Below are 56,941 nucleotides of genomic sequence, written 5' to 3'. Positions count from 1 at the left end.
CGGCGCGGAATGACAAAAGCCGATTGTTACACCCTGTGCAGTCTTCCGACCGCGACCGAAGGTCTGGCCGTCAGAAGCTCGGCTGTTTCAGCATCGAAACCGGTTGTTCTCGGGTCTGCGAGCGACGGAACCCGGTCGGCAGCCGCGGGACGCGGCGGACGACTCCGCCGCGCCACCCGATCGGGACACCGGTCGCCTCGCGGCTCCCGGCCGCGCTTCGCCCCTGCATCCGGGCGCCGGAAACATCCGGCCGCTCGCGGCGCGATCGGCGACCGGGCAGGCAGGGGGGCGCCCCCGGAGGAGCGCCGCTCGATGCGGGGCGTCAGGTCTGCTGCTGGGTCCGGCGCGGACGCACGGTCCAGCGCTCGAACGCCGCCGCCGGATCGTCGGCAGCCGGCTCGTGCGGCTGGTTGATCGCGGCGCCGAGCGCGGCCGACAGGCTCTCGATCACGTCGTCGATCCGCGCGTCGGTCGGGCGCGTGTCCGGGGCCGCCTCGGCGGGGGCCTGCTCGGCATGGACCGGCTCGGCGTGAGGGACCGGCTCCGGCGCGGAATGCTCGGCCGCCGGCTCGGGCTCGTGCGTCGGCTGGGCCGGCGCCTCGGCGGCGGGCTGCGCCTCGGCCGCATGGGCCTCGGCGGCCGGAGCCTCGGCCGCGGAGGCTTCGGCGGCGACGGGCGCGGCCACGGCGGCGCCTCCGGCGATGCGCCTCAGGCTGTTGATCACGCCGTCCTCGCCCTCCGGCCGGTCGCCGCGGGGGGTGCCATAGCGGCCGAAGCCGAAGCGCGGCTCCAAGAGGTCGAGCACGGCGTCGAGCGCCGCGTTGCTCAGCGTGATCTCGCCGGCCGGCGGGGTGCCCTCGAGCGCCACCGACTGGCGATCGTAGGCGCCCTCCTCCGTGACCTCGCGGCCGAACCAGGCGGGGACGGGGAAGCCGCGGGCCTCGTCGGGATTGGCGAAGGCGACGCTGATCAGGTCGAGGCTGCCGGGGCTGACGTAGCGATCGACCAGGACCTCGCGGCCGGCGACGGTCACGGCGGTGCGGTCGTAGGCGGCCTTGCCCGGACACACGTCGAGGAGGGCGTCGCCGTGCGCCCGCGGAACCTCGGTGCGCTCTTCGGAGAGGCCGCCGTCCGCCGCCTTGGCGACCAGCACGAGATGGCATTGCTGGCCGTCGACCCGCACGAAGGAGGTGCGCCCGCCCTGCGGCGCGAAGTACCCCTCGGTGATGCGCGCTCCGCCGCGCTCCTTGCGGATCAGGCGCACCAGGGACGGCGCCACGAGAAATCGCCGGACGACGCTCATACTCAAACCTCCGCTTCATGCCTTCCAGCGGTACGGCGACCGGCGGACGGACGTTCGGACCCTCGATCCGGCCCCGGCGGAGCGCGCCCAGGCGCAGCGGAGCCGCTCTTCGCAGGGACGATCGCGCGCGTGCTCCGAAGAGCACTCGCGCGATCGTCGCCGGATCAAACCCGATCTCTGTTCTACCAGGGACTAAGCAGAAAGCCGCCGAAATCAAGACGGTTGCGCCGGGGCGGCCGGATATAGGCCGGCTCGTCCCCACGAAACGGGGCTACCTCTTCGGCGCCCCGCGCCGATTTCGCGGTTGGGCGCCGGGCCGGATCAGGCCTTCGGCTCGAAGGTCATCGCGGCGCCGTTCATGCAGTAGCGCAGGCCGGTCGGCGCCGGCCCGTCGTCGAAGACATGTCCGAGATGGCCCTCGCAGCGGGCGCAATGCACCTCCGTCCGGACCATCCAGTGGCTGCGGTCGGTCTTCGTCGCCACGGCGCCCGGCAGCGGCTCGAAGAAGCTCGGCCACCCGGTCCCCGACTCGAACTTGGTGCCGGACGCGAAGAGCGGCGTGCCGCACCCGGCGCAAGTGAAGGTGCCGGGCCGCTTCTCGGCGAGGAGGCAGCTGGTGCCGGCCCGCTCGGTGCCGTGCTCGCGCAGGACGCGGTACTGCTCCGGCGTCAGCGCCTCCCGCCACTCGGCCTCAGTGCGCGCGTCGGGGGCGTCGGTGGTCGGATCGGAAGCGGACATCGGTGCATCTCCTGGGCGAACCCGGCGGGTTCCGGCCCCGCAGCGGGCTCTGGCCCCGAGGCGGGGCCGTCGCTCACCGATATGGGACCGGCGCGCGCCCGCGGGAACCGGTCACGCCGCCGCGCCGAGGGTGTCGGCCATGCGGGCGCGCCGCGCGCCCATCGGCAGGGCCGGCCCGGTCGTGGTGTCGATCGCCGTCTGGTGCTCGATCTCGGCGTTGATCTCGCCGCCCATGAGGACGATCGTCGAGGAGATCCAGATCCAGGTCATGAAGCCGATCACCGCGCCGAGCGACCCGTAGGTCTCGTTGTAATTGCCGAAATTCGCGACGTACCAAGAGAACAGCAGCGAGGCGACGAGCCAGAGGACGCCCGCCACCACGCTGCCGACGCCGACCCAGCGCCAGCGGGCGTGCTCGCGGCTCGGCCCGTAGCGGTAGAGCAGCGACAGGCCGCCGACGAGGACGAGGAACAGCACCGGCCAGCGCAGGGCGGCGAGCAGCCACGCGCCGTTGCTGATCCCGACGAAGTTGAAGACCACGGGGAGCACGACGATCGAGGCCAGGGCGAAGATGGTGAACACCAAGCCGCCGATGGTGAAGGTGAGCGAGCGCAGGTTGAGCATGACGAAGCTGCGCTTCTCCTCCTCCTCGTAGACCACGTTCAGCGCGTCGAACATCGCCTTCACGGCCGCGTTCGCGCTCCAGAGCGACAGGACCAAGCTGGTGAAGAAGGTGAGCCCCAGGGTCCCCCCGCCCTTCGCAGCGATGCGCTTGACCTGCTCGCCGATGATGTCGACGGCGCTCGCGGGCAGCACGCCCTGCAGCGCGGCGAGATGGTCGTTGATGACGTTCACGTCGGCGAAGAGCCCGTAGCAGGAGACGAGCGCCGCCAGGGCCGGGAACAGCGAGAGCAGGGTGTAGAAGGTCACGCCGGCCGCCACCGAGAGCACCCGGTCCTTCACGAATTCGAGGTAGAGCCGGACGGCGATGTCCTTCCAGCCGCGCCCCGGGATCTCGTCCGGGCGCTTGGCCGCCCGGCCTCGGTCGGCTTGCGTCGTCGCGACGAGGATCGCCGCCCGGCCCTCGTGCGAGCGCGCGCCGTTTCCTGGCCGCGTTTCGGGTTCCTCGGCAGCCGGCTCTTCCGCGAGGACGGCGGTCCCGCGCCGGGGGCTGAGGGCGAGGGCGATCAGGGCGGACCCGAGCATCACCGTCCACAGGACGGATCCGGAGCCGCCCTCTGGCAGCGGGGCGGATTGCAGGTCGGGTCTGTCGGTCATGGAGGCGGATGGGCACCGGCATGCGCGTGCCGCGCACGAGAGCGCAACGTCGCGGTCGCGACGGCCGTTCCCGGCGCGGAACGAAAGCTTGGCCGGAGCCGTCGCCTACCCGCCGTAGAGCCCCGCATGGGCCTCGCGCAGGAGGTTCTTCTGGACCTTGCCCATGGTGTTGCGCGGCAGCTCCGCGGCGAACAGCACCCGCTTCGGGCATTTGAACTTGGCGAGCCGGCCCTCAAGATGGGCGAGGATCGCCGCCTCGCTCGGGGCGTCGGCGCCCGCCACGACCACCGCCGTCACCGCCTCGCCGAAATCGGCGTGGGGCAGGCCGATCACCGCCGATTCGACGATCCCCGGCACCGCGTCGATCTCGGTCTCGACCTCCTTCGGGTAGACATTGAACCCGCCGGTGATGATCAGGTCCTTGCCGCGCCCGACGATGTGAACGTAGCCGCGGGCATCGATCTTGCCGAGGTCGCCCGTGATGAAGAACCCGTCGGCCCGAAACTCCGAGGCGGTCTTCTCCGGCATGCGCCAGTAGCCGCGGAACACGTTCGGCCCCTTCACCTCGATCATGCCGATCGATTCCGGCGGCAGGATCGCCCCGGTCTCGGGATCGACGACCCGGAGGGAGATGCCCGGCAGGGGCTGTCCCACGGTGCCGGCCACGCGATCGCCCGCATAGGGGTTCGACGTGCTCATGTTGGTCTCGGTCATGCCGTAGCGCTCGAGGATGGCATGGCCGGTCCGGGCCTGCCACGCGCGATGCGTCTCGGCGAGCAGCGGCGCCGAGCCGGACACGAACAGCCGCATCCCCGCCGCGGCGGCTCTGTCGAGACCGGGCTCCTTGAGCAGTCGGGTGTAGAAGGTCGGCACGCCCATCATGGCGGTGGCCCGGCCCATCAGCCCGAGGATCAGCTTCGGGTCGAGCCGGGGCAGGAACAGCATCGTGGCGCCGCTCGCCAGCACCGTGTTGATCGCCACGAACAGGCCGTGGGTGTGGAACACCGGCAGGGCATGAATCAGCACGTCGTCGCCGGTGAAGCGCCAGTGATCCTTCAGGGTCCGGGCGTTCGAGGCGAGGTTGTCGTGGCTCAGCATGGCGCCCTTCGAGCGCCCGGTGGTGCCGGATGTGTAGAGGATCGCCGCGAGATCGTCCGCCTCGCGCGGGACGTCGGCGAACGCGCCGGTCTGCGCGTCGGCAGCCTCCGCCGCGCTGCCCCGGCCCTCCGCATCGAGGGTGAGAACGTGGCGCACGCCCGCCCGCTCCGCGACGCCGCTCAGCGCGGCGCGCTTGTCCGGCGCGCAGACGAACACGGCCGGCTTCGCGTCGCCGAGGAAATAGGCGATCTCGGCGGCCGTATAGGCGGTGTTGAGCGGCAGGAAGACCGCGCCCGCCCGAACCGCGCCGAGATAGAGGAACACCACCTCGGGGCTCTTCTCGACCTGCACGGCGACGCGGTCGCCCGGCACGACGCCGAGGGCCACCAGAGCCGCCGCGTAGCGTCCGGAGCGGTCGAGCATGTCCGCGTAGCTGTGGCGGCGCCCCTCCGGCGTCTCCATCAGGGTCTTGGCGGCGTCGGCGGGCAGGTTCTCCCGCACCAGGGCGAAAAGGTGGTTCGTCATGCCTCGCCCCCTACCACGCCGGCACGGGCGTGGCTCCTGGGTCGCTCCTATTTGGCTTCGGTTCCGGGCTGCCGTCCGGGCAATTCACCGGGCTTGATCACCGGCATCGAGCCGGGATTCGGATCCGGCGGCTTGACCACCATGCCGGGGGCCGCGTCGCCCGGCGGCTTGATCACCCCGTCGCTGCTCCGGAGCTTGTCGCTGAGATTGGAATCCTTGGGCGGCGCGTCGGCGCTCGGGCGCACCCGGTCCGGCGGCGTCGTGGCCGGCGGCGGCAGGGCCGGATCGGTGTCGCGGTTCTTCAGCGGCGCGTCGGGATTCTGCGCGAGTGCCGCCGTGGCGACGAGGCTCAGCGCCGCGGCGGCGAGCCCGTTGAGGATCGTGCGCATCTTGAAGGCCTCCCTCGGATGCATGTCCGGTGCATGTGCGAGGGGCAACGACCTCCCGTGGAATCCGTTCCTGGCTCAAGCCTCCCGGGCCATGCCGAGATAGAGCTCGCGCAGGCGCCGGGTGAGCGGCCCCGGCGCGCCCGCGCCGATCGCCGTCCCGTCGATCGAGACCACCGGCATCACGAAGGACGAGGCGCTGGTGTAGAACGCCTCCTGCGCCGCCTTCGCCTCCGCCACCGAGAACAGGCGCTCCTCGATGCGCAGGTCCTGCTCGGCGGCGAGGCGCAGCACCGCCCCGCGGGTGATGCCGGGCAGGAGCGCTGTCGAGAGCGGGCGGGTGACGAGCACGCGCTCCCTGGTGACGATGAAGGCCGTCGAGGACGACCCCTCGGTGACCGCCCCGTCCTCGACCATCCAGGCCTCGGCGACGCCGGCCGAGGCCGCCGCCTGCTTGGCGAGGACCTGGGCCAGCAGCGCCACCGACTTGATGTCGCGCCGCTTCCAGCGGATGTCCTCCACGGTGATCACCGCGGCGCCCCGCTCCGCCAGGGGATTGGCCGCGACGGTCTTGGCCTGGGTGAACATCACCACGGTGGCCGCCGTCTCGGGCGGCGGGAAGGCGAAGTCGCGCTCGTACACGCCGCGGGTCACCTGCATGTAGACGAGGCCCTCGGCGAGGGCGTTGCGGGCGACGAGCTCCGTCTCCAGCCGCTCCCATTCGGGGATGGTGTGCGGGTTGCGGATGCCGATCTCGCCGAGGGAGCGGTCGAGGCGGGCGAGATGCGCGGCGTTGTCGACGAGGCGCCCGTCGAGCACCGCCGAGACCTCGTAGATCCCGTCGGCGAACAGGAAGCCGCGATCCATCACGGGGATGCGGGCCTCCGCGAAGGGCAGGAATTCGCCGTTGAGGTAGACAATGCGGGGCGATGTCACGGCTGTCTGGGCCTCGTGCTGGAGGGAATCGTCGTCCGGTCGACGCAGGAACCGTGCAGAACTCAGGCCTCTCCGAACACCCGCGCGAAGATCGTGTCCACGTGCTTCAGGTGATAGCCGAGGTCGAAGCACTCGGCGATCTGCTCGGGCTTGAGGGCGGCGGTGACCTCCGGGTCGGCCTGGAGCAGGGTGAGGAAGTCGCCCTCTCCGCGCCAGACCGGCATCGCGTTGCGCTGGACGAGGCGGTAGGCGTCCTCCCGCGAGACGCCGGCCTGGGTCAGCGCCAGGAGCACCCGCTGGGAGTGGACGAGGCCGCCGAGCCGGTCGAGATTCTTCTGCATGGTGGCCGGATAGACCAGCAGCTTGTCGATCACCCCGGTCATGCGGGCGAGCGCGAAGTCGAGGGTCACGGTGGCGTCGGGGCCGATCATGCGCTCGACCGAGGAATGCGAGATGTCGCGCTCGTGCCAGAGCGCGACGTTCTCCATCGCCGGGACGACGTAGCCGCGCACCATGCGGGCGAGCCCGGTGATGTTCTCGGTGAGCACCGGGTTGCGCTTGTGCGGCATCGCCGAGGAGCCCTTCTGGCCCTCGGAGAAGAACTCCTCGGCCTCCAGCACCTCGGTGCGCTGGAGGTGGCGCACCTCGATCGCCAGCCGCTCCAGGGAGGAGGCGATGACGCCGAGCGTGGCGAAGAACATGGCGTGGCGGTCGCGCGGGATCACCTGCGTGGAGACCGGCTCGGGGGTGAGGCCCATCGCCTTGGCGACGTACTCCTCCACCCGCGGATCGATGTTGGCGAAGGTGCCGACGGCGCCCGAGATCGCGCAGGTGGCGACCTCCTCGCGCGCCGCCACGAGGCGGCGGCGCCCGCGCTCGAACTCGGCATAGGCCTGGGCGAGCTTGAGCCCGAAGGTGACGGGCTCGGCATGGATCCCGTGCGAGCGGCCGATCGTCGGGGTCATCCTGTGCTCGAAGGCCCGGCGCTTGAGGGCGGCGAGCAGCGCGTCCACATCCGCGATCAGGATGTCGGCGGCGCGCACGAGCTGCACGTTGAGGCAGGTGTCGAGGACGTCCGAGGACGTCATGCCCTGGTGCACGAAGCGGGCGTCGGGCCCGACGATCTCGGCGAGATGCGTCAGGAAGGCGATGACGTCGTGCTTCGTCACCGCCTCGATGGCGTCGATGCGGGCGACGTCGAATTCGGCGTCGCGGCCCTTGGCCCAGACCGTCTCGGCGGCCTCCCGGGGCACCACGCCGATCTCCGCGAGCGCGCTGGTGGCGTGGGCCTCGATCTCGAACCAGATCCGGAAGCGCGTCTCGGGCGTCCAGATCGCGCTCATCGCGGGGCGGCTGTAGCGGGGAATCATGGGGCGCCTTCGGATCTTAGCGGTCGGGAGGTGGTCGCGGTCGGGGCCGCGCCCGGACCGCGCGGCGAGATGGAGCGGCGCCTAGCACGCGGGCGGGTGCGGCTCAACGCGGCCGGGCCGGGAAACGACGGCGCGCCCATGTTGCAGCTCAGCAACACAGCGGAAACGATCGTGGGACGCAGAGGGCCGCACGCCACCCTGGAAGGATTGTGATCCACCCGCAAACGTGGCGCGACCGAACGGCTTAGCCGGTTTCTTCTTCTTGTTCTTAGAAATGTTATAAAACAAGATCCTGAACAGTCGATCCCCCCAACCTTGCGCGCTCATCCGCAACCGATACAGCCCAACTGCAGAGCTGGCGCGGCGATCGTCGATCGAATGCGCCGCGAATGCCTAGGGCTTCGAGGGGGACTTCACATGAGCATTCGTTTCACGGGCGCGCTGGCCGGTGCCATGCTGGCCGGAACCGCGCTCGGATCCCCGGCCCTTGCCCAGGCCCTTGACGCGGCGGTCGCTGGCGATCAGGCGGTGACGCTGGACCAGCTCAGCGTCGAGGGCGAGGGCGGCGTCAGCGTCGGCTACCTGACGAAGCGCACCCGGAGCGCGACCAAGACCGACACCCCGCTGATCGATACGCCGCAATCCGTGACGGTGATCAACCGCGAGCAGATCCTCGACCAGAACTTCCAGAACCTGACCGAGCAGCTCCGCTACGTGCCGGGCGTGATCCCGGCGCAGGGCGAGAGCAACCGCGATCAGCTCATCATCCGCGGCCAGAACACCAGCGCGGACTTCTTCGTCAACGGCGTGCGCGACGACGTCCAGTACTACCGCGACCTCTACAACATCCAGCGCGTCGAGGTGCTGAAGGGGCCCGATTCCTTGATCTTCGGCCGCGGCGGCGGCGGCGGCGTGATCAACCGCGTGCTCAAGGAGGCCGACGGATTCCGGGTGCGCGAGATCGTGGCCGGCGGCGGCCAGTTCGGCGACAAGCGCGTCGCCGTCGACGTGGGCGACCGGATCAGCGACAGCGTGTTCTTCCGCCTCAACGGCGTCGCCGAGGATTCGGGCACCTACCGGCAGTTCGGCGACATCCGCCGCTACGGCTTCAACCCGACGATGACCTTCCTGATCGATCCGCAGACCACCCTGAAGCTCTCCTACGAGTACTTCCACGACGATCGCTTCCCCGACCGGGGCATCCCGTCCCAGTTCGGCCGGGCCTACCGCTACCGGCAGAACGTCTCCACGTTCTTCGGCAACCCGGACGTGAACTTCACGAAGGTCGACGCCAACATCGCCACCGCGATCCTCGACCACCGCTTCGACTCGGGCGTCGAGCTGCACAGCCAGCTGCGCTTTGCCGATTACGATCGTTTCTATCGCAACACGCTGCCGGGAAGCGCGGTGAACGCGGCCGGAAACGCCGTGACGATCACCGGCTACCGCAACGAGACGAACCGGACGAACTACTTCAGCCAGAACGACTTCACCTACAAGTTCCTGACGGGCGACCTGAAGCACACCCTGCTCGGCGGGTTCGAGCTCGGCTATCAGGAAGGCATCGTCTTCCGCCAGTCGGCGTTCTTCAACAATCTCGTCACCAGCGTGACGGTGAACCCGCTCTTCCCGATCACCCGCACGCCGGTGACCTTCCGCAACAACGGGACCACCGACGCCAACGCGCGCTACAGCCTCGGCCTCGCCGCGGTCTACGGCCAGGACCAGATCGAGATCACCGACTGGCTGCAGGTCGTCGGCGGCCTGCGCTTCGACCATTTCGACTTCGCCGCGCGCAACCAGATCACCAACGTCACCTATCCGCGCGTCGACGACCTCGTCTCGCCCCGCGCCGGCATTGTGCTGAAGCCGCTGCCGAACCTCGCCTTCTACGGCAGCTACAGCGTCTCCTACCTGCCCTCCTCCGGCGACCAGATCGGCAATTTCACCCCCGGCCTCGTCATCGCGCAGCCGGAGAAATTCGAGAACCTGGAGGTCGGCGCGAAGTACGACGTCTCCCCGACCTTCCAGCTCACGGCCGCCGCCTACAATCTCGACCGCACCAACCAGAGGCTCGCCGACCCGAACAATCCAGGCTTCTTCATCCTGTCCGGCAAGACGAACACCCAGGGCTTCGAGATCGGCGCCAACGGCTACGTCACCGATCACTGGCAGATCGCGGGCGGCTACGCCTTCACGGATGCGCGGATCGAGAGCGCGACCTCGGCGACGATTGTGAAGGGCAACACGGTCGGCCTCGTGCCCTTCAACGCCTTCACGCTCTGGAACAAGTTCGACCTGACGCCGCAATTCGCCGTCGGCGTCGGCGTGATCCAGCAGACGCACACCTTCGCCTCGTCCGACAACACGGTCCGGCTGCCGGGCTTCACCCGGATCGATCTGGGACTGTTCTACACGATCAACGAGTTCGTGCGGGCGCAGATCAACGTCGAGAACCTGTTCGACCGCGGCTACATCGCCACCGCCGACAACAACAACAACATCACGGTCGGCGCTCCCCGGACGGTGCGGGCCCAGGTCGTGGTGCGGTTCTGACGGCGGGCCGAAACGACAAAGCCCCGCCTGTCGGACAGGGCGGGGCTTGGCGGCAACGGAGCGAGGGCGCCCGCAGGCGACCGGATCAGAGGCCGATGTAGAGAGCCGAGACCGCGCGGTCGATCGACAGGTAGAACAGTCCGAAGGCGACCACCGCCGCGGCGGCGAATTCGAGGGCGACGCTGCTCAGCGTCTGGCTGCGGCGCAGGATCTCGCGGCCGAAGAACAGGCACGCCCAGGCCACCGTCAAAACTGCCGGCATCACGAACAGGAAGGAGAGCGTGCTCTCGACACGGTCGAGCCCGCCCGCCGGGTCGATCAGCGCCCGGATGTTGCGCACCCACGGCGCGTAGAGCGCGGCGTACAGGGTCGTCATCCACGAGAGGCCGACCGCGACACCGAGATGGAAGGTGAAGATGCGGTGCAGGCGCGAGAAGTCGTCGCTGGCGTCGTCGATGGTCATCCGGGCCCCGGGGTTCGCTCGCTCGCGTTGCCGAACACCGTCGCGCGGCGTCGTTAACGAAGGGTGAACCCGGGCTACCGGAGGAATCGGGGCATTCTATGACGGGCCCGGGGGCCCGCCGCCTTAATTGGCGCCGATCTCCGGCTCGGGCTTGCCGGCCCGCATCAGCGTGACGAAGCGCTCGAACAGGTAGTGGCTGTCGCGGGGCCCGGGCGACGCCTCCGGGTGGTGCTGGACCGAGAAGGCCGGCCGGTCGGTGAGCGTGAGGCCGCAATTCGATCCGTCGAAGAGCGAGACGTGGGTCTCGACCGCCGTGTCGGGCAGGCTCGCCGGATCGACCGCGAAGCCGTGGTTCATCGAGACGATCTCGACCTTGCCGGTGGTCTTGTCCTTCACCGGGTGATTCGCGCCGTGATGGCCCTGGGCCATCTTCACGGTGCGGCCGCCGAGGGCGAGGCCCATCAGCTGGTGGCCGAGGCAGATGCCGAAGGTCGGCACCCGCTCCTCCAGGAGCTTGCGGATCACCGGGACGGCGTAGGCGCCGGTCGCCGCCGGGTCGCCCGGGCCGTTCGACAGGAACACGCCGTCGGGCTTCAGCGCCAGGATCTCCTCGGCGCTGGTGGTGGCCGGCACGACGGTGACGTCGCAGCCCGCCTGGGCGAGCAGCCGCAGGATGTTGCGCTTCACCCCGTAATCGATGGCTACGACCTTGTAGCCGGCGCCGATGGCGCGCCGGCCGTAGCCGCCCGCGACGTCCCACACCGTCTCGCTCCAGTCCGAGCGCTCGCGGCTGGTGACCGGCGGCACGAGGTCGAGCCCCTCCATCGGGGCGAGCGCGGCGGCGCGCGCCTTCAGGGCCTCGCGGTCGAAGCGGCCGTGTGGATCGTTGGCGATCACCGCGTTCGGCATGCCGCGGTCGCGGATGCGGGCGGTGAGCGCGCGGGTGTCGATCCCCGTGATGCCGACGATGCCGCGCGCGCCGAGCCACGCGTCGAGATGGCTCGACGAGCGCCAGTTCGACGGCTGCGTCACCGCCGAGGCGATCACCGCGCCGCGCACGCCCGAGGCCGGGGCGGCCTCGAGGCTCTCGAGATCCTCGTCGTTGGTGCCGACATTGCCGATATGCGGGAAGGTGAAGGTGACGATCTGGCCCGCGTAGGACGGGTCCGTCAGGATCTCCTGATAGCCCGTCATCGCGGTGTTGAAGCAGACCTCGCCGTCGGCGATCCCGGTCTGGCCGATGCCGAAGCCTTCGAGCACCGTGCCGTCGGCCAGCACCAGGAGCGCGGTCGGGACCGGCTCGCTCCAGGGTTCCGGCGCGGGTCGGGGTTGCGCGGAAGCGCCCTCGTCTTGCAGCATCGGCGTGATCTCGCTTATGTCCGGCCGGATCCGGCGCCACAGAATGGCGCGGCGGGCGGCTATGCTCGTGCGGCGCTCATACCGAGCCGCCCGCTCGGCGGTCAATGTGGCGTGCCCGCGTCCGCGTCTCAAGCGGCCCGCCGCGCGGGTCCGGCCCCCATTTTTGCCGGGACGCGCCCGCCGGGACGGCGGGAGGCGGCCGGGATTGTTCTGAACAGGAGAGAGTTCGATGCTGCGCGCGCGCTTCACCGCCGAGATGAAGGAGGCCATGAAGGCCGGCGAGAAGGCGAAGCTCGCCACCGTCCGGATGATCCAGGCCGCCCTGAAGGACAAGGACATCGAGGCCCGCGGCCTCGGCAAGGAGCCCGCCTCCGACGAGGAGATCCTCGCCCTGCTCCAGAAGATGATCAAGCAGCGCGCCGAATCGGCCAGCGTCTATGAGCAGGGCGGCCGGCCGGAGCTCGCGCAGAACGAGCGCTCGGAGATCGCGATCATCCAGGCCTTCCTGCCCCAGCAGATGGACGAGGCCGAGACCAAGGCCGCGATCGAGGCCGCTATCGCCGAGACGGGCGCGGCCGGCCCGAAGGACATGGGCAAGGTGATCGGCGCCCTGAAGGGCAAGTTCGCGGGCCGGATGGATTTCGGCAAGGCGAGCGGCCTCGTGAAGGAGGCGCTGAACGCCAAGGCCTGACGCGGGGAGAGCCGACACAGGCCGAGCCGAGGCGCGAAGGCCCGATCCGCGCGGGGCGGGGCGGGTTCTGCCCGCAATCCCCCGCCCGCGCGGGGCGGCGGCCGGGACTCGGGACGGGTTCGTGCGCTATAGAAGCGGGTTCCCACCAAGGACCTGCCGCACCGCCCGCCGGAAATACCACGCCCCGTGCGCTATCCCCCTCACATCCTCGAAGAGATCCGCAGCCGGGTGCCGACCTCCGACGTGGTCGGGCGGCGCGTGCGGCTGAAGAAGGCGGGCCGCGAGTGGCGCGGCCTGTCGCCCTTCAACGCCGAGAAGACGCCCTCCTTCTACGTGAACGACCAGAAGCAGTTCTATCACTGCTTCTCCTCCGGCAAGCACGGCGACGTCTTCACCTTCCTGATGGAGACCGAGGGGCTGAGCTTCCCCGAGGCCGTCGAGCGGCTCGCCGGCGAGGCCGGCGTCAGCCTGCCGGCGCCCTCCGCCGACACGCAGGCGATGGAGACGCGCCGCCGCGGCGCGATCGAGGTGATGGAGCTCGCGGCGCGCTGGTTCGAGGATCAGCTCGTGGGCGGCGCGGGCGCGAAGGCCCGGGCCTATCTCGACCGACGCGGCCTCGGCGGCGAGATCCAGGCCCGCTTCCGCCTCGGCTACGCGCCGGGGGACCGCTACGGCCTGCGCGACTATCTCGCCGGCAAGGACGTCGAGAAGGAGCTGATGGCCGAGCTCGGCCTGCTGGTCTCGGGCGAGGGCATCGCGGTGCCCTACGACCGCTTCCGCGACCGGGTGATGTTCCCGATCTGCGACGTGCGCGGCCGGGTCATCGCCTTCGGCGGCCGGGCCATGCAGGCCGATGCCAAGGCCAAGTACCTGAACTCGCCGGAGACGCCGCTCTTCCACAAGGGCCAGGGCCTCTACAACCTGCATCAGGCCCGCAAGCCCGCCCACGACCGCGGCACGATCGTCACCGTCGAGGGCTACGTCGACGCCATCGCGATGACGCTGGCGGGCCACCCGAACACGGTGGCGCAGCTCGGCACGGCGCTCACCGAGGAGCAGATCGCGCTGCTCTGGCGCCACGCCGACGAGCCGATCCTGTGCTTCGACGGCGACGGCGCCGGCCAGCGCGCCGCCCACCGCACCCTCGAGGTGGCGCTGCCGATGCTCGCGCCCGGCAAGTCGCTGCGCTTCGCGGTGCTGCCCGAGGGCCAGGATCCGGACGACCTGCTGCGCGCCGAGGGGCCGGCGGCGATCGACCGGGTGCTCGCGGCGGCCAAGCCGCTGGTGGAGGTGCTGTGGGCGCGGGCGCTGGAGACGGGCAGCACCGACACGCCCGAGCGCCGGGCCCTTCTCGCCGCGACCCTAAGGGAGCTGGTGGGGGGCATCCGCGACGAGACGGTGCGGCGCTACTACCGCGACGAGATCGAGGAGCGGCTGCGCGGCCTCTCGCCCCGCGCCGTCCGCCAAGCCCAGCCCGGCCAGCCGCGCGGGGGGAGCTACCCGAACGGGCCGTCCGGGTTCCAGCGCCGCCAGCGCGGCGGCCCGGAGGCCCTCCCCTCCCCGCGGATGCGCGCGACGCCGAGCGCGTCCGTCACCGCCTCGGCGGGATTCGCCGGCGCGGCGCCGGTGCGGGAGGCGGTGATCGTCGGGCTGCTCCTGACGCACCCCGAGATGATCGGCCCGCTCGCCGACGAGCTGATCGAGCTGGAGATGACGCACCCGGATGCGCGCGCGCTCCTCGATCTCTGCCTCGCCTGCGCGGGCGAGACGGGCGACCCGGACCGGACGGTTCTGGAGGCCAGGATCCAGCGCGCGAATCTCGGCGAAGCGGCCGCGCGGCTCGCCGCGATGGCCCGGTCGCGCGACCGCAAGACCCTCGAGCCGCATGCGGACCCTGCGCTGCGCGAGGATGCGCTCCGACAGGCGATGACCTTGCACCGCAAGGCAGGAGCGCTACATAGCGAACTCCGTCAGGCCGAGCGCGCCTTCGCTGAAGAGCCGACCGAGGCGAACTGGGCCTGGCTCTGTCAGGCCAAGGAGGGGCTGGCGATCGTGATTGCAGCGGAGGCGGAGGCGGATCTGCCCGAGACGAGCGACTCGACTGTGTCCTGATCCTCGTGCAATGGCACGGACACGCCGCTTTCGTGCGGCATGGTTAACAGTCGGTCAAGCGTCGCGCTTGCATACGGGACTTCGAAGATCGCGATCGGGCCGGTTCGGTCGCGAAGCATACGCATGGCGGCGTCGATGGCGCGGAGCGGCCGACGGGCCCCCGCATCGCGCCGCCCCGAAACAATAGGCTGATCATGGCGACGAAGGCAACGGAACGGGACGAGACGGAGACCGCTCCGGAGCAGCAGACGGACGGGCCGCTCCTCGACCTGACGGACGCGTCCGTCAAGCGGATGGTGAAGCTCGCCAAGAAGCGCGGCTATATCACCTACGAGGAGGTCAACGAGGTCCTGCCCGACGGGCAGTCCGACCCGGACCAGATCGAGGACGTTCTGTCCCAGCTCTCCGAGATGGGCATCAACGTCGTCGAGGCCGAGGAGACCGACGAGGCGGCCGGCGAGAAGCCCGCCAACGGCGAGGCGAGCGAGGACGAGGAGCCCACCGAGGGCACCGAGGTGGCCGAGATCGCGCCAGCCCGCGCCGTCGCGGTCACCACGACCACCCGCGAGCCGACCGACCGCACCGACGATCCGGTGCGGATGTACCTGCGCGAGATGGGCTCTGTTGAGCTCCTGTCCCGCGAGGGCGAGATCGCGATTGCCAAGCGCATCGAGGCCGGCCGCGAGGCGATGATCGCGGGCCTCTGCGAGAGCCCGCTCACCTTCCAGGCCATCATCATCTGGCGCGACGAGCTCGTCGACGGCAAGGTGCTGCTGCGCGACATCATCGACCTCGAGGCGACCTACGCCGGTCCGGACGGCAAGAACGCGCCCCAGATCGCCGAGGGCGAGGAGGCGGAAGATGCCGACGCCGAGCCGCCGGCCCCGCCCGAGGGCGGCGACGACGAGGACGATCTCGAGAACAACGTCTCGCTCGCGGCGATGGAAGCCGAGATCAAGCCGCGCGTGCTCGAGATCTTCGACGCGATCGCCAACAACTACCGCAAGCTGCGCAAGCTCCAGAACGAGCAGACCGAGCGGCGCGCGACTGGCGAGGCGAGCACCGAGGCGCAGGGGCGCAAGCAGTCCGACCTCAAGGACACCGTCGTCGCCGACGTGAAGTCGCTCTCGCTCAACAACAACCGCATCGAGGCGCTGGTCGAGCAGCTCTACGACATCAACAAGCGCCTGATCAGCCACGAGGGCCGGCTGATGCGCTTCGCCGAGAGCCACGGCGTCGCGCGCGACGAGTTCCTGCGCCATTACCAGGGCTACGAACTCGATCCGAACTGGATGGACCGCGTCGGCAAGCTCGGCGGCAAGGGCTGGAAGAACCTCGTCGAGAAGGGCGGGCGCCAGGTCGGCGACCTGCGCGAGCAGATCCTCACGCTCGCCTCCGAGACCGGCCTCGAGATCGGCGAGTATCGCCGCATCGTCAACATGGTGAAGAAGGGCGAGTCCGAGGCCCGTCAGGCCAAGAAGGAGATGATCGAGGCGAACCTCCGGCTCGTGATCTCGATCGCCAAGAAGTACACCAACCGCGGCCTGCAGTTCCTGGACCTGATCCAGGAGGGCAACATCGGTCTGATGAAGGCGGTGGACAAGTTCGAGTACCGCCGCGGCTACAAGTTCTCGACCTATGCCACGTGGTGGATCCGGCAGGCGATCACCCGTTCGATCGCCGACCAAGCCCGCACCATCCGGATCCCGGTGCACATGATCGAGACGATCAACAAGATCGTCCGCACCTCGCGCCAGATGCTGCACGAGATCGGCCGCGAGCCGACCCCGGAGGAGCTGGCCGAGAAGCTCGCCATGCCGCTGGAGAAGGTCCGCAAGGTCCTCAAGATCGCCAAGGAGCCGATCTCCCTCGAGACGCCCATCGGCGACGAGGAGGACAGCCACCTTGGCGACTTCATCGAGGACAAGAACGTCGTCCTGCCGATCGACGCGGCGATCCAGTCGAACCTGCGCGAGACCACGACGCGCGTGCTCGCCTCGCTGACGCCCCGCGAGGAGCGCGTGCTGCGCATGCGCTTCGGCATCGGCATGAACACCGACCACACCCTCGAGGAGGTCGGCCAGCAATTCTCGGTGACGCGCGAGCGCATCCGCCAGATCGAGGCGAAGGCCTTGCGCAAGCTGAAGCATCCGAGCCGCTCGCGGAAGCTCCGGAGCTTCCTCGACAACTGATCGTCCGCGCCGTGGACCGATCAGGTCCACGGCGCGTCGCAAACGACCGCGCGTCACGGCGGCGCCACGAATCCGGCATCGCGCCTTGCTTTGCCGGGACCACCCACCACCTTGGCTATATGCTCGAGCGCAACCCGCCCCAGCCCGTAGCCCCGACGGCCCTGGCCGACGGGTCGGAAGCGGACGATGTCCCCTTCGGTGCGCTGCAGACCTGCGTCGCGATCCGCGACTGGCTGCTCAGCGAGGGCGCGCGCCTGCCGCAAGCCGACGACCTGCTCTCGGGGCTCGCGGAGCGCCTGAACCGGATCGGCGTGCCCGTCGACCGGGCCTCGACGGCGATCGACACCCTGCACTCGGAATATTCCGGCATCGGCCGGGTCTGGACGCCCGAGACCGGCTCGACGGTGCGGCTGTTCCCGCACGGCGAGGCCTCCGAGCGGGCCTATCGGGAGAGCCCGTTCTACACCGTGCACGAGAGCGCCGAGTGGCTGGTCCTCGATCTCGCCGAGACGCCGGACGACGCCTATTCGGTGATCCCCGAGCTGAAGGCCGGGGGCTACACCCACTACATCGTGGCGCCGCTGTTCTTCACCAACGGCACCCGCAACGGCATCACCTTCGCGACGCGCGCGCCCGCGGGCTTCCGCGACGAGGACATCGCGATCCTGCGCTTCGTCATGCCGGCGCTGGCCGCCGTGATGGAGATGCGCCTCGTCAACAAGCAGCTCGACCACGTGCTGCGGATCTATGTCGGCGACGAGCCGCACCGCGCGATCCTGGCCGGCGACATCCGCCGCGGTCAGGTCCGGCGCATCCGCTCGGCCATCCTGTTCGCGGACATGCGCGACTACACCCGCATCTCCGCCGACATGACGCCGGAGGAGGCCGTCGATCTCCTCAATGTGTTCTTCGACTGCCTCGTGCCGCCGATCGAGCGCGAGGGCGGCGAGGTGCTGAAATATCTTGGCGACGGGCTGCTCGCCATCTTCCGCGAGCCGGGCGACGATCTCGGCGGCGCGGCCAAGGGTGCGCTGACGGCCGCGCAGGCGGCGCTCGCGGCCCTCGACGAGGCGAACGCTCTGCATCAGTTCGCGGTGCCGGTCACCGCCGGCATCGCGCTCCATCACGGCGAGGCCGCCTACGGCAATGTCGGCTCCGGGGCGCGGCTCGACTTCACCGTGATCGGCCGGGACGTGAACCTCGCGAGCCGGCTGTCGCGGCTCAACCGGGCGCTCGGCGAGCCGCTGCTGATGTCCAAGCCCTTCGTGGATTTCCTCTGGGACGAGCCCGATCCCGTCGGCGAGCACACCCTCGACGGCTTCACGGAGCCGATGGCGGTGTTCCGCCCGCGGCGGACCCAGGCGCTGCGCCGCCTCGCCTGACCGGGTGGCCGGATCAGCCGCGGGGGGCTGAGCGGGCCTTCGCGCTCTTGTCGGCGGCCTCGATCGCCTTCCAGCGGTTCGGCTGGGCGACGAGCGCGCGCAGGGAGGCGATGGTCGCCTCCACCTCGGCGGGGGGCATGTCCTTGCGCAGGATCGCCTCGGCCTCGGGGAAACGGCCCTTCAGACCGAGCACCAGGGCGAGGTTCGCCCGCACCCGCGCATCGGCGCCGGGCTGTTCGGCGGCGCGCCGCAGGGTCGCTTCCGCCGGATCGAGCTGGCGCGCGAGCGCGTAGGACAGGCCGAGATTCGAGAGGATCGCCGGCTCGTTCGGCCGGATCTTCAGGGCAGCCTCGTAGAACCCCTGCGCGCGGGCGTGGTCGCCCATCTGGTCGGCGGCCGAGCCCTGAGCCGAGAGCACCCGCCAGTCGGGCTGGGACGGGGTGTGCGCGTTCTGGAGCACCTCCTGCGCCTCCTGGAAGCGCCCGGCCTCGACGAGGGACTTGCCGTAGGCGCTGAGCACCGCCTGATTGCGCGGGTTGCGCAGCGCCGCCTGCTGCAGAACCGCGGTGGCCTGGGCCCGCTGCTCGGTGGCGCGCAGCACCTGGGCGTAGCGCATGGCGGTTCCGAGGTCGGCTGGATTCTCGCCGTAGCGGGCCGAGAGCGCCTCGATCTCGCGGCGGTCGATCTGGGCGCCCGAGACGGCGCCGATCGAGCCGGTCGTCTCGGGCGAGCGGGACTGGCAGCCGGCCAGCGCCGCGCCGGCGAGCACGGCGACGAGCGCGAGCCGGGCCGAGAGGAAGGCTGACCGTGAGTCCGAGAACATGGAAGGCTCCGGCGACGCACCGAGGAGGACGGCGAGGCGCGCGCTTCACGGCCTCAAGATCCCGGTGCTAAAGCGTTAACCCTAACTGCCGGTTAAGCCCGCCGCGCCGAGGCCGGGACGAGGGAGCGCATGTCCGAGACCGAGATCCTTCTGCCGCCTGGCACGCCCGGAACCCGGATCGACCTCGTGGCGGAAGCCACCTGGGAAGCGGTCGCGGCGAGCCTCGAACCGGCGCAGCGGGTCTTCGCGCGGGCGAGCGGGTTCGTCCCGAAGGCCGGGCGCCTCGCGCTACTGCCCGATCGCGAGGGCGCGCTCGACCGCGTGCTGTTCGGGCTCGGCGACACCGCGGCGCCGGGCCACGACCGGCTGCTGGCCGGCAAGCTGCCGGGCCTGCTGCCGCCCGGCACCTACCGGCTCAAGACTGCGCCCGACCCGGCGCAGGCGGCTCTGGCCTGGGCGCTGGGCGCCTACGGATTCCGGCGCTACCGCAAGGCGGCCGGCGAGACGCCGCGCCTCGTCGCGCCCGATACGGTCGATGCCGCCGAGATCGCGCGCGTCGCTGCCGCGGTCGGGCTCGGCCGCGACCTGATCAACACCCCGGCCAACGATCTCGGCCCGGCCGAGATCGAGGCGGCGGTCCGGGCGCTGGCCGCGCGGCACGGCGCGCGCGTCGCCGTGACGGAGGGCGCGGCTCTGGCCGAGCAGTTCCCGCTCGTCCACGCGGTCGGCGCCGCCTCGACGCGCCCGCCCCGGCTGATCGACCTGACTTGGGGGGCCGCGGACGCACCGCGGGTGACGCTGGTGGGCAAGGGCGTCGCCTTCGACACCGGCGGCCTCGACATCAAGCCCTCGGCCGGCATGCTGCTGATGAAGAAGGACATGGGCGGCGCGGCCGCCGCCATCGCCGCCGCCGACATGGCGATGGGCGCCCATCTTCCTGTGCGCCTGCGCCTGCTGATCCCGGCCGTCGAGAACGCGGTCGCGGGCAACGCCTTCCGCCCCGGGGACGTGCTGCGCAGCCGCGCCGGCCTCACGGTCGAGATCGGCAACACCGACGCGGAAGGGCGCCTGATCCTCGCCGACGCCCTCGCCCTGGCCGATGCCGAGGCGCCCGACCTGATCCTCGACTTCGCGACCCTGACCGGGGCGGCCCGCGTGGCGCTCGGCCCGGATCTGCCCGCGCTCTTCACCGAGGACGACAGGCTCGCCGCCGAGATCGCGGCGGCGGGCGTCGCGGCGATCGACCCGGTCTGGCGCATGCCGCTGCACCCGCCCTACGCGGCGCTGCTCGAATCCAAGGTCGCCGACCTCAACAACGTCTCGGGCGGTCCCTTCGCGGGCGCCATCACCGCGGCCCTGTTCCTGCGCCGCTTCGCCCCGCAGACGCGGGCGCACGCGCATTTCGATCTCTACGGCTGGAACCCGTCGACGAAGCCCGGCCGGCCCGAGGGCGGCGAGGTGCAGACGGCGCGCCTGGCCTACGCCCTGCTGAAGGCGCGCTACGGCGTGCCGGGCTGAAGCGGTAGGCCGGCCTCCACGACCCGCGCCCAGAGCGAGGCGCCGAGCGGCGCCGCCGCGTCGTTGAAATCGTAGTGCGGGTGATGGAGCGCGGCGCTGTCGCCGTTGCCGATGAACAGGTAGGCCCCGGGCCGGCGCCCGAGCATGTAGGAGAAATCCTCCGCCGCCATCATGGGCGCCACGTTCCGCTCCACCCGCGCCTCGCCGACGAGGCCGGCCGCCACATCCGCCAGGAAGGTCGCCGCGGCCGGGTCGTTCTCGGTGACCGGGTAGCTCGAGCCGAAATCGACGCCGCCCGCGGCACCGAAGCCCCGCGCCACGCTCTCGACGATCGCCGCGATGCGGGCCTTCATCAGGTCGCGCACGGGCTGCGACAGCGCCCGCACGGTGCCCCGCATCGTCACGGTCTGGGGCAGCACGTTGAAGGCCTCGCCGGCGTCAAGGGCGCAGACCGAGACCACCGCGGCCTGGAGCGGATCGACGTTGCGGGCGACGACGGATTGCAGCGCGACGACCACGTGGCTCGCCACCACCACGCTGTCCACCGCGTCGTGCGGCAGCGCCGCGTGGCCGCCGCGGCCCTCGATCGTGATGGTGAAGCGGTCGGTCGAGGCCATGATCGGGCCGGGCCGGATCGCGAAGGCGCCGAGCGGAAGCCCCGGAATGTTGTGCATGCCGTAGACCGCCTCGATCCCGAAGCGCTCCATCAGGCCGTCCTCGACCATCGCCTCGCCCCCGCCCCCACCCTCCTCGGCGGGCTGGAAGATCAGCACGGCGGCGCCGTCGAAATCGCGGGTTTCGGCGAGGTAGCGGGCGGCGCCGAGCAGCATGGCGGTGTGGCCGTCATGCCCGCAGGCGTGCATCTTGCCCGGGACCGTCGAGCGGTAGGGCAGGTCGCGCACCTCCTGGATCGGCAGGGCATCCATGTCCGCGCGCAGGCCGATCGCCCGGTTCGAGCGCCCGCCGCGACCGCGGATCACCCCGACGACCCCGGTGCGCCCGATGCCGGTGACGACCGCGTCGCAGCCGAAGCCCGCGAGCTTGTCCGCCACGAATCCGGCGGTGCGCTCGACGTCGTAGAGCAGTTCGGGATGGGCGTGGAGATCGTGCCGCCAGGCGGCGATGTCCGCGGCGAAATCCTGGATCCGATCGATGACGGGCATGGGGGGCGTGGCTTCCGGGGCGGGCGGGAACGGGCCGCCTGGCGAGGGCCGAGAGCAAACAGGGGGCCAACCGCCCCGTCAACCGAGGCCGGTCACGGCCGCGGCACGCCGCGCCCCAGCGTGCGGCGGCGGCGCTGCATCGGTGGCGGCGGCGCGTCGGCCGCGAGGTCGTCGAGGATCGGGCAATCGGGGCGGGCATCGCCGCAGCAATCGGCGGCGAGGCGCTCGAGCGTCCGCGCCATGCCCTCCAGCTCGGCGATGCGACGCTTCAGCTGCGCGATCTGCGCCAGCGCGATCGATTTCACCCCGGCGCTCGGCCGCGAATGGTCGCGCCAGAGCGCCAGCAGCTCGGCGATGGCCTCGACGCTGAAGCCGAGGTCGCGGGCGCGGCGCACGAAGCGCAGGGTGTGGAGATCGGCCGCACCGTAATACCGGTATCCGGCCTCCGAGCGGGTGGCCGGCGGCAGCAGCCCGGTCTCCTCGTACCAGCGGATCATCTTGGCCGAGACGCCGGTGAGCCGCGCCGCCTCGCCGATGGTGACGGGATCGCTCATGCCACCCGCTCCGTCAGCGCGCCCGTACCCCGCACCAACCCAGGCCGGTGCGCTCCGGCCCGGCGCAGGCGCAGGGCGTTGCCGAGGACGAAGACGCTGGACAGGGCCATCGCACCGGCCGCGAGCACCGGCGAGAGGGTCGGGCCGCCGAAGAGCGTGAGCAGCCCCGCCGCCACCGGGATCAGCGCCACGTTGTAGGCGAAGGCCCAGAACAGGTTCTGGCGGATGTTGCGCATCACCGCCTCGGACAGCGCCACGGCCTCGACCAGCGCGTCGAGGGAGCCCGACATCAGCACCACGTCGGCGCTCTCGACGGCGATGTCGGTGCCGGTGCCGATGGCGAGCCCGACATCGGCCTCGGCGAGCGCCGGCGCGTCGTTGATGCCGTCGCCCACGAAGGCGATCGGGCCGTGCCCCGCGCGGAGGGAGCGGACCGCCCTGACCTTGCCGGCGGGCAGGATCTCGGCCTCGACGATGGCGATGCCGAGCCCGCGCGCCACGTTCTCGGCGGTGCGCCGGGCGTCGCCGGTGATCATCGCCACCGCGAGGCCGCGTGCCGCGAGCGCCGCCACCGCCTCGCGCGCGCCGGCCTTGACCGGGTCGGCGACGGCGAGCACCGCGACGTGGCGGCCGTCGACCGCGACGTGGATCGGGCTGCGGCCCGCGGCGCCGAGGCGGTCGGCCTCCGCGACGAGAGCCGGCTCGCCCGCGATGCCGAGGCGGTCGAGGAGGCGCCGGGCGCCGACCGCCACCGCACGGCCCTCGACGCGGCCGGTGACGCCGTGGCCGGCCACCGCCTCGAAGGCCTCGGGCTCGGACAGGACCAGCCCGCGCTCCCGCGCCGCGCCGAGGATCGCGGAGGCGAGCGGGTGCTCCGAGCGGGCTTCGAGCGCGGCGGCGAGGCGGAGCGCCAGGGCCGCATCGAGGCCTTCGGCCGTCAGGTCGGTCAGGCGGGGACGGCCCTCGGTCAGGGTGCCGGTCTTGTCGAGAGCCACGATCCGGACCTCGCGCAGCCGCTGCAGGGCGGTCCCGTCGCGGAACAGCACGCCCTTCTGCGCCGCCCGGCCGGTGCCCACCATGATCGAGGTCGGCGTCGCGAGCCCCATCGCGCAGGGGCAGGCGATGATCAGCACCGCGATGGCGTTGACGAGGGCGTGGCCGAGAGCCGGGGCGGGTGCCAGGACGAGCCAGGCCAGGAAGGTCGCGAGCGCCACGGCGATGACGGCCGGCACGAAGCGGCCGGTGACGCGGTCGACCAGAGCCTGGATCGGGAGCTTGGCACCCTGGGCGGATTCCACCATGCGGGCGATCTGGGCCAGCACCGTGTCGGCGCCGACCGAGCCGACGCGCAGGTCGATGCTGCCCCGCCCGTTCAGCGTCCCGCCGACGGTGGCGGCACCGGGCTGCTTGCGCACCGGGGCCGGCTCCCCCGTCACCATGCTCTCGTCGACGTCACTGGCACCGGCGACCACGACGCCGTCGGCCGCGACGCGCTCGCCGGGTCGCACCCGCACCACGTCGCCGACCTTGAGGGCGTCGAGGGGCACCAGCGCTTCGGTCCCGTCGCGCAGGACCCGGGCGCTCTTGGGGGCCAGGTCCATCAGCCGGGCGATGGCCTCGCCGGTGCGGCCCTTCGCGCCGGCCTCCAGGGTCCGCCCGAGCAGGATCAGGGTGACGATGAGGGCGCTGGCCTCGAAGTACAGATGCGCGGTGCCGGCCGGCAGCCAGGTCGGCGCGAAGGTCGAGACCAGAGAGTATAGGTAGGCCGCGCCGGATCCGAGGGCCACGAGGGCGTTCATGTCGGGATGCCCGCGCAGCAGCCCCGGCAGCCCGCGCATGAAGAAGCGGCGTCCCGGCCCGGCGAGCACGAGGGTCACGAGCGCGGCCTGGATGAAGGCGCTTCCCGATGCGCCGAGGAGGCCGGCCACGCCATGGTGGAAGCCCGGCCCGAGGTGGCCGCCCATGTCGAGCACCGCCACCGGCAGGGAGAGGCTCGCCGCCGCGATCAGGTCGCGCCGCAAAGCCGCCGCCTCGGCGAGGCGGCGCGCGTCCCGGTCTCGGGGCGGGCCAGCCTCCGCCGGCGCCGCTTCGTAGCCGGCGGCCTCGACCGCGCGAATCAGGTCGGGGACGGCGACTACGCCGTCGAGATGGCGCACGCCGGCCCGGCCGGTCGCGAGGTTGACGCTCGCCGCGCGCACGCCCGGCACGTCGGCCAGGGCCCGCTCGACGCGGCCGACGCAGGAGGCGCAGGACAGGCCCTCGACCGCGAGCACCGTCTCGGCCTCGGGCACGCCGTAGCCTGCGGCCTCGACCGCGCGGGCGGCCTCGCTCGGATCGGTGCCGGCCGCGAGGCTCAGGCTCGCACGCCCGCTCGCGAGGTTGACGCTGACGTCGCGTGCGCCGGGAAGCGCCCGGAGCGCGCGCTCGACGCGGCCCACGCACGAGGCGCAGGACAGGCCCTCGACGGGAAAGCTGACGGAGGACGGTGCCGGATCTGTCGTCATGCCGGCTGATGTGGGGCTTCCCATCATGGGAAGGTCAAGAGGCCGCCCCGGCGAGAGTTCCTTCAGGCCGCTCCGGCCACGCGCACCGCCTCGGGCAGGCTGACCCGCATGGTGGTGCCCTGATCGAGGGCGCTCTCGATGGCGAGACGGCCCTGGTGCCGGTTGAGGATGTGCTTAACGATGGCGAGGCCCAGGCCGGTGCCGCCCTTCTGCCGGCTCGAGGCCACGTCGACGCGGTAGAACCGCTCGGTCAGGCGCGGGATGTGCTCCGGGGCGATGCCGGGCCCGTCATCAGCCACCGCCAGGACGATCTCGGACCCGTGCCGTCCGGCCGCGCGCCCGAGCTCCACCGTGATGTTGCGCCCGCCGTACTTCACGGCGTTCTCGATGAGGTTCTCGACGACCCTGAGCAGCTCGTCGGCCTCGCCGAGGACCGGATAGGCCCCCTCCCCCGCGCAGGTGATCGCGACGCCGCGCTCGGCGGCGAGCGGCGTCTGCGCGTCGACCATCTGCCGGACCAGGGTGCCGAGATCGACGGGCTTGGTCGGGCGCAGGTGCTCGCGCAGCTCGATCCGGGAGAGGGAGAGCAGGTCGTCGATGAGCCGCGTCATGCGCTGCGCCTGCGTCCGCATGATCGCCAGGAAGCGCTCCCGCGCCGCTGGATCGTTGCGGGCTGGCCCCTGCAGCGTCTCGATGAAGCCGAGCAGGGAGGCCAGGGGCGTGCGCAGCTCGTGGCTCGCATTGGCCACGAAATCGACCCGCATCGCCTCAAGCCGGCGGGCCGAGGTGAGATCGCGCAGGAACAGCACGACGTTCGTGCCCGACCCGTCCGGCATGGCGAGCGACCCGATCTGGACCTCGAAGGCCCGCTCGGTCGGGATCCGGGTGGCGTAGCTGACCTTGAGGGGCGTGCCGCTGCGCAGAACCTCCTCGATGCCGTCGAGCACGTCCGGTGCCCTCAGCGCGAAGGAGAGCGGGTGGCGCAGCCGCATGGTGGGCAGCAGCGCGCGGGCGGCCGGGTTGGCCTCGATCACCACGGCGCGGCGATCGACGAGGATCACCGGATCCGGGATGTTGGCGAGCAGCGCCTCGGCCACGGCGTAGCGGTCGCCGACGGTGCGGATGGGCTCGGGCGCGCTCGCCGGCAGGCGCAGGCCCCCGACCCAGGCGCCGATCCAGGCGGCGGCGCCGGCGGCGAGGATGAGGGCCCCATCGAGCCCGCCGGTGAGGCCGGCGGCGAGGGCCGTCAGGCCCGCGGCGACGCCCGCCCCGGTCCAGGCCGCCTTGGTGGTGCCGCGGCGGACCATCTCACCCGGTCACGGCTGACTTTGGCCCGCGCCGCCGGCCCGCTTCACCAGTTCGTAGCCGCCGAGCATGAGCAGGGCGGTGGCGAAGGGCACGAGGTAGTAGCAGACCCGGAACAGCAGCAGGGAGCCGAGCACCTGCTCGCGCGGGAGGTAGGACAGGGCGATCAGGATGGTCGATTCGAACACCCCGGCGCCGCCCGGCACGTTCGAGGCGATGCCCAGCATCGCGGCGAGCACGTAGATCGCCAGGAAGGTGGTGAAGGCGAGGTTCATGCCCTGCGGCATCAGCACGTAGAGCACCGCCGCGGCCGCGCAGACGTCGCCGATGCCGACGATCATCTGGCCGATGGAGACGGAGGCGCCGGGCAGTTCGAGGCGCCAGTGCTTCACGGTCACGCTGCGGCGCTTGGCCGAGACCCAGGCGAGATAGCCGAGCACGGCCGCGAGCGCGGCGAGGCCGACGCCCTGATTGATCCGGATCGAGGTGAAGGCGAGGCCGGCGAGCTGCCCCGCCTCGATGATCAGGCTGAGACCCAGCACCACGCCCATGCCGAGCCAGAAGGTGAACCCCGCGATCACCGTCAGCGCCGCGATCTTGGCCGGCGTCAGGCCGTGGCGCGAGTAGATCCAGTAGCGGATCGTGCCCGCGGTGAAGAGCGGGAATCCGAGCGTGAAGCTGATCGCGTAGCTCGTGAACGAGGCGAGCGCGGTGATGCTGTAGGGCACCCGGATCCGCAGCTGCCGCAGGGCGAGCGCGTCGTAGCCGGTGAGAAAGAGGTAGCTGACAAGGACGAAGCCGAAGGCGATCCCGAACTGCGCGGAGGCGGTCGAGGCCATCGCCGCGTGCAGGTCCGCCCAGGTGATGTCCTGCGACAGGCGCCACAGCACCACCGCCGAGACCACGAACAGGATCGCGCTCGCGGCCGTGCCGATCCAGGCGTAGCGGCTGCGCCCGCGGCGGCGCGCGGCCTCCGGCACGCCGGCTTGGCGCGCCTCTGCGTCGGCGTCGAGCGCTTCCGCGTCCTCGATCGCCTTGCGATGCTGGCCCTGAACATTCATGCCGATCGCTGTCCGCCTTCCTCCGTAACCCCGTGCCGCCGGAACGGGGCTGCGGGGCGGGGCCGGCCCGCCGGACATCCTGCCCGGAAACCTGCCAGATTCTGTCGAAGCCGTCGGCACGCACGCTGCGCTCATCCACACGCAGCGTCGCGCCACGTGCCGGAGATGCCCGGATTGCGGCTTGTCGCCCCGCATGTAGGACCTGACGCAACGGAAGGCCAGCGACCGACCGGAGCTTCCGCGGCCCGAGCCGCATCCGGCGGTTCACATCTCGTCCGAAACCCCGATCGCCGCGCGCCGCGGCGGGCCTTCCCGCTCACCTGCCCGGCGGAGATGTCCGCAGGATGACGGCGGCCTCGGCGAGGCCCGCGCGGATGCGGGCCGGCACGGCGGGCGCGGTGCAGACGTAGGTCGGGCTCGGATGCGGCACAGCGATGACGGGCAGGTCCGGACGCAAGGCCGCGAGCGCCGGCCGCAGCGCGCCCGCGAAGCGCCCGGCGAGCACCGCCACGGCGAGACGGGGCAGCAGATCGAGAAGGGGTGCGAGATAGGGCTCGGCCGCCCGCGCCTCGCTCCGGCGCGGCGCGCGGTTGAGGGCGCCGTCCGCGTGGATGACCCAGGGCACCGCGTTCCAGATCAGCATGTCCGTGCGGGCGATGCCCGCCTCGGCGCGGAAGCGGTACAGGTTCGCGGCGGTCCCCGTCGCACTGTCCTGCGAGACGAATCCGGTCCGCACGACCGCCGGTCCCGGCGTCTCGAGAAGCAGGAGGAGGCGCGCGTCCACCCCGCCGTCGAGGGGATCGGGGTCGGGCACGGGGGCGGCACGCTCGGCGGCGATGCGCCGCGCCAGCGTCCGCAGCGGGGCGATGTGAGGGGCGTCCGCCAGCGCGCGGCGCGCGGCCAAGATCGCGGGATCGCGCAGGCTTTTCGGGGCGTCCGGATCAGGCAACGCCACGGGGGACGAGATCCGGGACGTCGAAATCCGCCGGAAGGCGGCCCGACAGGCGGAAGCGCTCGATGCCGTTCTCGGCCGCGAGGCGCTCGGACAAGCCCGCCCGTCCTCCGAACTGGAAGCCGATCTGCGTCGCGTAGGCGGCGCAGGCGGCTTCCTTGCGGGCGCGGGCCTCGGGGCCGAGCGGCACGGTCCGCTCGGGCAGGTCGGCGAACAGGTGGGCCAGCGGCTGCTTCGGGGCGTCGGTCCGCACGGTGTAGGGGAAATCCCGCCACCACAGCACGGGCGCGCCACCGGGTCCGGCACGGAAGGCCGCGATCATCTGGACGTGATCGACATGGCCGCCGATCGCCTGGGGCGCCAGGATCAGGTCGGGCGCCGTCTCGGCGACGAGGTCCGCGAGCGCGGGTGCGAGATCGGCCGTCACGGCGTCGTCCAAGCGCGGCCCGGAGAACAGCTCCGGCGCCGAGGCATAGCCCCGATGCGGGGCTTCGCGGAACGGCAGGTGGCAGGGCTCCGCGATGCCGAGGCAGCGGGCGGCCTCGGCATCCTCGGCCCGGCGCAGGGCCATGTAGTCGATCTCGGGGCCGAGGCCCTTGTCGAGCTGGCAGGCGAGCGCGAAGCCCTGCGGATCGGGCACGCTCGCCGTGAAGATTGTGGCCATCACCACCCGCCAGCCGCGGGCGGCGAGCAGCGCCAGGGTGCCGCCGCAGGAGAAGGCGGCGTCGTCGAGATGGGGCGAGAGGGCGAGCGCTGTCGGCAATCGATGGCTCAGAGCAGGTGGGGCTCGGCGCGGAAGCGGCAGGCCGGATCGTGCGGCAGCGCGTCGGCGAAGTCGGTGAGCGGCCTCTCGCGCACGACCGCCGCATAGACCTCCATGATCTGGCGCCCGACCGCGCTCCACGAATAGACCCGGCGGCACTCCTCCAGGCCGTCGCTGGCGAGCCGCGAGCGCAGGCCCGCATCCTCGACGATCCGTGTCAGCGCGCGTGCGAGCGCGGGCACGTCGCCGGGATCGACCAGCAGGCCGTTCTCGCCGTCGCGCAGACAATCCGAGACGCCGACTGAGTGGGTCGAGACCACGGCGAGCCCCGCCGCCATCGCCTCCAGGATGGTGTTGGAGAAGCCTTCCGCGTAGGTCGGCGAGACGAAGACGTCGGCCTGCCGGTAGAGCTCCGGCACCGTCTCGTAGGCGGCATAGCCCGTGAAGGCGATCTCGGATTCGGCGAAGCCGTGGCGCGCGGCGAGGTCTCGGGCCGGATCGACGTCGGGGCCGATCCCCGAGATCACGGCCGCGAAGGGCGTCCCCTGCGCCCGCAGGGCGACGAGGGCCTCGATGAAGTCGAGCACGCCTTTCCGGCGGTCGACGCGGCCGTGGTAGAACAGGCGGACCGGCCCGTCATGGCGGGCGGGCAGGCCGTCGGCGGTGGCCTGCGCGAAGCGCGCGGTGTCGACGGCCCCCGGCACGATGGTGAAGCGGGCGGGATCCGAGCCGAGCCGGTCGCAAACCTCCTGCACGAAGGAGGCGCCGCCGATCAGCAGGGCGTTGGCCTTGGCGAGCACCGTGCACATCGCGACGCGATGCGTCTCGCAGCAGGAGCCGACCCAGTGGCCGTCGCCGCCCTGGATCGAGACGACGTTGGGCAGGCCGAGGCGCTTGGCGGCACGCAGCACCGCCCAGCCGGTGGGGTAGCCGTACTGGGCGTGCAGGAGGTCGAAGGGCCGGCGGCCATGCTCGGCCACGATGGTCTCGACCATCGTGTCGATGTCGCGCTCGAAATCGCCCTCGGTCTGCTCGCCGAGCTGTTCGAGGCCGATCACCCGCACGCCCGGCACCGGCGGGGGCGGGCCGCCGCCGTAGACACGGGTGCCGAAAGCGTCGCCGCGATACTGCGAGATCATCGTCACGTCGTGGCCGGCACCCACCAGCTCGCGCAGCAGGTTCTGAGCATAGACGCTCATGCCGGATATCGCCGGGAAGTAGCGGCGGCTGACGAAGCAGATCCTCATTGGCGGGTCTCCCGACCCGAGCGGGTCTCCTGACCCGGGCGGGTCTCCTGGTCCGGCTGCTCCGGCCCCGGCCTGCGGCAGGCGCGGAGGTAATTGAGCGCCCGCGGAATCATCACGTCGGCCCGGTGGCTCTCGCGGGAGAGCTCCACGCAGACGAGGCGGTCGTAGCCCACGCCCTCCAGCGCATCGAGCACGCCCGGCACGTCCATGTCGCCCTCGCCGAAGGGCAGGTGCACGTGGACGCCGCGGGCCATGTCCTCGATCGCCACGGTGCCGATCCGGTCGGCGAATTCCCGCACGGCGGCGGCCGGGTCGCGCTCGCCCGTGACGAGGCAGTGGCCGGTATCGAGGGCGAGGCGCAGGCCGTCGACCTTGAGCGCGGCGAAATCGTCGAGCGTCTCGATCAGCATGCCGGGCTCGGGCTCCAGGCAGGCGACGACGCCCTGCCGCTCGGCATAGGCCGCGACCTCGCAGAGCCCGTCGATCAGCCAGCCGCGCGCCTCAGTGGGAGCGATGCCGGGCTTCGGCACCCCGGCCCAGAACGACACGGCCTCGGCGTTCAGCATCGCCCCGATGTCGATCGCGCGCTTGAGGAAGCCGATGCGCCGGGCGCGGCCGGAGGCGTCGGCCGTCACCAGCGTGGGCTCGTGCTTGGCGCTGGGGTCGAGCAGGAAACGGGCTCCGGTCTCGATCACCGCGCCGAGCTCGAGCTTCTGCAGCAGGCTCGAGACGCGGCCGGCTTCCGCGGCCCATCCCTCCGCGAAGGGGTCGAGATGGTGGATGTCGAGGGTGAGCGCGACGCCGTCGTAGCCCGCGGCCTGGATCAGGTGCAGGGCATCGTCGAGGCGGTGATTGGCGGCGCCGTTGGTGTTGTAGGCGAAACGAAGCGTCATCGCGCGGCCCTCCGATGAACGCTCACGCGGCCCGGCCCTGCTGCTCCAGCCGGAACGGCGCGTGATGCGATTCCGGCTCACGGTAGAGCGGATAATGGCTGCCGACGATGCGCTCGGCGAGCGCGGTGTCGAAGAGCGGCTGGCCGCCGAAGCGCTCGATCGCCTCCGGCGTCAGGCGAACCGGGCGCAGGGTCTCGCTGGGCGTGCCGAAGCGGATCAGCGGGTGGTCGCGCGCGATCAGCTTGGCGGTGTTGCGCTCGCCGATGCGGTAGTAGCTCATGGTCTCGACCTCGAGCCCCGGCACGATCGCCTTGACCACGCCGACCCCGCCGCCCGGCGGCGAGCAATCGACGTAGAGCACGTCGAACCCGGCCTCCTCCAGGCGATTGCAGGCGATCTTGCCGCGGGCGTGCCCGTCCGGCGCCGCCGTGGTCGGCAGCTCGGAGAAGCGCTTGGTCGTGCGCTCGGAATAGACGGTGTCGGCCAGCACGCCACGCAGGGCCTCGGGCGGCATCACGATCCATTCCAGCATCGCCTTGAGGGCGCGGCTCTCCTCCAAGTCGAGGCTCGGCAGGGCCTTCTGGATGAAGGCGGCGATGTAGCCCGGCGGCGTCACCCGCTCGGCGAAGGCCAGCGGCCCGTGCCCGAAGCTCTTGCGCACCCGCGCGGCCTGGAACTCGAGAAGCGCCTTGCGGAGCGCCCGCTCGCGGTCCGGGTCGCAGGCCTCGCCGCAGGCCGAGAGCGCGATCGGGGCGGGCGCGTCGTTCGGGTTCCGGTCGTAGCCGACCACGTAGATGTTGGTGAGGCCGAACTGGTCGGTGGCGAATTTCGGCAGCGCCCGGATGCCGAGGGCGTCGAGCCGGTCGAGCATCGCCCGGGTCTCCGGCCCGAGCCCCTCGGAGAGATCCAGCATCACGCCCTGGTCGAGGGCGCGGAACAGCAGGCCGTTGCCGTCGCGCTGCAGGAGTTCGAGCACCCCGTGACCGAGGGCGAAATCCACGTCCGGCCCGGCGCCGAGGCCGTTGGTGATCAGGTTGGTGAAGGGCTTGTAGCCCTCCGACAGCTCGAAATAGTCGGTCGCCGCGATGTCGAGGGGCATCAGCACAGTCTCGCCGGTGCCTCGGCGCGTGGCCGGCGTCCATTCGAGCACGGTGTCGCGCCCGACGGGCGATCCGGCGGGCAGGCACAACGTCAGCGGGTCGGCGACGGCGCGGGCGCCGAAGACCCGGACGAGATCCGCGTAGGAGCCGCGCTCCTTCTTGCGCGGCATCACCGCGAGAGAGGGCATCAGGTTCTCGGCGATCTCGGCCACCGCGCCGATCAGCGCCTCGTCGTCGGTGGCGCCGTAGCCGATGCCCGAAGGCATGGCGCCGACGAAGAACGGGTCGTCGAGAAAGAGGGAGACGAACCAGACCGGCACGCCGGTGCGGTCGAGGGGCGCGAGGTTGAAGCCGACGACGCGGCCCGGCGGCAGGATGTCGAGATAGGCCCGCACGGCATCGGGCAGACGCTCGGGCAGCCCCTCGAGGGTGCGGGAGCCGCCATAGGCATAGGGGCGCGGCGCCTTGATGCGGTCGTGGCGGGCCCTGGCGTCCTGCTCGTTCTCGGTCACGTCCACTGTCCTCAGCTCTGGCTCGGCGCGCGCCCAGCGTAGGCGCGGGCGATGAGCCGCATCGTGTGCAGGTCGCGCTCGGCCGAGTAGGCCTCGCGCTCGGCCGGGTTCCGGAGCGCCCGGCCGAAGGCGCGCACCTGCTCGGTGAAGGGCGAGGCCTCGCGGTCGAAGGCGATATCCTCGGCGCGGCCGGTCGTCCCGTCGGTGAAGGTCAGATCGCCGCCGGCCACCTGTCCCATCGTGTCGACGGCGACGATCTGGCCCGCTGTCCCGACCACCTCGAGGCGCCGACGCGGCAGCGCGTCGGGGCAGTTGTAGGCGACGTTGAGGCTCGCGAGCACGCCGCTTCCGGTGCGCCCGATCAGGAGCGCGCCGTCATCGACCGCGTAATCCTGCGCCCGCGCCTGCGTCAGGGCGGCGATGTCGAGGATCGACTCGTCGAGGAGGAAGTCCACGAGGTCGAGGCCGTGCGGGGCGAGGTCGATCAGCGCGCCGCCGCCCGCTTGCGCGGGATCGATCCGCCAGTTCTCCTGGCCCTCGCAGGCCGACCAGTCGCGCCCGAGCCAGCAGGCGTAGACGATCCGCACCGCTGTGACGGTGCCGAGGCGACCGGCGCGGATCGCGTCGCGCAGCGCCCGGTGTCCCGGATGGTGGCGCTGATCGAAGGCCGTGCCGTAGAAGGTGCCGCGCCGCCGGATGGCGGCCGCCATCGCCTCGGCATCGGCGAGCCCGGCCGCCATCGGCTTCTCGCAGAGCACGGCCTTCCCGGCTTCGGCGAGCCGCTCGACGGCGTGGCGGTGCAGGTGGTTCGGCGTCGCCACGTAGACGGCCTCGACGGTGGGGTCGGCGAGGAGCGCGTCGAGCTCCGCATAGGCGCGTGCGCCCTCCCGCTCGGCGGCGGCGCGGGCCGACGCGCCGGGATCGCAGACGGCGACGAGGCGATGGCCGGCCGCACGGATGCCCGGCGCCATGTAGTCGCGGGCGACCCAGCCGTAGCCGACGATGCCCCAGCGGACCGGTTCGGCCATCACCAGCGCTCCGGCAGGTCGACGAATTCGCGCCGGCGTACCCGCGCCGCCTCCGGCGCATCGGGGCCGCCCGGGAAGATCAGCGTCTCGGGCCCGTCCGAATGGAGCGGGTAGGTCACGAGGGGGGCGTACTCAGCCTCGTAGCGCTCGGAGGGCCAGGCGATCGCGAAGCCGCCCGCCGGGTCCGGCCGGTAGAGCGGGTTGAGCCGAACCGTGGTCCCGGCAGGCGGCAGGGTGAGGCCGTCGACGACCGACCGCGGCGCCGGGCGCATGCCGGGCCCGGCCACCACCGAGAAGGCCTCGCAGGTGCGCAGGTCGTGCGGCTCGCGCGGGCCCGGCGCCCGCGCCTCGATCAGCGCCGTCGTCAGTTCGGCGTCGTCGTACACGAGGGCGTCGGGAAACAGCTCGGCGATCTCGTCGGCAGTCACCGCGCGGCCCGCCGAGTAGCCCGGCCGCTCGCTGTTGTGGATGTGGCTGAGCGCGAGCCAGCCGTCGTCGCCCGCGTTCTGGCGCAGGCTTTCGAGCAGCGTCGCCTTGTCGTCGAGGAAGTAGAAGGCGTCGTTGCAGACGACGAGGTCGACGGGCGCCCCAGCGATCGGCCAGTGCGGCGAGGCGGCATCGAAGCAGACGAGCTGCGCCTTGTCGCCGACCACCCAGTGGCGGGCCACCCAGAGCTTGGCGAAGACCACGTCCGCCCCCGAGACCTTGCAGCCCCGGCGCTTCAGCTCGCGCAGGTAGTGGCCGATGCCGCAGGCGAATTCGAAGACGCAGGCCGGCTCGTTCCAATGCGCCTCCAGCAGCGCGAGACCGGCGAGGAAGGTCGGGTCGCTCCAGCGATGCAGGAAATAGTCGCCGACCCGGCCCCAGCCGAGCATCCGCACCGCGTCGCGCAGGGTGGCGCTGGCGCGCGCGGTGACGAGCTGGCGGATCTCGCCGGCATCCGGGGGCGGCCCCGTCCACCAATCGTCCTGGTCGGCGAGGAGCGCGGCCAGCGCCTCGTCGGGCTCGCCCGCGTCAAGATGCGCGAGGATCCGCTCGATTAGGGCGGCACGGTTGATGCGCAGGTACGGGATCCCGTCGATCACCGGCCAGCGCGCACCCGTCTGCGCGTCCGCCAGAGAATGCGGACGGTCGGCGCGGAGCACGTTGCCGGTCTCGGGAGACCTCAGCTCAAAAGGTATCATGACGCCGGTATCCCTGCCGCCGATGCGGTCACGGGATTCGCATATCGGTCAGCACCCGGTCGTGGAAACCCTTCACCGGACCGGCATGGACCAACGCCATCTCGTCCAGCACCGTTTCCATGGTGAGCGAGGCGGCGCGGAGATGCTGGGCGATCTGGAGCACGCGGTCGATGCAATCGGCCGCGTGGAAGGCGCGGCCCTCCGCCGTCGCGTCGTCCGGCAGCACGGCGCGGGCGCGCACTACCTGCTCGCGCAGACCGGGATCGAGGGCATCGAGAGCCCAGTCGGTCGTCCGCGCCATGATCGGGCCGAGATGGTCGCCGAGCAGCATCTCGCCGGTGAAGCCGGCATCCGGCATCGCGGCGTTGTGGAAATGGTGGGCCATGGCGGCGAGGAAGACCGTCGCCGGATCGGCCCGGTAGAACGGGCTCAGCACCACGCCGTAGACCGCTACCATCAGGCAATGCTCGGCATGGTTCTCCGGCGGCTCCAGCAGGATGCGGGGCTTGCCCGGGCAGGTGACGCCCGCGCGCGGCTGCTCGGCCAGCGCCGCGACGAATCCCGGCAGCGGTCCGGGCATCACGGCGCGGCGATTGACGAGGCGCGCGCGCAGCCGGTCGCGCAGGTCCGCCTCGACCTCCCCCGTCACCGCGTCGAAGCCGGCGCTCAGCACCTCGGCCACGGCCTTGTCGGACAGGCCCGCCGCCGACAGGAAGGCGGCGTCGAGGTCGCAGAGCCGCGTCGCGGCGAGCGCGGTCGCAGTGACGTCGAGAGCGACGTCATCGGGACTCGCCCCGCCGGTGAGCGCGCCCCACGCCTGGGCGAACAGGCGCTCGGCGATCGAGCCGGCGCGCCCGGCGGAGCGGACGCGCTTGAGGTCGTTCAGCTCGACGAGAAGGTCGCGCAGCGCGACCGGTGCGGCGGGCCCGGAGGCCGCGCCGCCCTGTTCATGACCGGCCATGCCGCGCCTGCCCTCAGTTCGCGCCGAGCCAGTCGAGCAGCATCTTCTCCTGCTTGCCGAAGGCGTGCTCCGGGCCGTGCCCGTTCTTGACCATCGGGGCCTTGAAGAAGGTCGAGAGCTGCTCCTGCACGCCGCCGTCGCCGCGCTTCTTGGCCAGATCCAGCACACGGGCGATCTCGATCACCAGCGGTGCGGCCAGGATCGAGTCCTTGCAGAGGAAGTTGACCTTGATCTGCATGCGCTGGCCCATGAAGCCGGTGACGTCGATGTTGTCCCAGGCCTCCTTGTCGTCGCCGCGCGGGCGGTAATAGTGGATGTGCACGAGATGGTCCTCGACCGGGTAGCCGAGGATCGAGTCGAGCACCGTGCCCTTGGTGTTGAGCTTCGACTGCAGCGAGTTCGGATCGTTGAGGGCGAGCCCGTCGCGATTGCCGAGGATGTTGGTCGAGAACCAGCCGTCGACGTGAAGCGCGCGGGCCTTGAGGGCCGGCGCCAGCACGGTCTTCATCATGGTCTGGCCGGTCTTGCCGTCCTTGCCGGCGACCGGCACGTTCATCTCCCGCGCCAGATCGAACAGGGCCGGCACGTCGGCGGCGACGGAGGGGGTGAAGTTCGCGTAGGGGATCCCGCTCTTGATCGCCGCGTAGGCGTAGAGCATCGCGGGCGAGATCGCCTCGTCGCTCGAATCCAGCCCCTTCTCGAAGGCGGCGGTGGAGTTCAGCGTCGGGTCGTTGAGGTCGGGCCAGCGCTCGGTCGAGGCGAGGTTCACCACCACCACCTCGTCGAGGTTGCTCTCCTTCTGGAAGCGGCGCAGATCGTTGGCGATGACCGAGACCGCCTCGCGATGGTCCTTGGCGATGATGCGGTTCTGGCCGTCGATGTTCTTGCAGAACTTGGCGCTGCCGACGGCGGGCCAGGGCACGATGCCCTTGAGCACCTGGGCGCCGTTCTCGATGTCCTGCTTCGTCAGCACGCCGTGCCCGGTGGCGGCGGCGGCGAGGTCGTCGCCGTTCAGGTCCCAGCCTCCGAAGACGAGATCCTTGTAGTCGGCCATGCCGGACACGGGAACGCCAGCGAGCGGCAGTCCCTCCAGACGGTTCGACCCGGACTTGATCATCTCGATGCCGGCGATGGCGGTGGTGGCGACGGCCCCACCCATGCCAACGAACGCAACGCCGACGCGGCGACCGGTCTGCATGCTCATCGGAAGGGGATTTCCTCAACTGTGGTTGCGCGGGGTTCTCTCGAACGACTGCAGGTAGCCCCGCGCGGACCATCCTAACTGGAGCATCGGATCGGCCTTCCAACCCCGGCTCGCGACACACATGTGGCGCCCGGCGCCTGAACCGAGCCCGAACAGCGGGTAAATCCCCCTGCGCGGACTGGACTTAACGCCGCATCCGGCGCGCCACGTCACGATCACGGCAGCGTCCCATTCTGGTCACGCGGGCTGGCGATAGAGCCGCCGCTGAACAAAAGCCCGGCCGAAGAACGCCGCGGCACCAGAAGGACCGGATATGGGGGTTTTCCCGGAGCCGGCGCGTTGCGCCGACGACGTGAGCCGTCTCGTGCCCAGCGAGACCTTTGTCGAGGACCAGACCGTGGCATGGCTGCCGCGGACCGCGCCGAGGATCCGGCGCCGGAGATCAGCCCACACCCGCCGCACCGCCACGCTCGTCGCCGCTCTGTTGGCCGGACTGAGCCTGCCGCAGACGGCCTTCGCCCCCGCGGCCTCGGCCCACGATCGGGTCGACACAAGCCCGCGCGCCGCCCAGGCGCTGGCCGCCACCGAGATGCGGGCCGATCCGGCCTCCGAGAGCTGGAGCGCCGTGCCACTGGTCGAGCAGGAGCCGGCGACGACGGCCCTGATCCAGACCGACCTTGCCGCGCTGCCCCAGCCGGTGACGGATTCCGAGGAGGAGAAGATCCGCTTCGGCTCGCAGCGCGTGCCGCGGAAGGTGGTCGCCACCATCCTGAAGGCCTCGGAGGAGACCGGCGTCGATCCCGTGTACATGATGGCGTTGGCCGACAAGGAATCGAGCTTCGATACCGACGTGAAGGCCGCGACCTCCTCGGCGCAGGGCCTGTTCCAGTTCGTCGCCAAGACCTGGCTGGAGATGATCCGCGACTACGGCGCCCGCTACGGGCTCGCCGAGGAGGCCGCGGCCGTGAAGGGCCGGGGCACGGGGATCACCGTCGCGGGCGAGGGCATGCGCCAGCGCGTGCTGGCGCTGCGCAACGACCCCTACGTGGCGAGCGTGATGGCGGCGGAGCTGGTGAAGCGCGACCGCGGTCGGATCGAGGCCCGGGTCGGGCGCGCGCTCACCACCACGGAGCTCTACTTCGCGCATTTCCTCGGCACCGCGAGCGCCGGCCGCTTCCTGGCGCTGTCGAGCGACAAGCCGGATCAGGCGGCGGGCGTCGCCTTCCGGAACGCGGCGCGGGCGAACCGCAGCCTGTTCACGGCCCGGACCGGCAAGGGCCGGCGCGGCCTCACCGTGGCCGAGGTCTACGAGCGGGTCGACGGGATGATCGACAAGCGCCTGAGCCGCTACGAGGGCGTCGCCGCCCTGGCGCGGCAGCCGGCGCCCGAGACGCCCGTCCGCGACGAGGAGCCGGCGCGGATCCAGGTCACCGAGGCGCTGCCCGACGGGCTGTAGAGCCCCGTCGCTCAATGGGCGGCGGGGGCGCCGCCGCCGAGCTTGACGGTCCGCAGGATCAGGGCGAGCGGGATGATGCAGGCCGCGATCACGCCCAGAACCCAGAACACGTCGATATAGGCCCAGTAGGCGGCCTGGGTCTGGACCTGATCGCCGATCCAGGCGAGCGCCTGCCCCCGCGCGTCGGGGCCGGCCTGTCCGTATTGCTGGAAGTAGCGCGTCGCCTCGCTCAGGGTCTCCTGGTAGGCGGGGCTGGCCGGGTTGACCGATTCGACGAGGCGGCTCTGGTGGAATTGCTGGCGGTAGGCGAGCACGTTCTGCGAGAGCGAGATGCCCACCGAGCCGCCGAGATTGCGCGCGACGTTGATCAGCGCCGAGGCTTGGTCGGTCTGGGATTCGCGGAGCCCCTCGTAGGAGGCCGCGGTGATCGACAGGAACAGGAACGGCAGGCCGACGCCGACGAAGACGCGCGACCATGCGAAGAACGCGAAGGTGGTGTCGCCGTAGATGCGGGTGAGGTCGTACATCCCCATCGTCACCACGCAGGCCCCGGCCATGATCATCCATTTCGGCTGGACGAAGGCCGAGATGCGGCCCGCGGCCAGCATGGCGAACACCGTGACGACGCCTCCGGGCAGCAGCACCAGCCCCGACAGGGTGGCGGTGTAGCCGTAATAGGTCTGGGTGATCTGCGGCAGGAACTGCGTGGTCGCGTTCAGGATCGCGCCGACGCCGAGCATGACGAGGAAGCAGGATCCGAACTGGCGCTTGCCGAGCAGGCTCAGATCGACGGCCGGATTCGTCCGCGTCAGCAGCCAGGGAAACATCGCCACGAAGCTGACGACGCCGAGGATCGCGAAGCCGATGATCAGGTTCGAGCCGAACCAGTCCTTGCGCTGGCCCTCGTCGAGGACGACCTCGAGCGCCCCGAGGAAGCTCGCCACCAACAAAAAGCCCACCACGTCGAAGCGCACGCCCTTGCGGCGCAAAGCCCTGCGCTCGGCCACCGCCGCATCGGAATCCTGCAGCAGCCAGTACATCAGGGCGAGGGCGATCACCCCGATCGGACCGTTGATCAGGAAGCACCAGTGCCAGGACAGGTGGTCCGACAGGTAGCCGCCGAGCGTCGGGCCGATCACAGGGGCTACCACCACCGCGACGCCGTAGAGGGCGAAGGCCTGGCCCCGTTTCTCGGGCGGGAAGCTGTCGGCGAGGATCGATTGGGCGAGCGGCGCCATGCCGCCGCCGCCGAGTCCCTGGAGCACGCGGAAGAACAGGAGCGATTCGAGGCTCCAGGCGAAGCCGCACAGCACCGACGAGACGGTGAACAGCCCGACGCTCCACATGAAGAACATCTTGCGGCCGTAGCGCTTGGCCAGGAAGCTCGACGCCGTGAGCGTGATGGCGTTGGCGACGAGGTAGGTCGTCACCACCCAGGCGGATTCGTCGGGGCCGACCGCGAGGCCCCCCGAGATGTAGCGCAGCGCCACGTTCGCGATGGTGGTGTCGAGCACCTCCATGAAGGTCGCCAGCGCGACCACGACCGCGACCGCCCAGGGATTGTGCCCGCCCGGCGCGCTCGACGCGAAATCCTCGGCGCTCATCGATGCGGTCCCGTCAGCGGACGTGGGCCGTCGGCACCACCGACATGCCGGGACCGATCGCGACGTCGTCGGGCCAGCGATCCACCACGATCTTCACCGGGATGCGCTGCGTCACCTTCACGTAGTTGCCGGTGGCGTTCTGCGCCGGCAGCAGGCTGAAGGCGGTGCCCGAGCCCGGCTGGACCGAGGCGACGCGGCCCGTGATCTTGCGGTCCGGATAGGCGTCGATCGCGATGTCGACGTGCTGACCGGGGCGCATGTCGGTGACCTGCGTCTCCTTGTAGTTCGCCGTGACCCAGATGTCGTCCGGCACGAACATCGACAGGCTCTGGCCGGCCTGGGCGTACTCGCCGACGCCGCCGGTGAGGCGCACGACGCGACCGGCCTGGGCCGCCGTCACCGTCGTGTAGCCGAGGTTGAGCGCGGCCTGATCCCGCTGCGACCGGGTCTGGGCGAGCTGCGCCTCGGCGCTGGCGCGCTGGGCCTGGAGGGACCCGATCTGCTTCTGGGCGGCGACCACGCTGGCATTCGCGCTCTCGAGCGCGGCCTGACGCTGCTGCAGCGTCGAGGTCGAGGATTGCGATTGCTGGATCGTGCCCGCCCCGCGCTCGGCGAGCTGGCGGTAGCGGTCGGCATCCTCCTGGGCGAATTTCAGCGCCGCCTGGGCGGTGTCGACCTGCGCCTTCGAGACGTCGATCTGCGCCTTCTGCGCCTCGACCTGGGCGTCGATGTTCCGGATCGAGGCCTGGGCGGCCTGAACCTGCGCCTCGGCCTGCTCCAGGGCGACGCGGTAATCGCGCTGGTCGATCTGGACCAGCTTGGTGCCGGCCTCGACGTGCTGGTTGTCGGTGACCGCGACCTCGGTGACGTAGCCGCCGACCTTCGGGGCGATGGAGAAGCTGCGGGCGTCGACGAAGGCGTCGTCCGTCGTCTCGTAGGGATGCAGGTAGACCAGCCAGTAGAAATAGCCCGCCACGCCGAGGGCCAGAAGCGCCAGCCCACCGAGCACGAACCACCCGGGATGGCGCCGGATCAGGCCGGGGCTTTTCGCGGAGTTGTCCGTGGAATCATCGGACTCGCTCGCCGCTTCGTCGTCGGGCTTGCCCGCTCCGTCCTCATCCTGCGTGCCCAAATCGTCGGGGCGCGCGCGGCGTGCCGCCGGCTGAAGGTCGAGGATGTCGCGCGCTTCCCCGGCCTCACCGGCCTCGTGGGCCGCGCTGTCGCGCGCGCGCGTCGGCGCATCGGCGGATGCCCCCTGCCGCTGATCGTCAAGCATCTGGATGATTTGCCCAGCCGGGGCCGTCCGCGCTCGCGCACAGCCGCCGTGAACCCGCCTCGTCCGTCCAAAGATCTTCGTGGCGCGAAAGTTCCCCACCCCCAAAGGCACAGTCTGCAGCGCGGAACGGCGGCGGCGGGCGGGCGTTCGGGCGAGATGCGACCGATGTGCACGGGCGGCCCGTGCGGCGGCGCGGTGGAGCGTATCGACATGGCTGCAGATCTCCCGAACCCGAGCGCCGTCAGCGCATCCGGCATCCCCGTCGCGGGCACGGCGCGGCTCGACGCGATGAGCACCGTGCTCGCGCGCAACTGGTGGCTGGTCGCGCTCCGCGGCGTGGTTGCGATCCTGTTCGGCGCGATCGCCTTCGTGGCGCCCGCGGCCTTCGTGCTCTCCCTGGTGCTGTTCTTCTCGGCCTACATGCTGGTCGACGGGATCGTGACGATCGCGGCCTCCGTGCGGGCGGCCCGGCACCACGAGCGCTGGGGCTTCCTGCTGCTGGAGGGCCTGCTCGACGTCGTCGTCGGCGTGGCCGCCTTCCTGGTGCCCGGCGCGGCCGTCTGGGCCTTCGTGCTGCTGACGGCGACCTGGGCGCTCGTCACCGGCGGCCTGATGATCGCGGCGGCCTTCCGCCTGCACCGACATTACGGCCGCTGGTGGCTCGTGCTCGCCGGCATCGTCTCTGTCCTGTTCGGCCTCGCGCTGCTGATCAATCCGGGCATGTCGGCACTGGTGCTGACGTGGTGGCTCGGAGGCTACGCCGTCGCCTTCGGCGTCATGCTGGTGATCCTCGCCTTCCAGCTGCGCGGACGGCACGAGGCCGCGGGCCGGCCGATGCCGCTCTCCGGCGGGCTCTGACCGGGCGGCACCACGGCGTAGCTTTGTTCGGAGGGTTCGGTCTAGAACGGCGTCTTGATCCCGACCGGGCGCCTCCCGCGGCCCGGTCCTGGCGGCGGACAGGATGAACCCTCCCGATCCTGAGCGTCCGGACGGCCCCGGCGCGGGCCCCGAGCCCGACACCCGCGCCGCCGCGCGCGAGGCGGCCTCGGCGGCGCGGACCCTCGCGCGCCAGCTCGGCATCCTGGCCGCGGGCTCCGCACGGGCGGCCCTCCGCGGCGGCCGGGGCCTCGCCGACCGGGGCGCCTCGAACCTGTCCGGGATCGCCGGACGGGTCCGGTCGGCGCGGGAGGGTGCTCCCCGCCCCGCCGGGCGGGCCCCCACCCGCCCGCAGGCCGTGCCGGCGAAGGCACCGGCGCCGTTCGGCCGCGGGCGCCGCCGCGCCCTCGTCCTCGGCGCCGGGCTCCTCGTCGGGCTGCCGGCCCTGGCGCTGCTCGGCTACGTCCTCCTCGCCTTCCTGACCCTGCCGCCGCTCGGGGGCGTGACCACGGATCCCGGCCAGAGGGCCATGACGGTCGAGGCCGATGACGGACGGGTCTTCGCCACCCGCGGCGCCTATCGGGGCCAGCCGCTGACGCAGACCGACCTGCCCCCCCACCTCGCCCAGGCCATCGTGGCGATCGAGGACCGCCGCTTCTACAGCCATTGGGGCGTCGATCTGCGCGGCCTCGCGCGGGCGACCTGGCGCAACCTCACCGGCGGCGGTGTCCGCGAGGGCGGCTCGACGATCACGCAGCAATATGTCCGCCTCACCTCGCTCAGCCAAGAGAAGACCCTGCGCCGCAAGATCCAGGAGGCGTTCCTGGCGCTCCGGGTCGAGAGCGAGATGAGCAAGAACGACATCCTGCTCGGCTATCTCAACACCGCCTATTTCGGGGCCGGCGCCTACGGCATCGACGCCGCAGCGCGGCGCTACTTCGGCAAGCCCGCCAAGGCGCTGAGCCTGCCCGAGGCCGCCATGCTGGCGGGCCTCGTGCGCGCGCCCTCGCAGCTCGCGCCCACCCGCAATTTCGGCGGCGCCAAGGAGCGGGCCGACGTGGTGCTCCAGGCCATGGTCGAGACCGGCGCGATCAAGGCCGCGGAGGCGGACGCCGCCCGCAAGCAGACGGTGACGTTGCGCACGCCGCCCGAGACGCCGCCCGGGACCAACTACTTCCTCGACATGGTGGCGGGGGATGCGCGCAAGCTCGTCGAGACCGCGGGCGATGTGACCGTCCGCTCGACGCTCAACCTCGATCTCCAGAGCCTCGCCGAGGGCGTGATCGCCCGCCGCCTCGACGCGGAGGGCGCGAAGAAGAAGGCGAGCCAGGCGGCGCTCATCGCCCTGTCGCCGCAAGGCGCGATCCTGGCCATGGTGGGCGGGCGGGACTACGAGGACAGTCAGTTCAACCGCGCGGTCCAGGCCAAGCGGCAGGCCGGCTCCGCCTTCAAGCTCTTCGTCTACGAGACCGCCTACGAGCAGGGCTTCAACCCCGAATCGGTGCTCGTCGATCGCCCGGTCCAGATCGGCGACTGGGAGCCGCAGAACGCGAACAACCGCTTTCGCGGGGCGATGCCGCTGCGGACCGCCTTCGCGCTCTCGGTCAACACCATCGCGGCGCAGCTCGGCGAGGAGGTCGGCATCCCGGCGGTGATCGCCACCGCGCGCAAGCTCGGGATCCAGTCCGAATTGCCCAACGTCCCGAGCCTCGTGCTCGGCTCGGCGGAGGTGACGCTCCTCGAGATGACGCGGGCCTACGCCTCGGTGCTCGCCAACCGCACGCCGGTGGAGACCTTCGGCATCCACGCGATCCGCGGCTCCGCGCCGCAGCCGCTCTACCTGCACCCCGAGGCGGCGCCGGCCACGGGACTGCCGGGCGACAGCCGCACAATGATGCTCGACTCGCTGCAGGCCGTGGTCGATAGCGGCACCGGCAAGGCCGCGCGGGTGCCGGGCCTTGCAGTCGGCGGCAAGACCGGCACGACCCAGGATTACCGCGACGCGTGGTTCATCGGCGTGACGCCCGACCTCGTCGTTGGCATCTGGGTCGGCAACGACGACAACAGCTCCATGAACCGGGTCGGCGGCGGCGACCTTCCGGCCGCGATGTTCCACGATTTCGTGCAGCGCGCCGCGGCCCAGCTCGCCAAGGGGCGCCGCCGCCCCTCCGCCGCCCGCGCCGAGCCGCAACCGGCCGCCCCGCAGGTCGCCCAGCCCGCCCAGCCGCCGCAGGGCCAGGCCCCGCCCGGGCAGGTCCCGGCTGGGCAGCCCCCGTCAGGCATCGAGGCGCGCGGCGTCCCTGAGGTGATCGATACCGGCACGCTGTCGTTCCGGGGCCGCGTCGTCCGGCTCACCGGCGTCGAGGGCGAGGGCGGCGCGCTCGCCCGCCAGCTCGCGCGCTACCTGCGCCGCCGCGAGGTGGTCTGCGCCCCGGCCAGCGACGGGACGCGCTGCCGGATCGAGGGCGACGACCTCGCCGCCCTGATCCTGACCGCGGGCGGCGCGCGGGCGAGCGAGAACGCCCCGCCCGACCTGCTCGCCGCCGAGGAGCAGGCGCGCTCCGAGCGCGTCGGGCTCTGGGGCCGGGAGCGCTGAGCCGGCCCGGCCGGGCGATCCGTCAGCGGAACGGCGGCTCGTCGAAGCTGCGGAGCTTGCGCGAATGCAGGCCGTGCCGGTCGGCGCGCAGCGCGTCGAGGGCGGCCAGACCGATCCGCAGGTGCTCGCCCACCGCACGCTCGTAGAAGGCGTTGGCAGCGCCCGGTAGCTTGATCTCTCCGTGCAGCGGCTTGTCGGAGACGCAGAGCAGGGTGCCGTAGGGAACGCGTAGGCGGTAGCCCTGGGCGGCGACGGTTCCGCTCTCCATGTCGACCCCGATGGCGCGGCTGAGGTTGATCCGGCGGCGCTCCTGGCTGAAGCGCAGCTCCCAGTTGCGGTCGTCGTAGGTCACCACCGTCCCGGTGCGCAGGCGCCGCTTCAGGGCATCGGCGCGCTCGCCCGTAACCTGCGCGGCGGCGGCCTGCAGGGCGAGCTGGACCTCGGCCAGCGCCGGCACCGGCACGTCCGGCGGCACCTGCTCGTCGAGGATGCGGTCGCGGCGCAGATAGCCGTGGGCCAGCACGTAATCGCCCATGCGCTGCGACTGGCGCAGGCCGCCGCAATGGCCGACCATCAGCCAGCAATGCGGGCGCAGCACCGCGAGGTGGTCGGTGATCGTCTTCGCGTTCGAGGGGCCGACGCCGATGTTGACGAGCGTCGTGCCCTGCATCGTGCCGTCCGTCCCGCGGGCGACGAGGTGGTAGGCCGGCATCTGGAAGCGGTGCCAGGGCGAGGCGGCGACGAGCGCGGCGGGGTCGACGGTGGCGGCCTCCTCGCGGCTCACCCGGATGCCGCCCGGCAGGATCAGAGCCTCGAACCCTTCGCTGCCGGCCGCGAGCCGCTCGAGCCCGTGCCGGATGAATTGGTCGACGTAGCGGTGATAGTTCGTCAGCAGGATCCAGGGCTGGACGTGGCTCCAGTCGCAGCCGGTGTAGTGCACGAGGCGGCGCAGCGAGTAGTCGATGCGGACCGCGTCGAACAGGGCGAGCGGCCTCGGCGCGTCGCCGCGCTGCTCCCACAATCCGTCCGCCACCTCGTCGCCGACGACGGAGAGCAGCGGCACCGGGAAAAAGGCGGCGAGTTCGCCCCCGTCGGCTGCGCGCCGGCTCGGTCCGATCCCGGCCTCGAGCACGTACGGATAGGGGATCTCCTGCGCGCTCAGGCCCACCTCGATGGAGACGCCGTAATCGGCGACGAGCTGATCGAGCTGGGTCGTGAGGTAGTCGCGGAACTGCTCGGGCTGGGTGATCGTGGTGGCGTAGGTGCCGGGCGCCTGGAGCTTTCCGGTGGCGCGGCTGATCCGCGGCATCGGGCCTGAGGGCTGGTAGGTGACGCGCAGTTCGGGATAGCGGAATTGCAGGCGCTCGGCCGCGTCCGGCGGCGGCCCGCCGTCGAGGTAGCGCGCCAGCGCGGTGCGCAGGGCCTGGGTCGCCTCCGCGTGCAGGGCGACGAGCCGGTCGACCGCGACCGACACCGTTCCGATGGCCTCCATCGGCCGCAATTCCTCGATCAAGCCGGTCTCCTCCGCATGCCGATCCCTTATACCCCGGCAGGGGTCAGCGGCGCATACCGTCTGGGGTATCCCCGCACCGAAGCCGCCCACGGATTCCGCACGCCGCTTTGGAGACCCGGATCCGGATCTTCGGGCTTGCGGCCGGGCCGAACTTGGCGGACATGCGCAGGGGTGAGCCCTGCCGGGCGCCGGAATGCGATCTGTGAGCCAGGACGGGGATTTCGGGCTGCGGCCCGGCGAGACGGGTCTGACCCTGCCCGAGCATCCCGATGCCGGTCTGCACTTCATCGGCCGGCTGCGCACGCCCTGGACGGAGCGGCGGGACTGCCCGAAGAACGGGCGGGAGAGCGACGCGATCTGCACCGTGCAGGTCGATCCGGCCTACGGGCCGGGCCTGCTCTCGGTCGAGGGCGCGAGCCACCTGATCCTGCTCTACTGGATGGACCGGGCGCCGCGTGGCCTGCTGCAGCAGCAGCCGCGCCATGCCGCCGGCCTGCGCGGGACCTTCTCGCTGCGTTCGCCCGCGCGTCCGAACCCGATCGCGCTCTCGGTGGTGGAGCTTCTCGGCCGGGAGGGCGATACCCTGCGGGTGCGCGGGCTCGATTGCCTCGACGGCACGCCGCTTCTCGACATCAAGCCCTACTACGCCTCGACCGACAGCCGCCCGAACGCCACGGTGGACCGCGCCGGCGCGGCATCCCGGTGAGGCGCCTCCTGATCGCGACGGCGGCGGGCGGCCTGCTCGCCGGCCTCGGCTTCGCCCTGGGCTGGCACCTGCACAAGCCGGCGCTGAACGCCCGGCTCTACGCGCAGAGCCGGCTGATCGCCGTGCAGGTCCATCTCGACGAGGCACCGCCCGACTACGTGTTCCTGGCCGGCGACAGCCAGGCCGAGCTGGGATCCCCGGCGCAACGGCCCTGCGGCCTGGAGCTTGTGAACGGCGGCGTCAGCGGATCGAGCGCCGGGGTCTACGCCGATCTCGTGGCGGCGCTGACCTTCCCGGCGCGGCCGCGCGCGGCGATCCTGACCATCGGCACCAACGACCTGATGCTGAAGAACCGGCCCCGCGCGCCGGAGAACGCGGCCCGGTTCGAGGCTGAGGCCACGCGCATCATCCGCACCCTGTCGCGGGTGAGCGACCGGGTCGTCGTCACGGCGGTCCCGCCGATCGGGCGAATCCTCGAAGGGCGCCTCGATCCGGAGGCCGTGGCCGACTATTCCCGGCGCCTCGAAGCCCTGTGCGGACACCTCGGCTGCCGCTTCGCCGACCCCTTCGCCCCGCTGCGCGACGGCGAGACGGGCTTTGCCAAGGCGGGCGCCATGCGCGACGGGCTGCATCTCGCCGCCTACCGGCCGGTGCTGCGGGCGCTCGCCCCGGACGTCTGCGCGGCGGGCGCCCAGTAGCTCGGCGCCCGTCCCTCAGGGTCGGCGGCTCCGGACAAGCCGTTTCAGCGTCCGCGCGCCGGCGCCTTGATCCGGTAGCAGCCGACGTAGAGAGCCGGGAGGAACAGCAGCGTCAGCATCGTCGCCGCCAGGATGCCGCCGATCATCGCGTAGGCCATCGGGCCCCAGAACACCTCGCGGGCGATCGGGATGAGGCCGAGGCTGGCGGCGGCCGCGGTGAGCAGGATCGGGCGCATGCGGTGGCGCGTCGCCTCGACCACCGCGTCCCAGGGCGACAGCCCCTCGGCCTCGCACTCGTCGATCTGGGTGACGAGGATCACGCCGTTGCGCACGATGATGCCGATCAGCGCCAGGATGCCGAGGATCGCCACGAAGCCCATCGGCTTGTCGAAGAGCAGAAGCGCCGGGACCACGCCGATCAGCCCGAGGGGCGCCACCGAGAAGACGAGCAGCATCTTGCCCACGCTCTGGAGCTGAATCATCAGGAACACCGCCATCGTCAGCAGCATCACCGGCACCACGGCGGCGATCGGCCCCTGGCCCTTGGCGGCTTCCTCGACGGCGCCGCCGGTCTCCAGCGTGTAGCCCTCGGGCAGCGCCTTGGCGAAGGCGTCGATGTCGGACTTGAGCGCGGCCACGATGGTCGGGGGCTGCGTCGTGTCGGTGATCGCCGCCCGGACGGTGATCGCCGCGACACGGTTGCGGCGCCAGACGATCGGCTGCTCCAGGTCGTAGTCGATCCGTGCGAAGGCCAGCAGCGGCACGACCGTGCCGTTGGCGAGCCCGACCTGGAGGCTCTGGAGTGTGTCGAGGGAGGTGCGCTCGGCGGCGCGCGCCCGGCCGACGACGCCGACGAGATAGATCGAGTCGCGCACCTGGGTGATCGCGGTGCCGCCGACGACGCCGTTGAGGATGCCGGCGATGTCCTGGCTGGTCACGCCGAGCTGGCGGGCCTTGTCCTGCAGGATCTCGACGCGCAGCACCTTGCCGGGCTCGTTCCAGTCGAAGGTCGGCACCGCCACGTGGGGATTCTTGGCCACGACGTTGGCGAGCCCCAGCGCCTGCTCGCGCACGATCTGGAGGTCGGGCCCGCTCAGGCGGTACTGGATCGGGCGCCCGACGGGCGGCCCGAGGGAGAGCGGGCTGACGAACACGTCGGTGCCGACGAACTCGCGCTTGCCGATCTCCCCGAGCTTCCGGAACAGCCGGTCGCGCGCCTCGATCGACTTCGTGACGATCACGATCTGGCCGAAGAAGGCGTTGTTCAATTGCTGGTCGAGGGGCAGGTAGAAGCGCACCGCGCCCTGCCCGACATAGGACGACCAGCGCTCGATGTCGGGCTCGGCCGCGAGCTTGGCCTCGAACCGGTCCATCTGCGCCCGGGTCTCGGTGATGGTCGCGTTCTGCGGCAGGGTCAGGTCGACCAGGATCTCGGTGCGGTCCGAGGCCGGGAAGAATTGCTGCTGCACGCGGCCCATGCCGACGACCGCGAGCGCCATCAGGGCGACGCAGATCGTCACCGTGACCCAGCGGAAGCGCATCGCGACCTGCAGCAGCGCCAGGAAGGCACGCCCCATCCGGCCGGGCTCGTGGCTGTGCTTCTTCATGGATCGCGGCAGCAGCGTCACCCCGATGAGCGGGGCGAACAGCACGGCGACGATCCACGAGATCAGCAGGGCGGCGGCGATCACCACGAAGAGCGAGTAGGTGTACTCACCCGCCGACGACCCGTTGAACCCGATCGGCAGGAAGCCCGCCACGGTGACGAGCGTCCCGGTCAGCATCGGGAAGGCGGTCGAGGTGTAGGCAAAGGTCGCAGCCTTCTTCAGGCTGTCGCCGAGCTCGAGCCGCGCGACCATCATCTCGACGGTGATCATCGCGTCGTCGACGAGAAGGCCGAGCGCGATGATGAGCGCGCCGAGCGAGATGCGCTGCAGCGTCACGTCCATCACCTGCATCACGACGAACACGATGGCGAGGACGAGCGGGATCGACAGGCTGACGACGAAGCCCGCCCGCATGCCGAGGCTGATGAAGCTCACGGCGAGCACGATCACCACGGCCTCGACCAGTGCCTGGGTGAAGCCGCCGACCGCCTCCTCGACGATCTTCGGCTGGTCCGAGACGAGGTGGACGCCGACGCCGATCGGGAGCTTGGCCTCGATCAGCCGCATGCGCGCCTTCAGGTCCTCCCCGAAATGCAGGAGGTTGGCCGACGGCCGCATCGCGATGGCGAGGCCGATCGCCGGTTTGCCGTCGACACGGAACATCGCCGAGGGCGGATCCTCGTAACCGCGGCTGATCTCGGCCACGTCCGAGAGGCGGAAGAAGCGGTCGTTGACGCGCAGGTTGATGTCGAGGAGCGAGGCCTCGGAGGCGAATTGCCCGCTCACCCGCACGGAGACGCGCTCCGGCCCGGCCTGGACCACGCCCGAGGCGGAGACCGCGTTCTGGGTCTGCAGCGTCTTGATCAGGGATTGGAAGTCGATGCCGTAGCCGGCGAGCTTGCGGGTCGCGAAGTCGAGGTAGATCGTCTCCTTCTGGGTGCCGAGCAGCAGGGTCTTGCCGATGTTGGGCACCTTGAGGATCTCGGTGCGCACGCCCTCGACGTAATCGCGCAGCTGCCGATGGGTCAGGCCGTCCGCCGTGAAGGCGTAGACGTTGCCGTAGACGTCGCCGAACTCGTCGTTGAAGAACGGGCCCTGCACCCCGGCCGGGAAATTGCCCTGGATGTCGCCCAGCCGCTTGCGCACCTGGTAGAAGGCCGGCTGGATCTCGTTCTTCTTCGTGGTGTCGCGGAACTGGACGAACACCGTCGCCTGCCCGGGGGTGGTGTAGCTGCGCACGTAGTCGAGCGCGTTGATCTGCTGCACCTCCTTCTCGATCCGGTCGGTGACCTGCTCCAGCGTGTCGCGGATGGTCGCGCCCGGCCAGCTCGCCTGGACGACCATGGTCTTGATCGCGAAGGGCGGATCCTCCTCGCGGCCGAGCCCCCGATAGGCGAGCAGGCCCGCGAGCAGGCACACCGCCATCAGGAACCACACGAAGGAGCGGTGCGAGAGCGCCCATTCGGAGGCGTTGAAGCCGTCGCTGCGGGTCTCGTCGGCGCCGGGGACGTCGCGGGGGGCGTGCATCTCAGAAGGCCTCGTCGGAGAGTCGCACGGTCTGGCCCTCGCGCAGGGAATGGACGCCCGCGACGACGACACGCTCGCCGGCCTGCACGCCGGCGGTGAGGACCGCGCGCTCGGCGCGGCGCTCGCCGAGCGTCACCGCCCGTCGCACGACCGTGGTGCCGGCGGCATCGATGACCCAGACCGAGTCCTTGCCATCCTCGGTGAGGATCGCGCTCTCGGGCAGGACCACGTGCGGGGCGATCTTGCGCGTGAGGGCGACCGTGATCGTGGCACCGAGCCGGAAGGCGATGGGCGGATCCTTGAGCGTCATGCGGACCCGGCGGGTGCGGGTGCTGGCATCGGCGAAGGGGGCGACCTCGCGCACCGTTCCGGCCGCGGTCACGTTCGGCGCGCTCTGCAGGGCGACCGTGAAGCGATCGTCCATCGGCATGCCGCCGACGAGATCCTCCGGGATGTCGACCACCGCCTCGCGCACCTCCGGCCGCGCCACCGTGACGACGGTCTGGCCGGCGGTGAGGTCCTGGCCGACCTCCGCCCGGCGCTCGGTGACGACCCCGTCGAAATCGGCCTTCAGCTCGGTGTAGCCGATCTGGTCGCGGGCCTTCTGCAGGCTGGCCTGGGCCTGGGCGAGGCGGGCCTGGGCGGTGTCGCGGTTGGCGGTCGCGGAATCGAGCTGGGCCTGGGTGACGTTGCCGCCGTCCATCAGGCGTCGGGTGCGTGCCTCGGTGGCGGCGGCGTTCTCGGCCTGGGCGCGTGCATCGGCGACGTCCGCCTCGGCCCGGGTCAGGGCGTAGCGGGTGACGATCGGGTCGAGGGCGGCGAGGCGCTGGCCCTTCTTCACCGAGTCGCCGACGGTGACGTCGCGCGCCACCACCCGGCCGGCGATCTGGAAGCCGAGCTGCGACTGGTAGCGCGGCTCGACCGTTCCGGCGAAGGGTCCGAAACGGACCGTATCGATGGATTTCGCCAGCGTGTAGAGCACCGGGCGCACCGGAGGCGCCTCGGTCTTCTCCTCTTGCTTGCAGGCCCCGAGGGCTGTGGCCGTCGAGAGGACGATCGCCAGGAGGAGAGGTCTCATCGCAGGAGCTCCGCGACCGTCACCGTCTGGCCGGGCCGCAGGAACTGGATCCCGGCGATCACGACCTCCTCGCCCGGCCACACGCCGGAACTCAGGGCGATCGAATCTGGGCCGTAGCGGTCGATCGCGACGGGGCGCGGCGCCACGGTGCCGGTGCCGGGATCGCGCACCCACACGGCCGGGCGGTTCTGCCAGCGGTAGAGGGCCGACCAGGGCAGGACCACGGCCTTGCGCGGGGCGAAGCGGCCGCGGCCGATGACCACCGCGCCGAGCGACATCGCGGCGGGCGTCGTCGCGAGCCCGACCTTGACCCGCACCGTACCCGAGGCCGGATCGACGCTCGGCGCGATCTCGCGCACGCTGCCGACGGCCTGGACGGTGGGATCGGCCTGCAGCACCACCTCGATCGTCCTGCCGTGGGGGGGCGCGGCGAGAAGCGCCTCGTAGACGTTGAAGACCGCGTCGCGCGGGCCGTCCTGCGCCACCGTGAGCAGGGATTGGCCGGCCTGCACCACCTGCCCGGTCTCGAGCGAGCGGCTGAGGACGATCCCTTCGACGCCGGCCTTGAGCTCCGTGTAGGAGAATTGCTCGCGCGCGGTGCCGAGCGCCGCCTTGGCGGATTCCACCGCGGCCTGCGTGGTGCGCAGCTGCTGCTCGGCGTTGTCGTAGCTCGGGCGCGTGGTGAAGCCGCTGGTGAGGAGACTCTTCTGCCGCTCGAAGGTGAGCTTGGCCTGCGTCGCCAGCGCCTCCGCAGAGGTGAGCGCTGCCTCCGCGTTGACGAGGTTTGCGCGCTGCTCGTAGGGATCGAGACGGGCGAGAACCTGCCCGGCCGTGACGTGGTCGCCGACCTCGACCAGGCGTTCCTGCACCTTGCCGTTGGTGCGGAACGAGACGGCGGTCTGCGCCTGCGCCTGGATATCGCCGGTGAACACCGCTTCGGCGGATACCGCGGTCTCGGCGGCGACCTGGGTGCGGACCAGGGTCCGGGCGAGAAGGGGCACCTCGTCGGCGCCGGCTCGGCCGGGCACAGTGGCCATCAGCGCGACAAACGCGCAAAGTCTCAGGAACGGTGCGGACACGGCAACCTCAATCCCCGTCGCGGCGATTCGGCCTATCGCCGCGCAGCCTTATCCACTATCCTACCGACCGTCCAGACGGTTTCTAATCGCAGGGAAGACGATGGCTCACAGCCGGCGAGCAGATCGGGCGGACGTGATCCTCGACGCGGCCGAGGCGCTCCTGCGCCGCTCCGGGGACCGCACGCTGACGATCGAGGCGGTCGCGGCGGAGGCCGGCCTGAGCAAGGGCGGCGTGCTGCACCATTACGGCTCGAAGGACGCGCTGGTGGGTGCGCTGGCCGCCCGCAAGGTGATGCGGATGCGCGCCGGCATCGCCGAGCGGCTCGCCGAGCAGCCGGCCGGCCCGTCGGCGCTGCCGCGCGCGACGATCGCGCAGGCCCGCCAGCTCTATGCCGACGAGTGCGGCTTCCCGGACGCGCTGCTCCTCGCCTCGGCGGAGAACCCGGACGCGATCGCGGGTTTCCGGGCTTTCCTGGCCGAGCGGCTGGCGGAGATGCAGGCTCTGGAGAGCAATCCGGGCACCGGCGCGGCCCTGATCTTCTCGATCCTCGGGCTGATGCTCAGCCGCTCGCTCGGCTTCCACAAGCTGGAGGGCGCCCAGCTTGAGCAATTGTTCGGCGCCCTCGACGCGCAGGCCCGGGCGCTGGCCGGTGAGACCGAGCGGACGGATTGACGGCGCTCAGCCGCCTGCCGCGTCCGGGTTGGCGTCGAGCCAGCTCACGGCGCCGGTGAGATCGAACCCGCGCGCCGCACCGAATTCCAGGATGTCCGCGCGCCGCATCCGTCCGGCCAGCACCTCGCCCAGGACCCATAGGGTGAGCGAGCGGGTGCCGCCCCGGCAATGGGCGAGCACGGGTCCGTCCGCCTCCTCGACGGTGCGATGGAAGCGCTCGATCGCCTCCCGGGTGATGGTGGCGCCCGTCACGGGCAGATCCACGTAGGCGAGGCCCGCCGCCTCCGCCGCCCGGCGCTCGCCCTCCGAGCCGATCTGACCCGGCTCCTCACCGTCCGGCCGGTTGTTGATCAGCAGGCCGAAGCCCTGGCCGGCCAGAGCCGTGATCTCGGCGGCGCTCGGCTGGGGCGCCACGGAGAGTTTCGCGTCGACCGGCACGATCTTCATGGGACATCCTCTGGTGAACCGCCGACGCCGGACGCGGCGCCGGGCCGGGACTTGATCCCGCCGGTCCGATGCCGCAAGTCCGCCGGTCAGGAAACCGGGGATATCCGTGCCGAACCCGACCGGCTGCAGGCAGAGGGCATGACGGGCGCGGGCGACGATTGCGTCGCGGCCGTCGGTCAGCTGCTCCGGCTCGACGACGCGACCGCGCGCATCGCCGGGACCGCCGGCCCGGTCGTCGGCAGCGAGACCGTCGCGCTGGCGGAGGCGGACGGCCGCGTGCTCGCCTCGGACCTCGTCGCCACGCGCGCCCTGCCGCCCTTCGACAACGCCGCGGTCGACGGATACGCCCTGCGCGCCGCCGACCTCGCACCCGGCGGCCCGACCCGGCTGCCGGTGCGCGGTCGCGTGCTCGCCGGAGCCGCCTCGCACGATCCCGCGCTCGGCGCCGCAGTGCGGATCTTCACCGGTGCCCCAATCCCGGAAGGCGCCGACACCGTCGCGATGCAGGAGGATGTCCGCCTCGAGGAGGGCGTGGCGATCGTCCCGGCGGATCTGCGGCCCGGGGCCAACCGCCGCCGCGCGGGCGAGGACGTCGCCCGCGGCGCCCTCGCATTGCCGGGCGGGCGCCGGCTGTCGCCCCGAGACCTCGCGCTCGCGGCCGCCCTCGGCCTCGACAGCCTGATCGTGCGGCGGCGCCCGCGTGTGGCGCTGTTCTCCACCGGCGACGAGCTGACGGAGCCCGGAACGCCGCTCGGCGCGGCCGCGATCTACGACGCCAATCGGACGATGCTCGCCGCACTGATCCGTCGGAGCGGCTGCGAGCCGGTCGATCTCGGCATCCTGCGCGACGATGCGCGGGCGCTCGGCACACGCCTCGCCGACGCCGCCGGATGCCACGATCTCGTCCTGACCTCGGGCGGCGTCTCGGTCGGCGAAGCCAACCACGTGAAGGCGGCGGTGGCGGAGATCGGCGCGATCGGCCTCTGGCGGCTGGCGATCAAGCCGGGAAAGCCCGTGGCGGTCGGCTCGATCGCGGGCACGCCCTTCGTCGGCCTGCCGGGCAATCCGGTCGCGGCCTACGTCACCTTCGCGTTCGTGGTCATCCCGCTGCTGGCCCATCTCTGCGGTACGGAAGGGCCTGCGCTCCACGGGTTCACCGTGCGATCGGCCTTCGCGCACGCCAAGAAGGCGGGCCGGCGCGAGTTCCTCAGGGTGACGCTGCGCGCGGGCTCGGACGGGTCGATGGAGGCGGCTCCGGCCGGCAGCGGCGCGCTGAGCGGCCTCGCCGCCAGCGATGCGCTCGCCGACCTCCCCGAGGCCTGCACGGCCGTCGGGGTCGGCGATGCGATCCGGGTGCATCCCTATCCGATGCTCGGATAGGTTCTGTCGTCATGCCCCCGACCAAGCTTGGATCGGGCTTCTCAGGCGACTCAGTTGTCGGCTGTCCGGAAGGTGTCGCAGGACTTGGTCTGGCCGCTCTTGTAGCCGGTGGAGAACCAGCGCATGCGCTGCTCCGAGGAGCCGTGGGTGAAGGAATCCGGCACCGCGTAGCCCTGGGACTGTTTCTGGAGCTTGTCGTCGCCGATCGCGCTCGCCGCGTTCAGGGCTTCTTCGATGTCGCCCGGCTCCAGGGAATTGTACTTGTCGTTCGAGTTCTTGGCCCAGACCCCCGCGAGGCAGTCGGCCATCAGCTCGATCCGCACCGAGAGGGCGTTCGACTCGCGCTTGTTCGACGCCTGCTGCTGCCGTGCCTGGACCTTGCCGAGGATGCCGAGCACGTCCTGCACGTGATGGCCGACCTCGTGGGCGATGACGTAGGCGTAGGCGAAGTCGCCCTTCACGCCGAACTTCTGCTGCATCTCCTTGAAGAAGTCCGTGTCGAGATAGACCTTCTTGTCGAGCGGGCAGTAGAACGGCCCCATCGCGGCCTGGGCCGAGCCGCAGCCGCTGCGGGTTCCGCCGGTGTAGAGCACCATCGTGGTCGGCGTGTAGGACTTGCCGGTCTGGTTCGGCAGTACCGTGCTCCAGACGTCCTCGGTGTTGCCGAGAATCTTCGTGGCGAAGCGTCCGGATTCGTCGGTCGGTTGCTGGCGACGGCGCTGCTGCGTCTGGGGATCGACGCGCTCGGTCTGGCTCTGGCCGCCGCCGCGGGTCATCTGCTCGGCGCCGCCGATCAGGATCGCCGGGTTGATGCCCGTCACCCAGCCGATGATCAGCAGGACCACGATCGTGCCGATGCCGAGACCGCCGGCTCCGCCGCCGGGAAAGCCGAAGCCGCCCCCGCCACCGCCCTCGCCGCGCCGATCCTCGACGTTGTCGGAACTCCGGAAATCGTCCCAGCGCATGTGCCCGCCGCATCTGCCGCGTCGCCGACCGTCGGCGAACGGTTAGTAATGGCCGGGCAAAAGCGCGGGTTCCGCGCGGACGGTCAAGCTTTTCCGTCGAGCGCCGCGCGCACCAGCCGGAAATCCCGCCACGCCAGCCGCTTCTGCACCGGCTGACGCAGCAGGTAGGCCGGGTGAAGGGTCGCCAGCGCCCGCACCTCGCGGTCGGCGAGACGGTACGGGTAGAAGCGTCCGCGCGCCTTGAGGATCCCGTCCTTGGTGCCCGTCAGGGTCTGGGTCGCGGGACTGCCGAGGCAGAC

General features: G+C 71.5%; 46 protein-coding genes (1 of these 46 only partly in view). 13 read left to right on the top strand and 33 right to left on the bottom strand.

Annotated elements, in window-relative coordinates; genetic code table 11:
- Positions 1 to 322 precede the first annotated feature (322 nt).
- The 7 genes from ACS5RC_RS04150 to purB all read right to left on the bottom strand — a co-directional run bounded on the left by ACS5RC_RS04150 (position 323) and on the right by purB (position 7,634).
- Positions 323 to 1,303, bottom strand: coding sequence for a hypothetical protein (locus tag ACS5RC_RS04150; RefSeq protein ID WP_478342537.1), 981 nt, complete (start codon positions 1,301 to 1,303; stop codon positions 323 to 325).
- A gap of 321 nt (positions 1,304 to 1,624) precedes the next feature.
- On the bottom strand, positions 1,625 to 2,041 hold the full coding sequence (msrB, locus tag ACS5RC_RS04145; RefSeq protein WP_478342536.1) for a peptide-methionine (R)-S-oxide reductase MsrB: 417 nt from the start codon (positions 2,039 to 2,041) through the stop codon (positions 1,625 to 1,627).
- Positions 2,042 to 2,152: 111 nt separating this feature from the next.
- A complete protein-coding gene (locus ACS5RC_RS04140; protein WP_478342665.1) occupies positions 2,153 to 3,247 on the bottom strand; it encodes a YihY/virulence factor BrkB family protein in 1,095 nt (364 codons plus the stop codon).
- 177 nt (positions 3,248 to 3,424) lie between these two features.
- Positions 3,425 to 4,942, bottom strand: a complete 1,518-nt coding sequence (locus ACS5RC_RS04135; protein ID WP_478342535.1) for a malonate--CoA ligase — start codon at positions 4,940 to 4,942, stop codon at positions 3,425 to 3,427.
- 47 nt (positions 4,943 to 4,989) lie between these two features.
- Positions 4,990 to 5,331, bottom strand: coding sequence for a hypothetical protein (locus ACS5RC_RS04130; RefSeq protein ID WP_478342534.1), 342 nt, complete (start codon positions 5,329 to 5,331; stop codon positions 4,990 to 4,992).
- A gap of 75 nt (positions 5,332 to 5,406) precedes the next feature.
- Complete coding sequence (locus ACS5RC_RS04125) at positions 5,407 to 6,264, bottom strand: D-amino-acid transaminase (RefSeq protein WP_478342533.1); 858 nt, start codon at positions 6,262 to 6,264, stop codon at positions 5,407 to 5,409.
- Positions 6,265 to 6,326: 62 nt separating this feature from the next.
- Positions 6,327 to 7,634 (bottom strand): adenylosuccinate lyase, encoded by a 1,308-nt coding sequence (gene purB, locus ACS5RC_RS04120; protein WP_478342532.1) that lies wholly within the window; start codon positions 7,632 to 7,634, stop codon positions 6,327 to 6,329.
- Positions 7,635 to 8,051: 417 nt separating this feature from the next.
- On the opposite strand from purB, the gene ACS5RC_RS04115 reads away from it, so the two are divergent.
- Positions 8,052 to 10,190 (top strand): TonB-dependent receptor, encoded by a 2,139-nt coding sequence (locus ACS5RC_RS04115; RefSeq protein ID WP_478342531.1) that lies wholly within the window; start codon positions 8,052 to 8,054, stop codon positions 10,188 to 10,190.
- 85 nt (positions 10,191 to 10,275) lie between these two features.
- On the opposite strand, the gene ACS5RC_RS04110 is transcribed toward ACS5RC_RS04115, so the two are convergent.
- Together ACS5RC_RS04110 and carA are read right to left on the bottom strand one after the other, a co-directional pair.
- Positions 10,276 to 10,653, bottom strand: a complete 378-nt coding sequence (locus ACS5RC_RS04110) for a hypothetical protein (protein WP_478342530.1) — start codon at positions 10,651 to 10,653, stop codon at positions 10,276 to 10,278.
- A gap of 123 nt (positions 10,654 to 10,776) precedes the next feature.
- Positions 10,777 to 12,012 (bottom strand): glutamine-hydrolyzing carbamoyl-phosphate synthase small subunit, encoded by a 1,236-nt coding sequence (carA, locus tag ACS5RC_RS04105; RefSeq protein WP_478342529.1) that lies wholly within the window; start codon positions 12,010 to 12,012, stop codon positions 10,777 to 10,779.
- A gap of 229 nt (positions 12,013 to 12,241) precedes the next feature.
- Here carA and ACS5RC_RS04100 point away from each other — a divergent pair, with 229 nt between their 5' ends.
- The 4 genes from ACS5RC_RS04100 (at position 12,242) to ACS5RC_RS04085 (ending at position 18,389) form a co-directional block, all read left to right on the top strand.
- Entirely contained in the window at positions 12,242 to 12,703 is a 462-nt protein-coding gene (locus tag ACS5RC_RS04100; RefSeq protein WP_478342528.1) for a GatB/YqeY domain-containing protein, read from the top strand.
- Positions 12,704 to 12,889: 186 nt separating this feature from the next.
- A complete protein-coding gene (dnaG, locus tag ACS5RC_RS04095) occupies positions 12,890 to 14,815 on the top strand; it encodes a DNA primase (RefSeq protein ID WP_478342527.1) in 1,926 nt (641 codons plus the stop codon).
- A gap of 194 nt (positions 14,816 to 15,009) precedes the next feature.
- Positions 15,010 to 17,007 carry an RNA polymerase sigma factor RpoD gene (rpoD, locus tag ACS5RC_RS04090; protein ID WP_478342526.1) on the top strand — a complete coding sequence of 666 codons (1,998 nt, stop codon included), beginning with the start codon at positions 15,010 to 15,012 and terminating at the stop codon, positions 17,005 to 17,007.
- A 119-nt stretch (positions 17,008 to 17,126) separates the two neighbouring features.
- Entirely contained in the window at positions 17,127 to 18,389 is a 1,263-nt protein-coding gene (locus tag ACS5RC_RS04085) for an adenylate/guanylate cyclase domain-containing protein (protein ID WP_478342525.1), read from the top strand.
- 13 nt (positions 18,390 to 18,402) lie between these two features.
- Here the strand turns inward: ACS5RC_RS04085 and ACS5RC_RS04080 are convergent, their stop codons facing one another.
- The gene (locus ACS5RC_RS04080; protein ID WP_478342524.1) at positions 18,403 to 19,212 is read right to left on the bottom strand and encodes a tetratricopeptide repeat protein; all 810 of its coding nucleotides are present in this window, start codon (positions 19,210 to 19,212) and stop codon (positions 18,403 to 18,405) included.
- A gap of 129 nt (positions 19,213 to 19,341) precedes the next feature.
- Here ACS5RC_RS04080 and ACS5RC_RS04075 point away from each other — a divergent pair, with 129 nt between their 5' ends.
- Positions 19,342 to 20,730, top strand: coding sequence for a leucyl aminopeptidase family protein (locus ACS5RC_RS04075; RefSeq protein ID WP_478342523.1), 1,389 nt, complete (start codon positions 19,342 to 19,344; stop codon positions 20,728 to 20,730).
- Here the strand turns inward: ACS5RC_RS04075 and ACS5RC_RS04070 are convergent.
- From ACS5RC_RS04070 to ACS5RC_RS04005, 14 genes are all read right to left on the bottom strand, one after another.
- Complete coding sequence (locus ACS5RC_RS04070; RefSeq protein ID WP_478342522.1) at positions 20,712 to 21,893, bottom strand: M20 aminoacylase family protein; 1,182 nt, start codon at positions 21,891 to 21,893, stop codon at positions 20,712 to 20,714. The genes ACS5RC_RS04075 and ACS5RC_RS04070 overlap by 19 nt on opposite strands.
- A gap of 92 nt (positions 21,894 to 21,985) precedes the next feature.
- The gene (gene cueR / locus ACS5RC_RS04065; RefSeq protein WP_478342521.1) at positions 21,986 to 22,447 is read right to left on the bottom strand and encodes a Cu(I)-responsive transcriptional regulator; all 462 of its coding nucleotides are present in this window, start codon (positions 22,445 to 22,447) and stop codon (positions 21,986 to 21,988) included.
- A complete protein-coding gene (locus ACS5RC_RS04060) occupies positions 22,444 to 24,951 on the bottom strand; it encodes a heavy metal translocating P-type ATPase (protein ID WP_478342520.1) in 2,508 nt (835 codons plus the stop codon). The genes cueR and ACS5RC_RS04060 overlap by 4 nt, the downstream gene beginning before the upstream one ends.
- Before the next feature lie 62 nt (positions 24,952 to 25,013).
- Complete coding sequence (locus tag ACS5RC_RS04055) at positions 25,014 to 26,258, bottom strand: ATP-binding protein (RefSeq protein WP_478342519.1); 1,245 nt, start codon at positions 26,256 to 26,258, stop codon at positions 25,014 to 25,016.
- A 9-nt stretch (positions 26,259 to 26,267) separates the two neighbouring features.
- Positions 26,268 to 27,317 (bottom strand): lysylphosphatidylglycerol synthase domain-containing protein, encoded by a 1,050-nt coding sequence (locus tag ACS5RC_RS04050; RefSeq protein ID WP_478342518.1) that lies wholly within the window; start codon positions 27,315 to 27,317, stop codon positions 26,268 to 26,270.
- Positions 27,318 to 27,633: 316 nt separating this feature from the next.
- Positions 27,634 to 28,266: a uracil-DNA glycosylase gene (locus ACS5RC_RS04045; protein WP_478342664.1), complete on the bottom strand. Its 633-nt coding sequence runs from the start codon at positions 28,264 to 28,266 to the stop codon at positions 27,634 to 27,636.
- A complete protein-coding gene (locus tag ACS5RC_RS04040; protein WP_478342517.1) occupies positions 28,259 to 29,032 on the bottom strand; it encodes a PIG-L deacetylase family protein in 774 nt (257 codons plus the stop codon). Before ACS5RC_RS04040 ends, ACS5RC_RS04045 begins: the two co-directional genes overlap by 8 nt.
- An 8-nt stretch (positions 29,033 to 29,040) precedes the next feature.
- Positions 29,041 to 30,279 (bottom strand): glycosyltransferase family 4 protein, encoded by a 1,239-nt coding sequence (locus tag ACS5RC_RS04035; RefSeq protein WP_478342516.1) that lies wholly within the window; start codon positions 30,277 to 30,279, stop codon positions 29,041 to 29,043.
- On the bottom strand, positions 30,276 to 31,172 hold the full coding sequence (locus ACS5RC_RS04030; protein WP_478342515.1) for a sugar phosphate isomerase/epimerase family protein: 897 nt from the start codon (positions 31,170 to 31,172) through the stop codon (positions 30,276 to 30,278). The genes ACS5RC_RS04035 and ACS5RC_RS04030 overlap by 4 nt, the downstream gene beginning before the upstream one ends.
- Positions 31,173 to 31,194: 22 nt before the next feature.
- Positions 31,195 to 32,784 (bottom strand): YcaO-like family protein, encoded by a 1,590-nt coding sequence (locus ACS5RC_RS04025; protein WP_478342514.1) that lies wholly within the window; start codon positions 32,782 to 32,784, stop codon positions 31,195 to 31,197.
- Between the two features lie 11 nt (positions 32,785 to 32,795).
- Entirely contained in the window at positions 32,796 to 33,812 is a 1,017-nt protein-coding gene (locus ACS5RC_RS04020) for a Gfo/Idh/MocA family protein (RefSeq protein ID WP_478342513.1), read from the bottom strand.
- Positions 33,812 to 34,996, bottom strand: a complete 1,185-nt coding sequence (locus tag ACS5RC_RS04015; protein WP_478342512.1) for a class I SAM-dependent methyltransferase — start codon at positions 34,994 to 34,996, stop codon at positions 33,812 to 33,814. The genes ACS5RC_RS04020 and ACS5RC_RS04015 overlap by 1 nt, the downstream gene beginning before the upstream one ends.
- Before the next feature lie 28 nt (positions 34,997 to 35,024).
- Positions 35,025 to 35,957, bottom strand: a complete 933-nt coding sequence (locus ACS5RC_RS04010; protein ID WP_478342511.1) for a hypothetical protein — start codon at positions 35,955 to 35,957, stop codon at positions 35,025 to 35,027.
- 13 nt (positions 35,958 to 35,970) lie between these two features.
- Complete coding sequence (locus ACS5RC_RS04005) at positions 35,971 to 37,161, bottom strand: inositol-3-phosphate synthase (protein WP_478342510.1); 1,191 nt, start codon at positions 37,159 to 37,161, stop codon at positions 35,971 to 35,973.
- A 313-nt stretch (positions 37,162 to 37,474) separates the two neighbouring features.
- Between ACS5RC_RS04005 and ACS5RC_RS04000 the strand changes: the two genes are divergently transcribed.
- Positions 37,475 to 38,617 (top strand): transglycosylase SLT domain-containing protein, encoded by a 1,143-nt coding sequence (locus tag ACS5RC_RS04000; RefSeq protein WP_478342509.1) that lies wholly within the window; start codon positions 37,475 to 37,477, stop codon positions 38,615 to 38,617.
- 11 nt (positions 38,618 to 38,628) lie between these two features.
- Here the strand turns inward: ACS5RC_RS04000 and ACS5RC_RS03995 are convergent, their stop codons facing one another.
- Together ACS5RC_RS03995 and ACS5RC_RS03990 are read right to left on the bottom strand one after the other, a co-directional pair.
- On the bottom strand, positions 38,629 to 40,221 hold the full coding sequence (locus ACS5RC_RS03995; protein ID WP_478342508.1) for a DHA2 family efflux MFS transporter permease subunit: 1,593 nt from the start codon (positions 40,219 to 40,221) through the stop codon (positions 38,629 to 38,631).
- Between the two features lie 13 nt (positions 40,222 to 40,234).
- Positions 40,235 to 41,497 (bottom strand): HlyD family secretion protein, encoded by a 1,263-nt coding sequence (locus ACS5RC_RS03990; RefSeq protein ID WP_478342507.1) that lies wholly within the window; start codon positions 41,495 to 41,497, stop codon positions 40,235 to 40,237.
- Between the two features lie 210 nt (positions 41,498 to 41,707).
- On the opposite strand from ACS5RC_RS03990, the gene ACS5RC_RS03985 reads away from it, so the two are divergent.
- Positions 41,708 to 42,355: an HdeD family acid-resistance protein gene (locus ACS5RC_RS03985; RefSeq protein WP_478342506.1), complete on the top strand. Its 648-nt coding sequence runs from the start codon at positions 41,708 to 41,710 to the stop codon at positions 42,353 to 42,355.
- 103 nt (positions 42,356 to 42,458) lie between these two features.
- Positions 42,459 to 44,969 (top strand): PBP1A family penicillin-binding protein, encoded by a 2,511-nt coding sequence (locus ACS5RC_RS03980; protein ID WP_478342505.1) that lies wholly within the window; start codon positions 42,459 to 42,461, stop codon positions 44,967 to 44,969.
- A gap of 22 nt (positions 44,970 to 44,991) precedes the next feature.
- Here the strand turns inward: ACS5RC_RS03980 and ACS5RC_RS03975 are convergent, their stop codons facing one another.
- The gene (locus tag ACS5RC_RS03975; protein ID WP_478342663.1) at positions 44,992 to 46,461 is read right to left on the bottom strand and encodes an AMP nucleosidase; all 1,470 of its coding nucleotides are present in this window, start codon (positions 46,459 to 46,461) and stop codon (positions 44,992 to 44,994) included.
- Positions 46,462 to 46,684: 223 nt separating this feature from the next.
- Here ACS5RC_RS03975 and tsaA point away from each other — a divergent pair, with 223 nt between their 5' ends.
- Positions 46,685 to 47,188, top strand: coding sequence for a tRNA (N6-threonylcarbamoyladenosine(37)-N6)-methyltransferase TrmO (gene tsaA / locus ACS5RC_RS03970; protein ID WP_478342504.1), 504 nt, complete (start codon positions 46,685 to 46,687; stop codon positions 47,186 to 47,188).
- The gene (locus ACS5RC_RS03965) at positions 47,185 to 47,886 is read left to right on the top strand and encodes an SGNH/GDSL hydrolase family protein (RefSeq protein ID WP_478342503.1); all 702 of its coding nucleotides are present in this window, start codon (positions 47,185 to 47,187) and stop codon (positions 47,884 to 47,886) included. The genes tsaA and ACS5RC_RS03965 overlap by 4 nt, the downstream gene beginning before the upstream one ends.
- Positions 47,887 to 47,930: 44 nt before the next feature.
- Here the strand turns inward: ACS5RC_RS03965 and ACS5RC_RS03960 are convergent, their stop codons facing one another.
- The 3 genes from ACS5RC_RS03960 to ACS5RC_RS03950 are packed head-to-tail and all read right to left on the bottom strand — an operon-like array spanning position 47,931 to position 53,135.
- A complete protein-coding gene (locus ACS5RC_RS03960; protein WP_478342502.1) occupies positions 47,931 to 51,020 on the bottom strand; it encodes an efflux RND transporter permease subunit in 3,090 nt (1,029 codons plus the stop codon).
- A gap of 1 nt (position 51,021) precedes the next feature.
- Complete coding sequence (locus tag ACS5RC_RS03955; RefSeq protein ID WP_478342501.1) at positions 51,022 to 52,098, bottom strand: efflux RND transporter periplasmic adaptor subunit; 1,077 nt, start codon at positions 52,096 to 52,098, stop codon at positions 51,022 to 51,024.
- Positions 52,095 to 53,135, bottom strand: coding sequence for an efflux RND transporter periplasmic adaptor subunit (locus ACS5RC_RS03950; RefSeq protein ID WP_478342500.1), 1,041 nt, complete (start codon positions 53,133 to 53,135; stop codon positions 52,095 to 52,097). Before ACS5RC_RS03950 ends, ACS5RC_RS03955 begins: the two co-directional genes overlap by 4 nt.
- 142 nt (positions 53,136 to 53,277) lie before the next feature.
- Between ACS5RC_RS03950 and ACS5RC_RS03945 the strand changes: the two genes are divergently transcribed.
- Positions 53,278 to 53,850: a TetR/AcrR family transcriptional regulator gene (locus ACS5RC_RS03945; RefSeq protein ID WP_478342499.1), complete on the top strand. Its 573-nt coding sequence runs from the start codon at positions 53,278 to 53,280 to the stop codon at positions 53,848 to 53,850.
- Between the two features lie 6 nt (positions 53,851 to 53,856).
- Here the strand turns inward: ACS5RC_RS03945 and ACS5RC_RS03940 are convergent, their stop codons facing one another.
- On the bottom strand, positions 53,857 to 54,297 hold the full coding sequence (locus ACS5RC_RS03940) for a protein tyrosine phosphatase family protein (RefSeq protein WP_478342498.1): 441 nt from the start codon (positions 54,295 to 54,297) through the stop codon (positions 53,857 to 53,859).
- A 138-nt stretch (positions 54,298 to 54,435) separates the two neighbouring features.
- On the opposite strand from ACS5RC_RS03940, the gene ACS5RC_RS03935 reads away from it, so the two are divergent.
- On the top strand, positions 54,436 to 55,677 hold the full coding sequence (locus ACS5RC_RS03935) for a molybdopterin molybdotransferase MoeA (RefSeq protein ID WP_478342497.1): 1,242 nt from the start codon (positions 54,436 to 54,438) through the stop codon (positions 55,675 to 55,677).
- Between the two features lie 50 nt (positions 55,678 to 55,727).
- Here ACS5RC_RS03935 and ypfJ read toward each other — a convergent pair whose 3' ends face one another.
- A complete protein-coding gene (ypfJ, locus tag ACS5RC_RS03930; RefSeq protein ID WP_478342496.1) occupies positions 55,728 to 56,642 on the bottom strand; it encodes a KPN_02809 family neutral zinc metallopeptidase in 915 nt (304 codons plus the stop codon).
- Positions 56,643 to 56,725: 83 nt separating this feature from the next.
- Positions 56,726 to 56,941, bottom strand: the end of a protein-coding gene (locus tag ACS5RC_RS03925) for a uracil-DNA glycosylase (RefSeq protein ID WP_478342495.1). The gene runs 672 nt beyond the window's last position; the window shows 216 of its 888 coding nt (coding positions 673–888); the start codon falls outside the window, past its right edge; the stop codon is at positions 56,726 to 56,728.

This window comes from Methylobacterium sp. HJ2 (genome assembly GCF_056431005.1).
This window is presented reverse-complemented; position numbering and strand designations above follow the sequence as displayed.

Excerpts from the sequence above, each read along its gene's own strand:
- ACS5RC_RS04010 (WP_478342511.1), bottom strand. The coding sequence starts at position 35,957 with ATGGCCGGTCATGAACAGGGCGGCGCGGCCTCCGGGCCCGCCGCACCG.
- ACS5RC_RS04050 (WP_478342518.1), bottom strand. The coding sequence starts at position 27,317 with ATGAATGTTCAGGGCCAGCATCGCAAGGCGATCGAGGACGCGGAAGCG.
- ACS5RC_RS03990 (WP_478342507.1), bottom strand. The coding sequence starts at position 41,497 with ATGCTTGACGATCAGCGGCAGGGGGCATCCGCCGATGCGCCGACGCGC.
- ACS5RC_RS04035 (WP_478342516.1), bottom strand. The coding sequence starts at position 30,279 with ATGAGGATCTGCTTCGTCAGCCGCCGCTACTTCCCGGCGATATCCGGC.
- ACS5RC_RS04130 (WP_478342534.1), bottom strand. The coding sequence starts at position 5,331 with ATGCGCACGATCCTCAACGGGCTCGCCGCCGCGGCGCTGAGCCTCGTC.
- ACS5RC_RS04060 (WP_478342520.1), bottom strand. The coding sequence starts at position 24,951 with ATGACGACAGATCCGGCACCGTCCTCCGTCAGCTTTCCCGTCGAGGGC.
- ACS5RC_RS04140 (WP_478342665.1), bottom strand. The coding sequence starts at position 3,247 with ATGCTCGGGTCCGCCCTGATCGCCCTCGCCCTCAGCCCCCGGCGCGGG.
- ACS5RC_RS04055 (WP_478342519.1), bottom strand. The coding sequence starts at position 26,258 with ATGGTCCGCCGCGGCACCACCAAGGCGGCCTGGACCGGGGCGGGCGTC.
- rpoD (WP_478342526.1), top strand. The coding sequence starts at position 15,010 with ATGGCGACGAAGGCAACGGAACGGGACGAGACGGAGACCGCTCCGGAG.
- cueR (WP_478342521.1), bottom strand. The coding sequence starts at position 22,447 with ATGAGCGATCCCGTCACCATCGGCGAGGCGGCGCGGCTCACCGGCGTC.
- ypfJ (WP_478342496.1), bottom strand. The coding sequence starts at position 56,642 with ATGCGCTGGGACGATTTCCGGAGTTCCGACAACGTCGAGGATCGGCGC.
- ACS5RC_RS03980 (WP_478342505.1), top strand. The coding sequence starts at position 42,459 with ATGAACCCTCCCGATCCTGAGCGTCCGGACGGCCCCGGCGCGGGCCCC.
- ACS5RC_RS04150 (WP_478342537.1), bottom strand. The coding sequence starts at position 1,303 with ATGAGCGTCGTCCGGCGATTTCTCGTGGCGCCGTCCCTGGTGCGCCTG.
- ACS5RC_RS03950 (WP_478342500.1), bottom strand. The coding sequence starts at position 53,135 with ATGGCCACTGTGCCCGGCCGAGCCGGCGCCGACGAGGTGCCCCTTCTC.
- ACS5RC_RS04015 (WP_478342512.1), bottom strand. The coding sequence starts at position 34,996 with ATGATACCTTTTGAGCTGAGGTCTCCCGAGACCGGCAACGTGCTCCGC.
- ACS5RC_RS03985 (WP_478342506.1), top strand. The coding sequence starts at position 41,708 with ATGGCTGCAGATCTCCCGAACCCGAGCGCCGTCAGCGCATCCGGCATC.
- ACS5RC_RS04115 (WP_478342531.1), top strand. The coding sequence starts at position 8,052 with ATGAGCATTCGTTTCACGGGCGCGCTGGCCGGTGCCATGCTGGCCGGA.
- ACS5RC_RS04110 (WP_478342530.1), bottom strand. The coding sequence starts at position 10,653 with ATGACCATCGACGACGCCAGCGACGACTTCTCGCGCCTGCACCGCATC.
- purB (WP_478342532.1), bottom strand. The coding sequence starts at position 7,634 with ATGATTCCCCGCTACAGCCGCCCCGCGATGAGCGCGATCTGGACGCCC.
- ACS5RC_RS04005 (WP_478342510.1), bottom strand. The coding sequence starts at position 37,161 with ATGAGCATGCAGACCGGTCGCCGCGTCGGCGTTGCGTTCGTTGGCATG.
- ACS5RC_RS04135 (WP_478342535.1), bottom strand. The coding sequence starts at position 4,942 with ATGACGAACCACCTTTTCGCCCTGGTGCGGGAGAACCTGCCCGCCGAC.
- ACS5RC_RS04020 (WP_478342513.1), bottom strand. The coding sequence starts at position 33,812 with ATGGCCGAACCGGTCCGCTGGGGCATCGTCGGCTACGGCTGGGTCGCC.
- ACS5RC_RS03935 (WP_478342497.1), top strand. The coding sequence starts at position 54,436 with ATGACGGGCGCGGGCGACGATTGCGTCGCGGCCGTCGGTCAGCTGCTC.
- ACS5RC_RS03960 (WP_478342502.1), bottom strand. The coding sequence starts at position 51,020 with ATGCACGCCCCCCGCGACGTCCCCGGCGCCGACGAGACCCGCAGCGAC.
- ACS5RC_RS04100 (WP_478342528.1), top strand. The coding sequence starts at position 12,242 with ATGCTGCGCGCGCGCTTCACCGCCGAGATGAAGGAGGCCATGAAGGCC.
- ACS5RC_RS03955 (WP_478342501.1), bottom strand. The coding sequence starts at position 52,098 with ATGAGACCTCTCCTCCTGGCGATCGTCCTCTCGACGGCCACAGCCCTC.
- ACS5RC_RS04030 (WP_478342515.1), bottom strand. The coding sequence starts at position 31,172 with ATGACGCTTCGTTTCGCCTACAACACCAACGGCGCCGCCAATCACCGC.
- ACS5RC_RS03945 (WP_478342499.1), top strand. The coding sequence starts at position 53,278 with ATGGCTCACAGCCGGCGAGCAGATCGGGCGGACGTGATCCTCGACGCG.
- ACS5RC_RS03995 (WP_478342508.1), bottom strand. The coding sequence starts at position 40,221 with ATGAGCGCCGAGGATTTCGCGTCGAGCGCGCCGGGCGGGCACAATCCC.
- ACS5RC_RS03975 (WP_478342663.1), bottom strand. The coding sequence starts at position 46,461 with ATGGAGGCCATCGGAACGGTGTCGGTCGCGGTCGACCGGCTCGTCGCC.
- ACS5RC_RS04070 (WP_478342522.1), bottom strand. The coding sequence starts at position 21,893 with ATGCCCGTCATCGATCGGATCCAGGATTTCGCCGCGGACATCGCCGCC.
- msrB (WP_478342536.1), bottom strand. The coding sequence starts at position 2,041 with ATGTCCGCTTCCGATCCGACCACCGACGCCCCCGACGCGCGCACTGAG.
- ACS5RC_RS04000 (WP_478342509.1), top strand. The coding sequence starts at position 37,475 with ATGGGGGTTTTCCCGGAGCCGGCGCGTTGCGCCGACGACGTGAGCCGT.
- ACS5RC_RS04085 (WP_478342525.1), top strand. The coding sequence starts at position 17,127 with ATGCTCGAGCGCAACCCGCCCCAGCCCGTAGCCCCGACGGCCCTGGCC.
- ACS5RC_RS04075 (WP_478342523.1), top strand. The coding sequence starts at position 19,342 with ATGTCCGAGACCGAGATCCTTCTGCCGCCTGGCACGCCCGGAACCCGG.
- ACS5RC_RS03940 (WP_478342498.1), bottom strand. The coding sequence starts at position 54,297 with ATGAAGATCGTGCCGGTCGACGCGAAACTCTCCGTGGCGCCCCAGCCG.
- carA (WP_478342529.1), bottom strand. The coding sequence starts at position 12,012 with ATGCTGCAAGACGAGGGCGCTTCCGCGCAACCCCGACCCGCGCCGGAA.
- ACS5RC_RS04080 (WP_478342524.1), bottom strand. The coding sequence starts at position 19,212 with ATGTTCTCGGACTCACGGTCAGCCTTCCTCTCGGCCCGGCTCGCGCTC.